This window comes from Streptomyces composti, from assembly GCF_012034205.1.
Taxonomy (GTDB): Bacteria; Actinomycetota; Actinomycetes; order Streptomycetales; family Streptomycetaceae; genus Streptomyces; species Streptomyces composti.
Genome location: NZ_JAATEM010000007.1, coordinates 115,344 through 172,192, shown reverse-complemented (window position 1 = coordinate 172,192; position 56,849 = coordinate 115,344). Strand labels below are relative to the sequence as shown.

The following is a 56,849-nucleotide window of genomic DNA, read 5'->3' as shown; positions in this document are numbered from 1 at the left end:
CGAGGGCGAGACGGCGCTCGCCTTCGTCCGCACCCGTCATTCGGTGGGCTTCGGCGGCGACTTGAGCCGGATCGAGCTGCAGCAGCAGTTCCTGAGCGCGCTGATGCGGAAACTGAAGTCCAACGACACGCTCACCAGCCCCTCCAAGATGATCAAACTGGCCGAGGCGGGTACCGAGGCACTCACCGTCGACTCGCAGCTGGACAGCATCAACAAGCTCAAGGACCTCGGCCTGGAGCTCGGCAAGCTCAATGTGAAGAACCTGACCTTCGCCACGCTGCCGGTGAAGGACAACCCGGCCGAGAAGGTGCCGACGACCGTCGTCCTGGACGAGTCCAAGGCCCCGCAGGTGTTCGACATGATCAGGAACGATGTGTCGTTCACCGAGGTCAAGAAGCAGAAGAAGAAGGAGAAGGCGGCCGCCGCCGCCCGGCTCAAGGGCCCCAAGGCCCCGGCCTCCGAGGTGCGGGTGCGCATCCTCAACGGCGGTGCCCAGTCCGGCGCGGCGCAGTCCACGCTGAGCTGGCTGCAGGTGCAGCAGGGCGTCACCAAGTCGGAGAACGCCGGCAACGCGCCCGAGGCGCTCAGCAGGACCACGCTGGAGTACGCGCCGGACCAGGCCGACCAGGCGCGCCGGCTCGCCGACATCATGGGCCTGTCCGGCTCGGCGCTGAAGCCCGGCAAGAGCGTGACCAACTCGCAGGGTCTGCCCGCGATGACGCTGACCCTGGGCAAGGACTTCAAGGGCGCCGGGGTGCCGGTCTCGGGCACGTCCAAGGCGCCGGAGGGCATCCAGAAGGCCACGGCGGACAAGGTCAAGTGCGCCAAGTGAGCTGAGGGCCTGTGCCGCGTCCTGGAGGGCGGGCACAGGCCCTGGTACGACTGCGCGGGGGTGCGCGGCGGTGGGGAGACCGAAGGTGGGGGACGTACGACGATGACGCGAAGCAGCGTGCACGGGGAGCGGACACGGCCGTCCTCGGAGGGCGGAGAGGGGCCGGGCAGACGCCGCGCCGCCTCCGGACGGCACGGCACGGGCGGGCCGCGGCGGGGGCGGCGCGCCCTGCGCTGGTCGGCGACCACGCTGGCGGTGCTGATACTGGGCACGGCCGGGGCCGGATACCTCTACTACGAGCACCTCAACGGCAACCTCGGCAAGGGCGAACGCAGCAGCGGCGACTCCAAGGTGGGCAAGGGGCAGCCGAACGCCGACGGGCAGACACCGCTGAACATTCTGCTGATCGGCTCCGACAGCCGCGCCTCCGACGAGAACGTCAGGCTGGGCGGCAGCCGCGACAGCCGGGACGAACCGCCGCGCGGCGACGTGCAGATGCTGATCCACCTGGCCGCCGACCGCCAGAGCGCCGCTGTGGTGAGCATCCCGCGCGACACCCGGGTCGACATCCCCCGCTGCACCGACCCGGAGAGCGGGAAGGTCTACCCGGCGACCAACGACATCATCACCTCCAGCCTGGGCCGGGGCGGGGCCGGCTGCACCCTGGCCACCTGGCAGAACCTCACCGGCGTCTACATCGACCACTGGATGACGATCGACTTCGCCGGCGTGGTGCGGATGGCCGACGCCATCGGCGGCGTCGAGGTGTGCGTCAACCAGAACGTCTGGGACCGCCCGCTGCCCACCATGCCCGGCGGTTCCGGCCTGAAGATGACGGCGGGCTCCCACAAGGTCAAGGGCGAGCGGGCCCTGCAGTGGCTGCGCACCCGCCACGCCTGGGGCAGCGACCAGCTGCGCGCCCGGGCGCAGCACATGTACATGAACTCGATGATCCGCACCCTGCGGCAGCAGAACGTCTTCACCGACACCGGCCGGCTGACCGACCTCGCCGAGGCCGCCACCAAGTCGCTGACGGTGTCGGAGGAGATCGGGTCGGTGAAGAAACTCTTCGATCTGGCCATGCAGTTGAAGACGGTGCCGCCCGACCGGATCACCATGACCACCTTGCCCACGGTCGAGGACCCACAGGACCGGAACCACCTGCTCCCGGACGGCGCCGGCGCCGAGCAGGTGTGGACGATGCTCCGCGACGACATCCCCTTCGACGACAAGGGCGGCAAGCCCGAGGCCGCGAAGGCCGCGGACGCCGAGCCCGCCAAGGACCCCGCGGCGCCGGACGGCGAGATCGCGGTCCAGGTGCAGAACGCCACCGCCACCGCCACCCAGGGCCCGGTCAGCGGCCGGGCGGGCGCCGTCGCGCAGATCCTGGCCGGCAAGGGCTTCGTCAAGGCGGCAGCCGACCCCGCCGGGGCCGGGTCGGAGAAGCGGACGGTCGTGCGGTACCCGAGCGGGGACCTCAAGGGCGACGCCCAGCGGGTCGCCAAGGCGCTCGGGATACCGCTGAGTTCGGTCAAGCCGTACGAGGACACCTCCCAGGTGACCGTGGTGGTGGGCGCGGACTGGCGGGAGGGCACTGCCTATCCGCGGCAGAAGTCCCCGTCGGCCGGCGACCTGCCGGAGAACAGCGACGCGCTGAAGGCCTCGGAGAAGGGCAAGTGCATGGATGTGTACAAGCCCTACCGCTGGTAGGCGGTCCCGTCCGAACATTCGTTGAAACCAGTTGTTTCCAAGGGGCAACTGACGGGCGCCTCATGCGTCTAACAGGACGCAGGACGGCCCTGCTTCACGACCCGAGGAGTGCCAGGGGTGGGGAGGACGGCGGCAGTGACCCAGAACGCCGCGCGGGGAACGCTCCGTGACGACGACCGGACCGACCCGCCCCCGGACGAGAACGCCACCGGCACCGGAGGCGACGGCCAGGAGGGCACCGGGAGCACCGGCGAGCGGAACGGCGGGGACGGCACCCGCCCCCGCCGCGGACGCCGCCTGCTCAAGTGGTCCGCGGCCGTCCTGGCGCTGCTGATAGCCGGCTCCGCGGCGGCCGGTTACCTCTACTACCAGCGGCTGAACGACAACATCGACAAGCAGCCGCTGAACCTGGGAGACAACAAGGTCGCCGCGCCCACCCCGAACGCCGCCGGGCAGACCCCGCTGAACATCCTGCTCATCGGCTCCGACGCCCGGGACACCGAGGAGAACCAGAAACTCGGCGGCGCCCGCGAGACGTTCGGCTCCACGCCGCTGGCCGATGTGCAGATGCTGGTGCATCTGTCGGCGGACCGGACCAACATGTCCGTGATCAGCATGCCGCGCGACACCCTGCTGAAGATCCCCAGGTGCACCGATCCGGAGGACGGCACCGTCTACCCGGCCACCCAGGGCCGGGTGATGACCAACCAGAGCCTGGGGCGCGGCGGCCCCGGCTGCACGGTGGCGACCTGGCAGGAGCTGACCGGCATCCACATCGACCACTTCCTGATGGTCGACTTCGCCGGTGTGGTCTCCTTGGCGGACGCGGTCGGCGGCGTCCCCGTCTGCGTGGACGCCAACATCCACTCCCGCACCAGCACCGGCCGCGGCTCCGGGCTGAAGCTGGAGAAGGGCACCACCTACATCCAGGGCAAGCAGGCTCTTCAGTGGCTGCGCACCCGCTACGGCTTCGAGGACGGCAGCGACCTGGCCCGCGCAAAGGCCCAGCACATGTACATGACCGCGCTGGTGCGGCAGCTGCGCGAGAACGCCACCCTGTCCAGCCCCAACAAGCTGCGCCGGCTGGCCGAGCGGGCCACCGAGGCGCTCACCGTGGACCCCGGCCTGGACACGGTCAAGAAGCTGTACGACCTCAGCGTCGAGCTGCGCAAGGTGAAGCCGGAGCGCATCACCATGACCACCATGCCCAACCGCTATGTGGGCGCCCGGGTCGAGCCCACCGAGGACGCCGAGAAGCTGTTCCGGCTGGTGCGCGAGGACATCCCGCTGGACGGCAAGGGCGTGAAGCCGTCCGGAGAGCCGGAGCGGTCCGTACCGTCGGACCCGGCCGCCCCGGACGAGGAGATCGCCGTCCAGGTGCGCAACGGCACCCGCACGGACACCGAGGCCGCGGTGCCGGGCCGGGCGGGCGCGGTGCGCTCCCTGCTCGAGGACAAAGGTTTCACCGCCGCGACCGCCGACACCGCGAGCTCCCTGAGCGAGCAGCGGACGGTGGTGCGCTACCCGAGCGCCGACCTGGAGGGCGACGCCCACCGCGTCGCCGAGGTGCTCGGTCTGCCGGAGTCGTCGGTGGAGCGCTCCACCGAGGTCTCCGGGGTCACCCTGGTCGTCGGCGCCGACTGGCGGGAGGGCACGGCGTACCGGGCGCCCGAGGAGGACGACACCACACCGGAGTCGGCCCAGCCGCTCAACGGTGCGGACGACACGGCCTGCATGCACGTGGACCCGGCCTTCAGCTGGTAGCGCAGAGCGCCCGCGCCGGTGACAGAAAGCCCGGTTCTGTCCGTCGTGTGGTGGTCTTGGAGCAACGGGCGTAGGACGGAGGAGCGGGGGCCGACCCCCGGCCCCCTCTCGTCCCCTGGGAGGAAGCCATGACCCAGTCCGCTGCCGCCACCCCGATGAGCAAGGAGATGCAGGACTGCGTCAACGCCTGCATGTCCTGCCACGGCATCTGCGAGGAGACCATGAGCTCCTGCCTGCAGATGACCGGACAGACCCCGCAGCAGATCATGCGCGCGCTCATGGACTGCGCCGAGATGACCCGCATGTGCGCGGACATGATGATGCGGCGCTCGCCGCTGTCCGGCGAGATGTGCGCGATGTGCGCCAAGGCATGCGACATGTGCGCCGAGGCGTGTATGTCCATGCCGGACGACCAGCAGATGATGCGCTGCGCCGAGTCCTGTCGCTCCTGCGCGGAGATGTGCCGTTCGATGGCGGGCGCCACGATGTGACGTCGGCACCGGACACGAGCGAGGGCACCCCGTCACGGGGTGCCCTCGTCACATCGTGGCGCGGCTCGGCCGCGGGCCGGCTCAGTTGCCGGAGACGGTGACCTTCTCGTCGTTCTTCAGCTCGTTGACCAGCTGCTTCACCTTGGGCATGTCCCACTGCAGATTGCCGTTGCCGGCGCTGCCCGAGATCGGCATGTTCATGGACTTGCCCTCGCCGCCGCTGACGCCCTTCATCGCCCAGAACATCTCGGCCAGGTCGAACAGGCTCATGTCCTTGTCGACGATCAGCGAGTCGAGCCCCGCGCCCATCGTCGGGTAGAGCTTGAACGGGTTCAGCACGGTGCCGGGCGTGGCCACCTGGTTGGCCAGGGCGGAGAGGAACTTCTGCTGGTTCTTGGTGCGGTCCAGGTCGGAGCCGGCCAGCGCGTACCGGGTGCGGACGAAGGCCAGGGCCTCCTCACCGTTCAGGGTCTGCTTGCCCTTCTTGAAGTCGGCGCCGGACTTGGGGTCCTTGATGTCCTGCGGGATGTCCATCTCCACGCCGCCGACCGCGTCCACGATGTTGGCGAAGCCGGCGAAGCCGATCTCCACGTAGTGGTCGATGTGCAGCCCGGTGTTGAACTCCACGGTGCGCACCAGCAGCGTCGGGCCGTCGATCGCGTAGGAGGCGTTCAGCTTGTTGGCGCCCATCCCGGCGCGGATCTTGCCGGACTCCGAGCCCTTGAACTTGGGGATGGTGACGTTGGAGTCGCGGGGCAGCGAGATCAGCGTCGGCCCGTTGTCGCCGGTGTGCAGGATCATCATCGAGTCCGTGCGCTTGCCCTCGGCGGAGCCGGTGTGCAGCTTCTTCTTCTGCTCGTCGCTCAGCCCTTCGCGGCTGTCGGAGCCGACGATCAGGTAGTTGGTGCCCTCGCCCTTCTCCGGCCGGTCGATCACCGTCGACAGATCGACGTCGCGGTTGAGCTTGGAGTCGGCCCAGAAGTACGTGCCGACCATGGTGACGATCAGCACAGTGACGAGCGTCAGCGCGGTCCACTTGATGCGCCGGCGCCAGTCGGGCGCGGGACGCCCCGCGTACCGGTCGCCGGGGTCGCCGGGGGCACCGCCGCCGGGACGGCCGTAGACCTGGCCGGTGTTGTAGCCGCTGTCGTACCCGTCGTCATAGCCGCCGTCGGTGTACGACGGCTGCCGCGGCACACCGCCGTAGCCCTGCCCGGGCGGGGCCGCCGGACCCCGGCGCACCTGCCGCATCACGCGGGCGCTCTCGGGCTGCGCGCTCGCGCTCCCGCGTCCGTAGCGGCCGCCGCGGTTGTCGTCCCATGCCTCGGGCCAGTCGTTCATGCGCCCCAGTGTGCAGGTCCGGCGGCCGCGCCATACAAGGGTCGTCGGAAAATAGGGGCGGCGCTGTTGCGAAGCTGACACAAATCACACGCATGTCACCTCGGCATAAGGTGGAGGCCATGACAGACCAGGCCCCAGCCGCACAGACGGAGAGTCCGGACATCCCGGGCAAGCCCACTTCGGCGTCCCGGACGACGCTCAGCCACATCATGACCCACAACGACACCAACCTTCTGGGCACGGTGCACGGCGGTGTGATCATGAAACTGGTGGACGACGCGGCAGGCGCGGTCGCCGGGCGGCACTCCGGCGGGCCGGCGGTCACCGCCTCCATGGACGAGATGGCCTTCCTGGAGCCGGTCCGCGTCGGCGATCTGGTCCACGTGAAGGCACAGGTCAACTGGACCGGCCGGACCTCGATGGAGGTCGGCGTGCGCGTCCTTGCCGAACGCTGGAACGAGTCCGCGCCGCCCACCCAGGTCGGCTCCGCCTACCTGGTGTTCGCCGCCGTGGACGCCGACGGCAAGCCCCGCCGGGTGCCCCCGGTGATACCGGAGACCGACCGCGACCGGCGCCGCTACCAGGAGGCCCAGATCCGCCGCACCCACCGCCTCGCCCGCCGCCGCGCCATCATGGAACTCCGCGAGAAGCGCGCCGCTGAGGGCTACGACGACTGACGCCCCGGCACGGCGCCGAACCTGGCCCCAGGGGCCCCGCAGCCCGGTTCGCCCCGCGGACCGGGCCTGCGCCCCGCCGCCCGCGCGGCCACGGGGCCGGGCCCCTGCCGCTGCCCGGCACGAGCGCCTGAACCAGGCGCTGCGCCGCCCGGCACGCCTGACGGACCGGGCCCTTGTGCCCGCGGCTAGGCCAGGGGGGCCGGCACCGGCCCTACGAGCCACAGCCCGGTACGGAGCTCGGCCGGGCCCGGTGGCCGGCCGCCCGGCACGCGGGCCTGCCGGGCCGGCGCCCGCATCCCGGGCGGCCACCGGAGCCGGGCTCCTATGACCCGCAGCCCACCTCGTCGCCGCGGACCACGCCGACCTCCCCGCGGCCGGGGTCCTCGGCGCGGACCTTGTGGACCTTCTCGAAGTCCGCGCCGGCGATGACCTTCAGGGTGGCGCCCTGGCCCTCGACCGGGCGCAGCTCGCTGCCGGGCAGGGCCGCCGCCAGGGACTTCGCGGAGCGGTCCCAGCGTGGGTCGTAGGCGACGACGGTGCGTTTCACGTCACGCTGCGCGGCGTTGACAGGGGCCTTGGTGGTGGCGAAGCCGGTCGCGGCCAGGGCCGCGTCGACGCGGCGGCCCAGCCCCGGGGTGCCGGTGCCGTTCTCCACCTGGACCCGGATCTGCTTCGGGTCCACCGGAACGCGCTTGGCGGCGTCGCGCGGGTGGTGCACGGACAGCGGCTGGTCCCGGCGCAGCGCCTCGAAGATCTCGGCGGACTTCTCCGCGTCCCACTTCAGGGTCGAGCCGACGCCCTTCACGGGGTAGCCCATCGTCCCGATCGGCACGGTGATGAACTCCGAGGAGGAGGGTGAGAAGTTCCGCATCGCCCGGCCCAGGTCCAGCAGCTCGTCGGTGCCGAAGCCCTTGTCGGCGCGGACCGAGCCGAGGACGGCGCGGATCACATCGCGGAACTTCATCGGGTTCAGCAGGATCCCGGAGGAGGTGACCCGGTCCACCAGGGCGGCCATGAAGCGCTGCTGGCGCTGCATCCGGCCCAGGTCGGAGGCGCCGTCGACGTGGCGGGCCCGGACGTACTGGAGGGCCTGGCCGCCGCGCAGGGTGTGCCGGCCGGGCGGCAGGTCGAGGCCGGAGTGGCTGTCCTTGAGGTGCCGGTCGGTGCAGACCTCGACGCCGCCGACCACGTCGACGGTCTTCATGAAGCTGGTGAAGTCGACCTCCAGATAGTGGTCGATCTTCACCCCGGTCATCCGCTCGACGGTGCGCACGGTCAGCTGGGGTCCGCCCTCGGCGTAGGCGGCGTTCAGCTTGATCGGATGGCCGTGGTGCTGCTTGCCGCTGACCCGGTCGTGGTGGGGCGGCGTCACGGCGTAGGAGTCGCGCGGCAGGCTCACCACGCTGGCCCGCTCCCGGTCCTCCGAGATGTGCACGATCATGATGGTGTCGGTGCAGTTGCAGGGCGCCCCGCCCAGCCGGTACTTGCGCCGTTCCTCCGCGCCGAGCTTGTCCCGGCCGTCGGTGCCGACCAGCAGCAGGTTCATGCCGTGCCCGGCCTCGGGCCGGTTCTTCATGTCGCGGAACGGGTCCACCCGGTCGATCTCCGCGTCCAGGCTGGTCACCACCGTGTGGCCGATGCCCGCGGAGGCCAGTACCACCACGGAGAGCGTGGTCACCGCCCGCATCGCCCAGCGCGGCCGGCGGCGCGCGGGCGGCCGCGCGGCCCGGCGCTGCGGCTGGGGGCGGCGCTGCGGGGCGGGGCGGGGCCGGGGGGAGCGCGGCGGCGTGGGCAAGGGGGAACACCTCCGGACGACGGCCGTACGCGGGATCGTGAGCACGGTAGGCCGATACGATCTCCGGCCCGGGATATCGCCCCCGGCGCGCGCGGAGGTGTCCCCCGTTCGCGGTAACGTGATGCCCCTATGAACGCCAATCCCGACGTGCGGCCCCCGGCCGTTTCCGTGATCATGCCCGTCCTCAACGAGGAGCGGCATCTGCGTGGCGCGGTCCGCGCGATCCTCGCCCAGGAGTACGCCGGCGAGATGGAGGTCGTGATCGCCCTCGGTCCGTCCAGGGACCGCACGGACGAGATCGCCGCCGAGCTCGCCGCCGAGGATCCGCGGGTGCGTACCGTGCCCAACCCGACCGGCCGCACCCCGGCGGCCCTCAACGCGGCGATCAGGGCCTCGCGCCATCCGATCGTGGTCCGCGTCGACGGGCACGGGATGCTCTCGCCGAACTACATCGCCACCGCGGTCCGGCTGCTCGAGGAGACCGGCGCGCAGAACGTCGGCGGCATCATGCACGCCGAGGGCGAGAACGACTGGGAGCACGCGGTCGCCGCCGCCATGACCTCGCGGATAGGGGTCGGCAACGCCGCCTTCCACACCGGCGGCGAGGCCGGTCCGGCCGAGACGGTGTATCTGGGTGTGTTCCGGCGCGAGGCGCTGGAGCAGCAGGGCGGCTACAACGAGGAGTTCATCCGCGCCCAGGACTGGGAGCTGAACTACCGCATCCGTGAGGCGGGCGGGCTGATCTGGTTCTCGCCGGAGCTGAAGGTGTCCTACCGGCCCCGGCCGAACGTGCGGGCACTGGCCAAGCAGTACAAGGACTACGGGCGCTGGCGGCACGTGGTGGCCCGCTACCACTCCGGGTCCATCAACCTGCGCTACCTGGCCCCGCCGGCCGCCGTGTGCGCGATCGCGGCCGGGACCCTGCTGGGCGCGCTGCTCACCCCGTGGGGGTTCGTGGTGCCCGGCGGCTATCTCGCGGCGATCGTGCTGGGCTCGATCCCGGCCGGGAAGGGCTTGCCGCTGAAGGCGCGGCTGCAGATCCCGGTGGCGCTGGCGACCATGCACATGTCGTGGGGCTGGGGCTTCCTGACCAGCCCGCGCTCCCTGGCGAGGAAGGTCATCGCCTCCCGCCGCCCGGCGGTCAAGCCGGACCGCGCCCAGGCTGCCTGAGCCGCGCGCGACGGACGCGGGACGGACGCGGGACGGACGAGACGGCGAAGAAGGGCGCTCGGTGCTCCGAGCGCCCTTCTTCCGTGTCGTGTGCCCCCCGGTGTTACGGCAGGTTGCGGGCCATGACGATCCGCTGGACCTGGTTGGTGCCCTCGTAGATCTGGGTGATCTTGGCGTCGCGCATCATGCGCTCCACCGGGTAGTCGCGGGTGTAGCCGTAGCCGCCGAGGAGCTGGACCGCGTCGGTGGTGACCTCCATGGCCACGTCGGAGGCGAAGCACTTGGCGGCGGCGCCGAGGTAGGTGAGGTCGGCGTCGCCGCGCTCGGAGGCCGCGGCGGCCTGGTAGGTCAGGGCACGGGCCGCCGAGATCTTCATCGACATGTCCGCGAGCATGAACTGGATGCCCTGGAAGTCGGCGATCGGCTTGCCGAACTGCTTGCGCTCCTTGACGTAGCCCTTGGCGTAGTCGAGGGCGCCCTGGGCGATGCCGAGGGCCTGGGCGGCGATGGTGATGCGGGTGTGGTCCAGCGTCTTCATCGCCGTGGCGAAGCCGGTGCCCTCCTCGCCGATCATGCGGTCGGCGGGGATGCGGACGTTGTCCAGATAGACCTCGCGGGTCGGGGAGCCCTTGATGCCGAGCTTCTTCTCCGGGGCGCCGAAGGAGACGCCCTCGTCGGACTTCTCCACGACGAAGGCGGAGATGCCCTTGGAGCGCTTGTCCGGGTCGGTGACCGCCATGACCGTGTAGTACTCGGAGACGCCCGCGTTGGTGATCCAGCGCTTGACGCCGTTGAGCACGTAGTGGTCGCCGTCGCGGACGGCGCGGGTCTTCATGCCGGCCGCGTCCGAGCCGGCGTCGGGCTCGGAGAGGCAGTAGGAGAACATCGCGTCGCCCTTGGCGAGCGGGGTCATGTACCGCTTCTTCAGCTCCTCGGAGCCGGACAGGAGCACCGGCAGGGAGCCGAGCTTGTTCACCGCGGGGATCAGCGAGGAGGAGGCGCAGACGCGGGCGACCTCCTCGATCACGATGACGGTGGCGAGCGCGTCGGCGCCGGCGCCGCCGTACTGCTCGGGGACGTGGACGGCGTGCAGGTCATTGGCGACCAGCGCGTCGAGGGCCTCCTGCGGGAAGCGGGCCTCCTCGTCCACGGCGGCGGCGTGCGGCGCGATCTTCGCCTCGGCCAGTGCGCGGACGGCGTCGCGGAGCATGTCGTGCTCCTCGGACGGGCGGTACAGGTCGAAGTCAGCCGATCCGGCCAAGGTCTCTCACGCTCCAAAACGCTGTGATGCTGGCGCTAACTACCGTTAAGTAACTCAAATTTTAAGCTCGGACCGCGTGCGTGGATAGGTGAGCTTGACGACAGCGCCCCGCAGCGGCCGCACGGACCGCACGGGTGCCCCGGTTATGCTCGGGCCCGCACTTCTTGCCGTATACCCCTGGAGCACCCCCATGGCCCTCAAGATCACCGTGATCGGCACCGGTTATCTCGGCGCGACGCACGCGGCGGCCATGGCGGAGCTGGGCTTCGAGGTGCTGGGCCTCGACGTCGTCCCGGAGAAGATCGACAAGCTGCGCCGGGGCGAGGTGCCCATGTACGAGCCGGGGCTGGAGGAGCTGCTGCGCCGGCACGTCGCCGGGCTGGAGGGCTCCACCGGGCGGCTGCGCTTCACCATGGACTTCGCCGAGGCCGGCGAGTTCGGTGACGTGCACTTCGTGTGCGTGAACACGCCGCAGCGGCACGGCGAGTACGCCTGCGACATGTCCTACGTCGACTCCGCGATCGCCTCGCTGGCCCCGCATCTGAAGCGGCCGGCGCTGGTGGTGGGCAAGTCGACGGTGCCGGTCGGCTCGGCCGACCGGCTGGCCGCCTATCTGGCGGAGCACGCCCCGGCCGGCGAGGACGCCGAACTGGCCTGGAACCCGGAGTTCCTGCGCGAGGGCTTCGCCGTCGAGGACACCCTCCACCCGGACCGGATCGTGGTGGGCGTGCGGAGCGAGCGGGCCGAGAAGCTGCTGCGCGAGGTGTACGCCACGCCGATCGCGGAGGGCTCGCCGTTCGTCGTCACCGACTTCCCCACCGCCGAACTGGTCAAGACCTCGGCGAACTCCTTCCTGGCCACCAAGATCTCCTTCATCAACGCCATGGCCGAGGTGTGCGAGACCGCGGGCGGCGACGTGGCCAAGCTGGCGGAGGCCATCGGCTACGACGACCGGATCGGCAGGAAGTTCCTGCGCGCCGGCATCGGCTTCGGCGGCGGCTGCCTGCCGAAGGACATCAGGGCCTTCATGGCGCGCGCCGGTGAGCTGGGCGCGGATCAGGCGCTGACCTTTCTGCGGGAGATCGACTCGATCAACATGCGCCAGCGCGGCCGGATGGTGGAGCTGACCCGCCAGGCGCTGGGCGGCGGTCCCTTCCTGGGCAAGCGGGTGGCGGTGCTCGGCGCGACCTTCAAGCCCGACTCGGACGACGTCCGGGACTCGCCGGCCCTGAACGTGGCCGGGCAGATCCATCTGCAGGGCGGCCAGGTCACGGTCTACGACCCGAAGGGCATGGACAACGCCCGGCGCATCTTCCCCACCCTCGGGTACGCCGGCTCGGCGCTCGAGGCGGTGCGGGGCGCCGATGTGGTGCTGCATCTGACGGAGTGGCGCGAGTTCCGCGAGCTGGACCCGGCGCAGCTGGGCGAGGTGGTGGCCGAGCGGCTGATCCTCGACGGGCGCAATGCGCTGGACCCGGAGGTGTGGCGCAAGGCGGGCTGGCGCTACCGGGCGATGGGGCGGCCCACCGCCTGAAGGCGGCTGAGCCCCCGCGGGCCGCACCCGCGTGAGGCCCCCGCGGGCTCCCCCGGACTCCCGCGTGAGGCCCCCGCGGGCTCCCCCGGACTCCCGCGGGACGACCCCGCGGACTCCCGGGACCGGGTGACGCCGGTTCGGCCGAGGCTCAGTCGGCCGAACCGGCGTCTTGTTGCATTCTGCACCACGCCCCGCGGATCGGGTGAAGGCTCCCGGGGACTTCCCCGCCCCGCTCGCGCCCCTCACGGCCCCTTCCTGCTCCCTGCGGAACCCTTTTGCCCGGCCGTGTTCGCCCGGTAGCGGCGCATCTTGGCGCGGGCTCCGCAGACCTGCATCGAGCACCACCGGCCGCGCCCGGCGGGGCTGCGGTCGTAGTAGGCCCAGTGGCAGTCGGCGGCCTCACAGGCCTTCAGCCGGGACCAGGTGCCCGCGGTGACCGCCTCGGCCACGGCCGCGGCCACCCGGGAGAGCAGCGAGCCGCCCTCCACCGGGGCGAGGGCGGCGGCGCCGTCGGCCGGATCGACGGTGACCACCAGGGGCGCCTCGGCGAGCAGCTCGCCGAGCGGAGTCACCGGGCGGTGCGGCGGATGCCCGGCGTGGGCGAGCAGGGTGGCGCGCAGCGACTCCCGCAGCCGGCGGGCCGCGGGCAGCGCGTCCTCGGTCAGCCCGAAGCGGGTGCGGCCCTCCTCCGTGTCGAGCGAGTCGGCACCGCTCTCCAGGTCGACCGTGTTGACCAGGGCCTCGATCAGGGCCAGACCCCCGGGTGCGGGCGATCTCTCACTCATGGTTGCGACGTTACCCCCCCATGGGGCAGCATGGGGTAACCGTTACCGGTTAACGGATTGAACAGGTAACCATGCGGGTGACCGAGGAGGATCCATGTCCGTGGCCAAGGTGGGTTCCGTCGTCCTGGACTGTCCCGACCCGATGGCACTGGCCCGCTTCTACGCCGAGGTGCTGGGCGGCACGCCGCAGCAGGAGGAGGACTGGGTGGATCTGGAGGTGCCCGGCGGCCCGGCCCTCGCCTTCCAGGCGGCCCCTGGCCATGTGCCGCCGCAATGGCCGTCGCCCGAGCACTCGCAGCAGTTCCACCTGGACCTGAGCGTGGAGGACCTGGACACGGCCGAGAAGCGGGTGCTGGCGCTCGGCGCGAAGCCGCTGGAGACGGAGGACCGCTCGCGCGGCTGGCGGGTTTACGCCGACCCGGCCGGGCACCCGTTCTGCCTCTGCGCCTGCTGACCGCACCCGTTCCAGGGAGGCACCATGACCGCCGTCGCCGCAGTGCGTTCCGTCGTGCTCGACTGCCCCGAGCCGGGTGAGCTGGCCCGCTTCTACGCGGCCGTCGCCGGTGGCACACCGGTGGAGGAGAGCCCGGACTGGGTGGTGCTGAAGGTGCCGGACGGTCCGCGGCTCGCCTTCCAGCGGGCACCGGGGTACGCCCCGCCCCAGTGGCCGCATGCCGACCACGACTCGCAGCAGTTCCACCTCGACTTCGATGCCGGGGGCACCTGGGCCGAGGTGGACGCGGCCGAGGAGCAGGTCCTGGCGCTGGGGGCGCGAGTGCTCGACCGGGAGGACGACGAGCGCAAGGGCTTCCGGGTCTACGCCGACCCGGCGGGACACCCCTTCTGTCTGTGCCGGATCGAGGAGCCGTGACCGGCGGGCGCCTCGGGCGCCTCACCCGTCCAGGTCGGTGATGGTGGCCGTGGACGGGGGGCGGCGCTGCTGCGCCGCGCGGGCCGTGAAGTCGGCGCCGCGCAGAAGGCGCTGGACGTTGCCCCAGGTCAGCAGGGCCACCTCGGACTCCTCCCAGCCGCGGCGCAGCAGTTCGGCGATGAGCCTCGGATAGCAGGAGGTGTCGTTGAGCTCCTGGGGGTGGGCACTGCCGGTGTCGTAGGTGCCGGAGAGGCCGACGCACTCGGGGCCGGCGAGGGAGCGCACATGGTCCAGGTGGTCGGCGACGTCCCGTACCGTCGGTCCGGTCTGCTCGGCGGTCAGCGGCACCGCCACCAGGCCCCGCGCCTCGCCGACGGCGGCCAGCAGGTCGTCCGTCAGGTTGGCCGGGTGGGGGCGCAGGGTGCGGGCGGCGGAGCGACTGAACAGCACCGGTGCCTTGGACACGGTCAGCACCCGCCGGACGGTCTCGCTGGAGGCGTAGGAGAGGTCGGCGATCATGCCGACGCGGTTCATCTCGCGCACCACCTCCTCGCCGAACCGGGTGAGACCGGCCGCGCTCGCCCAGCTGGTGCCGGTCAGGGTGAGCACGCGCAGGCCGAGGGTGTGCAGGGAGCGCAGCACGCCGAGGGAGTCGCCGAGCGCGGCCGCCGGGGCGGGCCCGAACAGCACGGCGACCCGGCCGCAGTTGCGGGCGTCGGTGACCTGCCCCGCGGTGCGGGCCGGGCGCAGCCCGTCCGCGTGCGCGGCGACCACGCCCTTCGCCAGGTCCAGCTGGTCCAGCGTCGCGGTGACCGCGTCATCGCCCCGCGGCGCGCCGGGTCCCTCGGGCAGGTGCAGCGACCAGAACACCGCGCCGACCTGCCCCTCGCGCAGCCGGGGGACGTCCGTGTCGACGGCGCTCTCCCCCAGGTCGAGGTCGTAGTAGGGCAGCCGCCGCAGCGCCGAGGGCAGTCCGCTGTAGCCGTCGGCCACCGGGTGCGCGGCCAGAACGGCGCGGGCCCGGGTCAGGGGCGCGTCGTCGGGGTCGGAGACCGGCTGGTACGGCTCGGACGGGACGACGACGGCCTCGGCGGGGTACGGCTCGGTCAGCTCGTCGACGCGGCCGACCTCGCCGGCCGGGTACAGGTCGTCCTGGAGATCGGCCATGGCGGGCTCCGTACGTGGTGACCTCGGTGGTGATCCAAACAGGGTCACCGTCGCACGGAGTGCCGGGTCGCTTCCTGGTGGACGGCGCGTTCGGGGTACCACCCGGACGGACCGGGCCGCCCCGTCTCACCGCCCGCCGTCGAGAGCCTCCAGGGTGGCGTTGGACGGTGGGCGCACCGCCCGCAGGGAGCGGGCCACGTCCTCCGCGTCGCCCAGCACCCGGACCGCGTTCTTCCAGGTCAGCTTGGCGAGATCGGCCTTCGACCAGCCCCGCTGGAGAAGCTCGGCGATGAGGTTCGGGTAGCCGGAGACGTCACGCAGTCCGTCGGGGGTGAAGGCGGTGCCGTCGTAGTCGCCGCCGATGCCGAGGTGGTCGATGCCTGCGACCTCGCGCATGTGGTCCAGGTGGTCGGCGACCGTGGCCGCGGTGGCGACCGGGCGCGGGTTGCGTTCCTCGAACGCCGCGTGCACCTTCATCGCCTCGGGGCTGGTGTCGAGGTGGTGGAAGCCGTGGGCGCGCAGGTTCTCGTCGGCCGCGGCGGTCCAGTCGACGGCCGCCTGCAGGACGAACTTCGGCACGAACGTCACCATGGCGACACCGCCGTTGGCGGGCAGCCGCTCCAGCACGTCGTCGGGGATGTTGCGCGGATGGTCGCAGACGGCGCGGGCGGAGGAGTGCGAGAAGAGCACCGGCGCCTCGCTGGCGTCGAGCGCGTCCCGCATGGTCGTCGCCGCGACGTGCGAGAGGTCGACCAGCATGCCGAGCCGGTTCATCTCCCGCACCACCTCGCGCCCGAAGGCGGTCAGGCCGCCCGCGCGGGGCTCGTCGGTCGCCGAGTCCGCCCAGTCCACGTTGTGGTTGTGGGTGAGCGTCAGATAGCGGACGCCCAGGGCGTACAGGCCGCGCAGCGTGCCGAGGGAGTTGGCGATGCAGTGGCCGCCCTCCGCGCCCATCAGGGAGGCGATGCGGCCCTCGCCGCGTGCGGCCTCCATGTCGGCGGCGGTCAGCGCGGGCGCCAGCTCCTTCGGATACCGCTCGATCAACTGCCGTACGCAGTCGATCTGCTCCAGCGTCGCGGGCACCGGGTCCGGCAGGTCGGAGGGGACGTACACCGACCAGAACTGGGCGCCGACCCCGCCCGAGCGCAGCCGGGGCAGGTCCGTGTGCTGGTGGGCGGACTGGTCGGCGGTGAGGTCGCGGGCGTCGAGGTCGTAGCCGGTGTGGCGCAGCGCCCACGGCAGGTCGTTGTGCCCGTCGGCCACGGGGAACTCGGCGAGCAGGGCGCGGGCGTCGTCCAGGGCGGTCACGCGCCTCACTTCCCGAAGCCGAAGCCGGCGGTGCCCTCGGTCCGGGCGCGCAGGCGCTTGCCCTTCTCGGTGGCCTGGTCGTTCAGCTCCTGCTGGAACTCCCGCATGCGGCCGAGGAGGTCCTCGTCGTGCGCGGCGAGGATGCGGGCCGCGAGCAGTCCGGCGTTGCGGGCGCCGCCCACGGAGACGGTGGCGACGGGGACACCGGCCGGCATCTGCACGATGGACAGCAGGCTGTCCATGCCGTCGAGGTGCTTCAGCGGCACCGGAACGCCGATGACCGGCAGCGGGGTGACCGAGGCGAGCATGCCGGGCAGGTGGGCGGCACCGCCGGCGCCGGCGATGATCACCTTCAGTCCGCAATCGGCCGCCTGCTCCCCGTAGGCGATCATCTCGCGGGGCATGCGGTGCGCGGAGACGACGTCGACCTCGTACTCGATCTCGAACTCGTCGAGGGCCTGGGCGGCCGCCTCCATCACGGGCCAGTCGGAGTCCGACCCCATGACGACGCCCACCCGGGGAAGGGGGCGCGCGTCGGCGCCCGTTGCGGGGTCGTGATCGGGCGACGGGTGGGCAGGGCTCATTCGGTGATCGTCCCTCTCAGATAACCGGCTGCGTGACGGGCGCGCTCCAGCACCTCGTCCAGGTCGTCGCCGTAGGTGTTGACGTGGCCCACCTTGCGGCCCGGCTTCACGTCCTTGCCGTACATGTGGATCTGCAGCTCGGGGTCGCGGGCCATGCAGTGCAGGTACGCGGAGTACATGTCCGGGAAGTCGCCGCCGAGGACGTTGACCATCACCGTCCACCTGGCGCGCGGCCGGGGGTCGCCGAGCGGAAGGTCGAGCACGGCGCGGACATGGTTGGCGAACTGGCTGGTGATCGCGCCGTCCATGGTCCAGTGACCGGAGTTGTGCGGGCGCATCGCCAGCTCGTTGACGAGGACGCGGCCGTCGCGGGTCTGGAACAGCTCCACCGCGAGGTGTCCGACGACGCCCAGTTCCTTGGCGATGGTCAGCGCCATCCGCTCGGCCTGAAGCGCCAGTGCCTCGTCCAGGCCGGGAGCCGGGGCGATCACGGTGTCGCAGACGCCGTCGACCTGCCGGGACTCCACCACCGGGTAGGCGACGGCCTGCCCGTGCGGGGAGCGGACCACGTTGGCGGCCAGCTCGCGCACGAAGTCGACCTTCTCCTCGGCGAGCACCGGCACGCCGGCCCGGAACGGCTCGGCGGCCTCCTCGGCGGAGCCGACCACCCACACGCCCTTGCCGTCGTAGCCTCCGCGGACGGTCTTGAGGACGACGGGGAAGCCCTCGCCCTCCGCCGCGAAGGCGGCCACGTCGGCGGGGTCGGAGACGATGCGGTGCCGCGGGCAGGGGATGCCGATGGCGTCGAGCCTCGCCCGCATCACGCCCTTGTCCTGGGCGTGCACCAGCGCGTCGGGGCCGGGCCGGACGGGGATGCCCTCGGCCTCCAGGGCTCTGAGGTGCTCGGTGGGCACGTGCTCGTGGTCGAAGGTGATCACGTCGCAGCCGCGCGCGAAGTCGCGCAGCGTGTCCAGGTCGCGGTAGTCGCCGACGACGACATCACCGACCACCTGCGCCGCCGAGTCCTGCGGGGTGTCACTGAGGAGCTTGAATCTGATGCCGAGCGGGATGCCCGCCTCGTGGGTCATACGAGCGAGCTGGCCACCGCCGACCATGCCGACTACCGGGAACGTCACGCCCCCAGGGTATCGGCCGCGGCAGGGTGGCCGATTTCCCGCCCGCCCCGCGGGACGCCTTGCGGCCCCGGCAGCCGTCCGCAGGAAGATCGCGAGGACGGGTGGTTAGCATGGCTGGGTTGACGGACACCGACGGACAGGAGCCTCTAGGCGATGGAACTCGGCTCCTCGGGGCTCCGGCGGCTCTTTCAGGAGGTCGCCCGGTTCGGCGCGGTCGGCGGCGCCGGCCTGCTGGTGAACCTGGGTGTGTTCAACCTGGTCCGTGCGGTCACCGACCTGCAGGTGGTGCGGGCGAGCGTGATCGCCACCGTCGTCGCGATCATCTTCAACTACCTGGGCTTCCGCTACTTCACCTACCGCGACCGGGACAAGTCCGGGCGGACCCGGGAGATGTCGCTGTTCCTGGTGTTCAGCGTGATCGGCCTGGTGATCGAGAACGGTGTCCTCTACACGGCGACCTACGGCTTCGGCTGGGACAGCCGGCTGCAGAGCAACATCTTCAAGTTCCTCGGCATCGGCATCGCCACCCTGTTCCGCTTCTGGTCCTACCGCACCTGGGTGTTCCGCGCCCTGCCGGTGCGTGAGCCGGTGACCGGGCCTCCGGTCGTACACGGAGCGGGACGGCCCGGCCGCGCGGAGCAGCGCGTTCCGTAGGCGCCCGCCTCTCCTTCCGGCTCAGCGAAGTCCGGTGCCGGCTCAGCGGACCGTCTGCCGGTCCGCGTCATCGGACTTCTGCGGCGGGGTGCGGGAGAGGAACAGACCGAAGACCGGGGGCTTGGCCTGGAGCATCTCGAGCCGGCCACCGTCCGCCTCCGCCAGATCCCTGGCGACCGCCAGGCCGATGCCGGTGGAGTTGCGGCCGCTGATCGCCCGCTCGAAGATGCGGGCGCCGAGTTCCTCGGGGACGCCGGGGCCCTCGTCGGTGACCTCGACGACGACCTGGTTGCCGGTGACCCGGGTGCGCAGGGCGACCGTGCCGCCGCCGTGCATCAGCGAGTTCTCGATCAGCGCGGCCAGCACCTGCGCCACCGCGCCCGGGGTTCCGACCGCCCGCAGATTGCGCTTGCCCGAGCTGACGATCGCGCGGCCCGCGCTGCGGTAGGCGGGGCGCCACTCGGCGAGCTGCTGCTGGATCACCTCGTCGAGCTCGAAGGTGACCGCGGAGCCGGTGCGCGGGTCCCGGGAGTTGGTCAGCAGCCGCTCCACCACGTCCGTCAGCCGCTCCACCTGGGTCAGCGCGATGGTGGCCTCCTCCTTCACCGTCGCCAGGTCGTCGGTGAGGGTGATCTCCTCCAGCCGCATGGACAGCGCGGTCAGCGGGGTGCGCAGCTGGTGGGAGGCGTCGGCGGCCAGGCGCCGCTCGGCGGTGAGCATGCGGGCGATGCGTTCGGCGGAGGAGTCCAGCACATCGGCGACCCGGTCCAGCTCGGGCACCCCGTAGCGGCGGTGGCGCGGGCGCGGGTCGCCGGAGCCCAGCCGTTCGGCGGTCTCGGCGAGGTCGGTCAGCGGGGAGGCGAGCCGGTTGGCCTGGCGGACGGCGAGGAGCACCGCGGCGATCACCGCGAGCAGCGCCACCAGGCCGATGATCAGCAGCGTGCGGGCGACCTCCTGGGTCACCGAGGAGCGCGGCTCCTGCACGGTGACCGTCTCGCCCTCCTCGCCGGGAGCGGTGGCGCTGATCACGTCGCCCTCCGGCTTGTCGCCGACCTCTATGGCCGGCCGGCCGGGGATCTTGATGACGGCGTAGCGGTCACCGGTGATCTGGCCGCTGAGGATCTCGGCCGTGACCTGCTCGTCCACGATCAGCCGGCTGTCGACGATGCTGGCCAGCCGGACCGCCTCGGAGCGCACCCGCTCGCGGGCGCTCTCGCTGATGGTGCGCGTCTCGACGATCACCAGGGAGACCCCGAACACGGCGATCACGACGAGCACCACGGCGAGCGTGGACTGGATCAGGCGGCGGCGCATGTCCTCTTACCCACTGCCGGCCCTCGCGGGGCCGGCAGTCCTCTCGGTCAGTTCTTCTCGAAGCGGAAGCCCACGCCGCGCACGGTGGCGATGTAGCGGGGGTTGGCCGCGTCGTCGCCGAGCTTCTTGCGGAGCCAGGAGATGTGCATGTCGAGGGTCTTGGTCGACGACCACCAGGTGGTGTCCCACACCTCGCGCATCAGCTGGTCGCGGGTGACCACCCGGCCGGCGTCCCGGACCAGCACCCGCAGCAGGTCGAACTCCTTGGCGGTGAGCTGCAGCTCCTCGTCGCCCATCCACGCCCGGTGCGACTCCACGTCGATGCGCACGCCGTGCGTGGCGGGCGGCTGCTGCGGCTCGGCCGCGCCGCGGCGCAGCAGGGCCCGCACCCGGGCCAGCAGCTCGGCGAGCCGGAACGGCTTGGTGACGTAGTCGTCGGCTCCCGCGTCCAGGCCGACGACGGTGTCCACCTCGTCGGCGCGGGCGGTCAGGATCAGGATGGGAACCGTGTGTCCGTCGGAGCGCAGGCGCCGGGCGACCTCCAGGCCGTCCATGCCGGGCAGTCCCAGGTCCAGCACCACCAGGTCGACGCCGCCCTGCATTCCGGCGTCGAGCGTGCTGGGGCCGTCCTCGCGCACCTCGACCTCGTAGCCCTCGCGGCGCAGGGCCCGGGCCAGCGGTTCCGAGATGGAGGCGTCGTCCTCGGCGAGCAGTACACGGGTCATGCAGTGATGGTAGTCCCGCCGCGATGCGGCCCGGGGTGTGATCGGCGGGCTCGCTTCTTACCGCTTGCTCACCGGATTCTCACCTCGGCGGCACAGGACGACGAGTGGTCTGGACCCCTCCGTTCCGCCTTCGAGACGGGGGTGCAATCCTGGGAGGACCTTCGAACACGCGAGCGCGGTTCCGGGGAAACCTGTGATCCGTGTCTCAAACCCTTCCATACCAGGCAGTGTCCTGACGTATGGTGAGTCAACGCCTGTTGCACCGCGGGGACCTTTGGCGGAATTCATCGCTGAAGGTCTCTTTTGTGTGCGGGCCGGCTTCCGGCCGGCCCCGGAAGGAATGACCTGTGGCCGGGCCCGGTCCGCGCATCGCCGCGCGGGAAGGGCGTGGATCCCGGTGGTCGCCGTCCGCCGCTCCGCGATCCGGAGCGGACCTCCCTCGGGCGTGGGATGGGACGGCAGGGCCCGCCGGTGCCGGCCGCCGCCCCCCACCGGGCGCGTACACGCTCGCGCGACGCGTCCCGACCAACAAGGAACCACCATGGCGTCCAGCCTGACGAAGGACTCGGTCACCCCGGGCACCCCCGGCTCCGAGAAGACCTTCTTCGGCCACCCCCGCGGACTGGCCACCCTCTTCATGACCGAGATGTGGGAGCGCTTCTCCTACTACGGCATGCGCGCCCTGCTCCCGCTGTACCTCGTCGCTCCGGGCGGCCTGGGTCTCAGCGCCGGCACGGCGACCGCGATCTACTCGGTGTACCTGTCGCTGGTGTACCTGCTCACGATGCCGGGCGGCTGGTTCGGCGACCGCGTGTGGGGTCCGCGCAAGACCGTCGCCGTCGCGGGCGGCATCATCATGCTGGGCCACCTCACGCTGGCCCTGCCCTCCTCCGGCACCTTCTACGCCGGTCTCGGCCTGGTCGCCATCGGCTCGGGTCTGCTGAAGGCCAACATCTCCACGATGGTCGGCCAGCTCTACCACGGTCCGGACGACCCGCGCCGCGACGGTGGCTTCACCGTCTTCTACATGGGCATCAACCTCGGTGCCTTCGGCGCGCCGCTGATCATCGGCACCGTCGGCGAGAACGTGAACTGGCACCTGGGCTTCGCCCTGGCCGCGCTCGGCATGGGTCTGGGTGTCGCCCAGTTCCTGCTCGGCAGCCGTCACCTGGCCGCGCAGTCCAGCGTCGTGCCGAAGCCGCTGTCGGCCGAGGAGAAGAGCACCACGCTGCGCAAGGCCGCCTTCTGGGCCGTCGTCGCCGCCGTGTTCTACGCGATCGTCGGCTTCACCGGCCACTACACGCTGAACTGGGTGCTGGTCCCGCTGACGCTGCTCGGCGTGATCGTGCCGGTGATGGTGCTCACCCGCATCAAGCGCGACAAGTCCCTGGACACCGCCGAGCAGTCGAAGATGTCCGCGTACATCTGGTTCTTCGTCGCCGCCGCCGTGTTCTGGATGATCTACGACCAGGGCGGCTCGACCCTGTCGATCTTCGCCGACTCCTCGGCCGAGAACAGCGTCCTGGGCTGGGAGTTCCCGGTCTCCTGGTACCAGTCGGTCAACCCGGTCCTGATCATGGCGCTGGCCCCGGTCTTCGCCTGGTTCTGGCTGGCGCTGAACCGGCGGGGCAAGGAGCCGAGCACCATCGTGAAGTTCGCCTCCGGTCTGGTGCTGGTCGGTGCGTCCTTCTTCCTGTTCCTCGCTCCGCTGTCCATCGCGGACGGCGGCCACAAGGCCGCGGCGATGTGGCTGGTGGCGATCTACTTCACCCAGACCGTCGGTGAGCTGCTGCTGTCGCCGGTCGGCCTGTCGGTCACCACGAAGATGGCCCCGGTGAAGTACGCCTCGCAGATGATGGGCGTCTGGTTCCTGGCGGTCACCGCCGGTGACGCCACCACGGGTCTGCTGTCCATCGCCGGCGTCGACCTGAACAAGATGGGCATCGTCGCCCTGGAGGCGACGCTGGCCGTGGTCGCCGGTGCCGCGGTGTGGATGTACCGCAAGAAGGTCAAGGCGCTGATGGGCGACGTCCGCTGACGCCGCACGCGCTGTGACGCGGGGCCCTCGCACCCACCGGGTGCGAGGGCCCTTCCTGTGCGGCCGGCCCCGCTCCAGCACGGCCATGGCCGCCCGGCAGAGGGCGACGGGGACCGTCAGGAGAGCGAGGGTCCGCGCGCCCCCGCCCAGTCCCAAGGGGCCGGAGGAGACGCCCTTCTGCCAGGACATGGTGACGCGGTGACCGCTGCCGCTGCGTCCCGCCTCGACGTTCGATGGGAGAGACCGCGCTCTTGTCTCCGATCGGCGTCTTGCGCGGGTGGTCGACGTCGACGACCTCCGCCTGCACGGCGGGAGCGGTCAGCAGCACCGTGGACCCGGCCAGAACGACGGCGGACGCGAGGGCGGCGGTCCGGTTCCGGTACGACACGGTCCCCTGCCTTCCTGGCTTCTGACGCCTCGCCAGATGGCGGTCACGGTGCGCCGGGGACCTCGAGGAGGGAAGAGACGTGACACGCCCGGTCGGGTGCGGCCGCGCGCCGAGGCGATCAGGGCGGAGGCGAGGAAGGCGCAGGAAAGACGCGGGAAGGAGAAAGGAGAAGACGAGGAAAAGGAAGGGCGCCGCTTGCGGGGCGGCGCGCGGGGTGTGCGGTGCGTCGGTCGGGGCGGCGGGCTACGCGGGGGCGCCCAGCTCCGCCCAGACCGTCTTGCCGGCGACGCCCGGTGTGCGGACGACGCCCCAGTCCAGGCAGAGGCGCTGGACGATGAACATGCCGTGACCGCCGGGGCGGCCTGCGCGGTGCGGGGTGCGCGGGGCAGGCTGGCCCGTGCCGCGGTCGGTGACCTCCAGGCGGATCACCTTGTTGTCACAGGTGAGGGTGAGCCGGTCCGGACCCTCGGCATGCAGGCAGGCGTTGGTGACCAGTTCGGAGACGACGAGCAGGACGTCCTCGGCGGCGGCCCGCTGGTCGGCGGTGGCCGCGGGCAGCCAGCCCCAGGCGTGCAGCGCCTGGCGGGTGAAGTCGCGCGCGAGCGGCACCACACCGCTCTGGCCTTCGAAACTCAGCCGACGGACCTGCCGGCCCGTGGCGGCCCCGGACGACCCCGGCGCGCCGGCGGGCGCCGCGACGCCCCCGTCGGCGGCGTCCGCCACCGCGCCGCCCCCGGACGCGCCGGAAGCGCCGCCGGGCTCCGGACCGCGGTCGCCCGGCGAGTAGGGCCGGGTGGTGCTCATCAGCGCTTCACCTCACCGATTCACCGGTTCACGATTAAAAAATCCGTATCTCAGTCAGTCACGCAGTGCGCGGCGCGTTCGGTTCACTGCACCCCTGCGACCACGGCGGCCGACACGTTCAGGATGTCTCCTGCCCGGGGGACCCGAGGGGACACCCCCGTATTCATACGAAAAGACGCGCCTGGGCTCCGGACCGCGGAACCCGGGGCGGTGCCCCGCCCCGGCCGCGCGGGTCATCCGGAGTCGTCGGCCAGGGCGGCCTCGAGGGTGTCGTGGACCGCGAAGACGGCGTCCGCCCCCGTGATCTCGAACACCCTCGCGACGACGGGCTGCATCCCGACGAGATGCACTCCGCCCCCGGCGGCCTCGGCCTTCAGCCGGGCCCCGAGCAGCACGTTGAGCCCGGTGGAGTCGCAGAACTCCAGCCGGGAGCAGTCGATGACAAGCCGGTTCAATCCCTTGGCGAGGCAGTCCTCCAGTGGCTCACGCAACAGATCGGCGGTGTGGTGATCCAACTCACCCGCCGGAGTCACGACGGCACTGGGGCCCTCTTGTCGCACCTCGACCAGAAGCCGGCCCGACTGTGCGCTGCCGACCGTCCCGCGGTCCATGCCGTCTCTCTCTCCCGACCTCGTGTCTGCTTTGCTGACGCCCTCGAACACTACGCCCTCCGGCGGTGGTCCGGCACCATAACAATCACGCAGAAACGGACATACCCGAACAGAACGCACTTGCGACCGGCTTGTCGGAGCGGGTAGGGCTAGTAAGAACACGTACCCGACACGGCCGGCTTTGGAGGCGCCGCACACCGCAGTGCACGTTCTGGCTTCGGCAGCCATATGCCGAGAACGATGGAGGACACCCATGTCACCCCGGCTCGACGCATCGCGTACCCCGAAAGCGACGTCGACACTCCCTGAGGAACATCTGGATCCCATCGAGCAGGACGACATGAGTGTCGTCCAGGACGATCTACTCGCCGGACTCCCGGAGATCCCCCCGTACGACACGGTCGAGGCGGTCGACGCACGGGCCCTGTCCCGCACTCTCTTCGAACGCCTGGAGTCGCTCGAGGAAGGCACCCACGAGTACTCCTACGTCCGCAACACCCTCGTCGAACTCAACCTCGCCCTGGTCAAGTTCGCCGCCTCCCGCTTCCGCTCCCGCAGCGAGCCGATGGAGGACATCATCCAGGTCGGCACCATCGGCCTGATCAAGGCCATCGACCGGTTCGAGCTGTCGCGCGGTGTGGAGTTCCCCACGTTCGCGATGCCGACCATCATCGGCGAGATCAAGCGCTTCTTCCGCGACACCTCGTGGTCCGTGCGGGTGCCGCGCCGCCTCCAGGAGCTGCGCCTCGACCTGGCCAAGGCCGGTGACGAACTGGCACAGAAGCTCGACCGCGCGCCCACCGTGACCGAACTGGCCGAGCGCCTCGGCATCTCCGACGACGAGGTCGTCGAGGGCATGGCGGCGTCGAACGCCTACACCGCCTCCTCGCTGGACGCCCAGCCCGAGGAGGACGACGCCGAGGGCGCCCTGGCCGACCGGATCGGCTACGAGGACCACGGCCTCGAAGGCATCGAGTACATCGAGTCGCTCAAGCCGCTGATCGCCGAACTGGCGCCGAGGGACCGGAAGATCCTGTCGCTGCGTTTCGTGGCCGGGATGACCCAGTCGGAGATCGGCGAGGAGCTGGGCATCTCCCAGATGCACGTCTCCCGGCTGCTGTCGCGCACCCTGATGCGGCTGCGCAAGGCACTGACCGTGGAGGAATGAGCGGCGCCCGGGCGCAGGCCCGGAGCAGGCCGGCAGCAGCCGGCCACCGTGATCGACCGACCGCGCCCCGCGCCCTGTCGGCGCCGGATGTCCCTGGCCGTACCGGCCGGGGGCACCGGGTGCCGTCCGGGCGCGGGGCGCGCCGCGTTCTCCCCTGTTCCGGCTCCCCCTCCCCCGCCGGGCTGCGCGTGCCCTGCGGACCCGCGGTCGCCTCCCCCCTCCCGGCGCCCTGGCGCCGCCACTCAGCTCTCCGCGGGCCCGCGTGCTGTGCTGATGCTCACACCACCCGTACGCCGGCCCGCCACACGCCGCTGACCAGGGGCACGCCCGGGCGGTAGGCCAGGTGGACGTGGCTGGGGGCGTCGAGCAGGGTCAGGTCGGCGCGGGCACCCACGGCGAGGTGGCCGATGTCGGTCCGGCGCAGGGCCCTGGCGCCGCCCGCGGTGGCGGACCACACCGCCTCGTCCGGTGTCATGCCCATCTCCCGCACGGCGAGCGCGATGCAGAACGGCATCGAGGAGGTGAAGGACGAGCCGGGGTTGCAGTCCGTGGACAACGCCACGGTGGCGCCCGCGTCCAGCAGGCGGCGGGCGTCGGGCCACTGGGCACGGGTGGAGAACTCGGCGCCGGGCAGCAGGGTGGCGACGGTGCGGCCGCCGGCCAGGGCGTCCACATCGGCGTCGGTGAGGTGGGTGCAGTGGTCGGCGCTGGCCGCGTCCAGCTCGACGGCCAGCTGCACACCGGGACCGTAGGAGAGCTGGTTGGCGTGGACGCGGGGGTGCAGGCCCCTCTCCTTCCCGGCGGTGAGGATCGCCCGGGCCTGGTCGCCGTCGAAGGCGCCCTGCTCGCAGAAGACGTCGATCCACCGGGCGTGCGGGGCGCAGGCGTCCAGCATCTCGCCAGTGACCAGGGCGACATAGCCGGCCGGGTCCTCGGCGTACTCGGGGGCGACGATGTGCGCGCCGAGGAAGGTCACCTCGTCGGTGTGGCGGGCGGCCAGGCGCAGGGCGCGGGCCTCGTCGCCGACGGTCAGGCCGTAGCCGGACTTGGTCTCGAAGGTGGTGGTGCCCTGGCGGAGTGCCTCGGCGAGCAGGCGGGTGAGGTTCGCCTCGAGTTCCGCGTCGGTGGCGGCCCGGGTGGCCGCGACGGTGGTACGGATGCCGCCCGCGCTGTAGGGGCGGCCGGACATGCGGGCGTTGAACTCCTCGGTGCGGTCGCCGGCGAAGACCAGGTGGGAGTGCGAGTCGACGAAGCCCGGCAGGACCGCGCGGCCGCCGGCGTCGACCCGCTTGTCGGTGGCGGGTGCTTTGCTGGATGCACCGGTCCAGGCGATGCGGTCGCCCTCGATGACGACAGCCGCGTCCCGGACCAGGCCCAGGGGTGAATCGCCGTGGCGGGAGGGGTCGTTGGTGACCAGTGTGGCGATATTGGTGATGACGGTGCTGCTGCTCATGGCGTCCTCGTGGGGGGTCGTCAGGCGCGCAGGGCCTCGACGGCCTGTGCGAGGGCGTGCGGTACGTCGGGCACCCGGGTGTGCGTCCCGTCGCGTACGACGTGCCGGCCGCCCACGACGGTGTGCCGTACGTCGGCCGCGGTCGCGGCGAATACGGCCGTCTCGGCGCCGAGTCGGGGCAGCGGCCCCGCTGTTCTGACCGAGTCCAGGGTGATGGTGGTGAGGTCGGCGAGGGCGCCGGGTTCGATGCTGCCCGCCCGGTCCCAGCCGAGGGCGGCGTGGCCGTCGGCGGTGGCGGCGCGCAGCAGGGCGTTCGCCGTCCAGTGGCCGCGGGTGCGGGTGCGCAGCCGCTCGTTCAGCTCCATGGCCCGGGCTTCTTCGAACATGTCGATCACGGCGTGGCTGTCGGAGCCGAGGGAGAGCGAGGAGCCCTGCCGCTGGAGTTCGGCGGCGGGCCCGATGCCGTCGGCGAGGTCGCGTTCGGTGGTGGGGCACATGCAGGTGCCGGTGCCGCTGCCGCCGATCAGGGCGATGTCCTCGCCGGTGAGGTGGGTGTTGTGCACGCCGGTGGTGCGCGGGCCGAGCACTCCGTGGTCGGCGAGCAGCCGGGTGGGGGTGCATCCGTGGGCCTGGAGGCAGGCGTCGTTCTCGGCGGTCTGCTCGGACAGGTGCACATGCAGCGGGGCCCGCCGCTCCTCGGCCCAGCCCGCCACGGTCGCCAACTGGTCGGCCGGCACGGCCCGCACGGAGTGGACGGCCGCCCCGATCCTGGCGTGCTCGCGCTCCTTGAGGAGGGAGCAGCGGGCGGCCCAGGCCTCGGCGGTGCCGTCGGAGAAGCGCAGCTGGTGGGTGGTGGGCGGCGCTCCGAAGCCGGAGGAGAGGTAGGCGGTGTCGAGGAGGGTGATGCGGATCCCGGCGTCGGCGGCGGCCTCGATCAGCGCCTCCCCCATCGCGTTGGGGTCGTCGTAGCGGGTCCCGCCGGGCGCGTGGTGTACGTAGTGGAACTCGCCGACGCAGGTGATGCCGGCGAGGGCCATCTCCGCGTACACCGCGCGGGCCAGCCGGTAGTAGCTCTCCGGGGTGAGGCGGTGGGCCATCGCGTACATGACCTCCCGCCAGGTCCAGAAGGTGCCGGAGCCGACCTGGACGAAGCAGCGCAGCGCCCGGTGGAAGGCGTGGCTGTGGGCGTTGGCGAGTCCGGGCAGGGTCAGGCCCCGCAGCACCACGGCTCCTGGCGGCGGCAGGGGGCTGTCCGGGGTGAGGGTGTGGATGCGTCCGTCGCGGACGTCGAGCCGCACGCCCGGCTCGACGCGGTCGCCGAGCCAGGCGTGCTCGAGCCAGTACGTCGTCGTCGCGGTCACCGGCAGGCCAGTCCTTCCAGTACGTCGGCGAGGGCCAGCACCCCGGCCACGCAGTCGTCCTCCTCGGCCCGTTCCGCCGGGGAGTGCGAGACGCCGGTCGGGTTGCGCACGAACAGCATGGCGGTGGGGACGGCGTCGGCGAGGATTCCGGCGTCGTGTCCGGCGCCGGTGCCGAGCACGGGCACCTTCAGCTCCCGGTTTGTGCCGAGGATGCGGGCGAGTTCGTCGCGCAGGGCGTGGTCGAACTCGACGACGGGGGTGAAGGACTCACGGGTGACGTCCAGGCCGACGCCATGGGCGGCGGCGTGCTCGCGGGCCGCCGCCTCGATGCCCTCGATCACCGTGTCCAGGCTGCCCTGCTCGGGAGCGCGGGAGTCGAGCCAGCCGCGCACCAGGGCGGGGATGGCGTTGACGCCGTTGGGCTCCACCGCGATCTTGCCGAAGGTGGCGACCGCACCGGCGAGCCGGGCCTCGCGGCGGGCGGCGAGGACCGTCTCGGCGTAGGGCAGCATGGGGTCGCGCCGGTCCTGAAGGCGGGTGGTGCCGGCGTGGTTGGCCTCGCCGCGGAAGTCGAAGCGCCAGCGGCCGTGCGGCCAGATGGCGCCGGCCACGCCCACCGGGTCGCCGGTCAGGTCGAGGGCGCGCCCCTGTTCGACATGCAGCTCGACGAACGCGCCGATCCGGGCCAGCCGTTCCGGGTCGGGCCCGATGGCGTCGGGGTCATGTCCCGCGGCCTCCATGGCCTTCGGCAGGGTGATGCCGTCGCCGTCGGTGAGCCGGTGCGCCTGCTCGCGGGTGAGCCGTCCGGCGGTGAGCCGGGAACCGACGCAGGCGAGCCCGAAGCGGGCGCCCTCCTCGTCGCCGAAGTTGACGATGCCGAGCGGGCGGGTCAACCGCGCGCCGCGTGCGCGCAGTTCGTCGAGCGCGGCGAAGGCGGAGACCACCCCGAGAGGTCCGTCGAAGGCGCCGCCGTCGGGCACGGAGTCCAGGTGCGACCCGGTGACCACGGCGTCGCCGGCGGCGGGATCACCGGCCCAGGCCCACTGGTTGCCGTTGCGGTCGGTCTCGTAGGTCAGGCCGCGGGCGCGGGCCTGCTCCCGGAACCAGGCCCGGCACTCGGCGTCGGCGGGGGTCCAGGCGTAGCGCCGGTAGCCGCCGGTGCCGGGGTGGCGCCCGACGGGGAGCAGCTCGCGCCACATGGCGTGGAACGAGCCGGCCGGTCCGGGCGCCGCCGGACGCCCGGCCCCGTCGCCGCCGAGGGTCTCGTGCTCGGTCCCGGTGCCGCTCACTGCGGGCCGCCCTCGCGCATCGGCACCCGCACACCCCGCTGCTCGGCCACGGACTCGGCGATCTCGTAGCCCGCGTCGACGTGCCGGATGACCCCCATGCCGGGGTCGTTGGTGAGCACCCGGCGGATCTTCTCCCCGGCCAGCGCCGTGCCGTCGGCGACCGTCACCTGGCCGGCGTGCAGGGAGCGGCCCATGCCGACGCCGCCGCCGTGGTGGATGGAGACCCAGGAGGCGCCGGAGGCGACGTTCACCATGGCGTTCAGCAGCGGCCAGTCGGCGATGGCGTCGGAGCCGTCCAGCATCGCCTCGGTCTCCCGGTAGGGGGAGGCGACGGAACCGCAGTCCAGGTGGTCGCGGCCGATGACGACCGGTGCGGCCAGCTCGCCGCTCGCGACCATGTCGTTGAAGCGCTCGCCGGCCTTGTCGCGCTCGCCGTAGCCGAGCCAGCAGATGCGGGCGGGCAGCCCCTGGAAGTGCACCCGCTCCCCCGCCATGCGGATCCAGCGGGCGAGGGACTCGTTCTCCGGGAAGAGGTCGAGGATGGCGCGGTCGGTCCTGGCGATGTCGGCCGGGTCCCCGGAGAGCGCGGCCCAGCGGAAGGGGCCCTTGCCCTCGCAGAACAGCGGCCGGATGTAGGCGGGGACGAAGCCGGGGAAGGCGAACGCCCGCTCGTATCCGGCGAGTTTCGCCTCGCCGCGGATGGAGTTGCCGTAGTCGAAGACCTCGGCGCCGGCGTCCTGGAAGCCGACCATGGCCTCGACGTGCTTGGCCATGGACTCGCGGGCGCGGGCGGTGAAGCCCGCCGGGTCCTTCCCGGCCTCCTCCGCCATGTCCTCGAAGGCCATGCCGAGCGGCAGGTAGGTCAGCGGGTCGTGGGCGGAGGTCTGGTCGGTCACGACGTCGATCGGGGCGCCCATCGCCAGCAGCTGCGGCACCAGTTCGGCGGCGTTGCCGAGGACGCCGACGGACAGCGGGCGGCGGGCGTCGCGGGCCTCGACGGCGAGCTGCAGCGCGTGGTCCGGGCTGTCGGCCTTCACATCGAGGTAGCGGTGCTCGATCCGCCGGTCGATGGCCCGCGGGTCGCAGTCGATGCAGATCGCGACGCCGTCGTTCATGGTCACGGCGAGCGGCTGGGCGCCGCCCATGCCGCCGAGGCCGGCGGTGAGGGTGATGGTCCCGGCGAGGCTGCCGCCGAACCGCTTCGCGGCGACGGCGGCGAAGGTCTCGTAGGTGCCCTGGAGGATGCCCTGGGTGCCGATGTAGATCCAGGATCCCGCCGTCATCTGCCCGTACATGGTCAGGCCGAGGGCCTCCAGGCGGCGGAACTCCTCCCAGGTGGCCCAGTCGCCGACGAGGTTGGAGTTGGCGATGAGGACGCGCGGCGCCCACTCGTGGGTCTGCATGACGCCGACGGGGCGGCCGGACTGGACGAGCATCGTCTCGTCCTGCTTGAGGGTCTTCAGCGTGCGGACCATGGCGTCGAAGGAGCGCCAGTCCCGGGCGGCCTTGCCGGTGCCGCCGTAGACGACGAGCTTGTCGGGGTGCTCGGCGACCTCCGGGTCGAGGTTGTTCTGCAGCATCCGCAGGGCGGCCTCCTGCTGCCAGCCCAGGGCGCTCGGCTGCGTGCCGCGCGGTGCCCGGACGGTGCGGGGTCCTGACATGTCTGCCTCCTCATCGCGTGTTACTGCAGATATTCACATACTCAGCTCCTGAATAGAGCTAGTCAATACATGGGGGTGCCGCCGTACGGGCGGGTCGGGTGTTTGGCTGGATGCATGGGTCAGGAGAGCCAGGAGACGAACAGCTGCGACGGGAGGGGCGAACGGTGAGCCATGAGGAAAGCCGGTCGGCACGACGGGACCGGGCCGTGCGGCAGGCCGTGGAGCAGGGGCTGCTCGGCCCGGACCGGCCCATCGTGGCGCTGCTCGACGTCACCGGCATCCGGCAGTCCGCGGCAGGGCTGCGCGCCGCGTTCGAGGCGGTGGCGGCACCCGGCACGCGGATCCTGCACGCGTTCGCCGTGAAGGCGGCACCGCTGGTGCCGGTGCTGCGGCTGCTGCGGGACGAGGGCGTCGGCGCCGAGGTGGCGAGCCCGGGCGAGCTGGCGCTGGCCCGGGCTGCGGGGATCGCACCGGAGCGGACGGTGCTCGACTCGCCCGCCAAGACCCCGGCGGAGCTGCGCGAGGCGCTGGCGCTGGGCATCGCCGTCAACGCCGACAATCCGCAGGAGCTGGCCCGCATCGACGCCCTGGTGGGCGCCGGCACGCCCCGCTCACCGCTCGGGCTGCGGGTGAATCCGCAGCTCGGGTCCGGTGCCATCGAAGCGCTGTCCACCGCCACCGCGACCAGCAAGTTCGGGGTGGCGCTGCGCGACGAGGGGGCGCGGGAGTGGGTCGTGCGGGCGTATCTGGAGCGGCCCTGGCTGACCCGGCTGCACGCGCACACCGGCTCGCAGGGCGTGGCGCTCGAGCTGATGGCACGCGGGGTCGCGGAGACCTACGAGCTCGCGGAGGAGATCAACCGGCGGGCGGGCCGGCGGCAGGTGGACACCCTCGACATCGGCGGTGGGCTGCCGGTGAACTTCGCCTCGGAGGCGATCACCCCGACGTACGGGGCGTATGCGCGGGTGCTGCGGGACACGGTGCCGGGGCTGTTCGACGGGCGGTACGGGATCGTCACCGAGTTCGGGCGGTCCCTGCTGGCCAAGCACGGCACGCTCCTCGCCCGGGTGGAGTACGCCAAGCGGGCGGGCGGCCGGCCGGTGGCGGTGACGCACGCGGGCGTGCAGGTGGCCACGCGCACCGTCTACGCGCCCCAGGAGTGGCCGCTCAGGATCGCCGCCTACGACGCCAAGGGGCTGCCGAAGCAGGGGCCCGCGGTGGAACAGGACATCGCGGGCCCCGCCTGCTTCGCGGGCGACCTGCTGGCCCGGGAGTACCCGCTGCCGCTGCTGGAGCAGGGCGACTACGCGGCGGCCCTGGACACCGGCGCGTACTACTTCGCCCACCACTACGCCTACAACTCGCTGCCCCGCCCGGCCGTCCACGGCTTCGTCGCGGACGAGTCGGGTGAGGTCTCCTTCGCCCTGGTCCGCCCCGCCCAGACGACGGAGGAGATCGTCCGGGAGTCGGGCGGCGACCACGCGGACGCGCTGGTGGAAGGGCTGGGGGGCTGAGAGCGCGGGAACCGGGGTCCTGAGCACGGGCGAGGGCCCGCCGGCGTGCGGCGGGCCCTCGCCCGATGCGTGTGTGCCCCGGGCCCTCGCCCGGTGATGGCGTGCCCCCGGGTCCCCGCCCGGTGACCGGGCGTCCCGGTCAGGCCATCGCCGGGGTCTTGCGGCGGGAGCCGCCCGGCTTGGCGTCGCCGGCCGCGATGCCCGTGGTGCGGTAGGCCTTGACCGCCTTGCCGGCCGGGTTGCCCGCGGCGCGGCCGAGCCAGTCGACCCGCACCCACAGCAGGTGGTCGCCGGCCTTCTCCAGGCGGCCGATCCAGGAGGCCTTCAGCCACAGGCCCACCCCGCACCCGGCGAGCAGCAGACCGCCGGCGGCCGGGGCCGCGAGCGCGCTGCCCAGCGCGGCGAGGAAGGCGAGCAGCAGCCACCAGCGGTGCCCGCGCCGCCAGTTGCGGGCGGTCACCGCGCGGTCCTGGAGCACGTCGTGCCTGCCCGCACGGGCCGCCCCGCGGGCCAGCTCGCGGTAGCGTCCGCGCCGCAGGAGGGCGACCACGGCGGCCGCCACGATGAACAGGGCGGCACCCGCGAGCACGCCGATCCGGCGCCCGGTCAGTCCCGGCACCGACAGACCGACGCCCGCGGCGAAGACTCCCAGCCACCACAGCGGCGCGGCCCCGGCCCGTACCACGACGGCCACCCGAGCCAGCCCCTGACCTCCGCGCGACACCTTCCAGCCTCCCGTCTCACATCCGATGCACGTCCGACGCACGGTCCGACAGCGGTCCCCGGTGAAAGCCGAGGAACCCTGAGGAACCCTGAAGAAGCGGTACCAGAAGAAGTACCAACTGCGGCACGTTAGCGACAGAAGCTGAGACGAGTCTGAGAACGCCGGGCGGGAGCCGGCGCGGGCCTCACTCCACGAACAGCCCGCGGGCCGCCGCCTTGGCGTCGAACTCCTCCAGCCGCGCCTGGGCGTCCGGCAGCTCGTCGCACATGGCCTCCAGCAGCACCCGGCCCAGCAGCATCGGCGCGCACGCGGTGTCGAAGACGAGCCCGGTGCCGACGGGGGCGGGCAGCAGCAGATCGGACACCTTGGCGACCGGCGCGAAGGCGGAGTCGGCGACGGTGACCACGGTCAGGCCCGACTCCTTGGCGTACGCGAGGGTGTCCACGACCTCCCGGGGGTGCCGGGGCAGCGCGAAGCAGAGCAGGGCACCGGCACCGGCGCGCACGGCGGCGTCGATGCGGTCGTGCAGCACGGAGCCGCCCTCGTCCAGCAGCCGCACGTCCGGGTGGACCTTGGCGGCGAAGTAGGCGAAGCCGTGCGCCTGGGCGGCGGCCGCGCGCAGCCCGAGCACCGGCAGCGGACGGCTCTGGGCCAGCAGGCGGCCCGCCCGCTGCACGGGCACGGGGTCGCCCAGCGCCTCCGCGAGATGCCGCAGATTCTGGATCTCCGCCTCGACGGCCTGCTGGTACTCGTTGACGGTGCCGTCGTCGGGCACGGGCTCGGCCGGGGCGACCTCCCGCAGATGGCGGCGCAGGGCCGGGTAGCCGTCGAAGCCGAGGGCGACGGCGAAGCGGGTCACCGAGGGCTGGCTGACCCCGGCCAGCTCGGCCAGTTCGACGCTGGACAGGAACGGCACGTCGGCGGCGCGGCGCACCATGCTGTGGGCGATGCGCCGCTGGGTCGGCGTCAGCCGGTGCCCCTCGAACAGCGCCTGAAGGCGCGCGGCAGGGCTGTCGGCGGCGCTCATGACGTGCTCCCCCTCGGAACTATTCACTCTCCGCAACTCTTGCATGCCGTTATACAGCCGCGGCGCCCGCCGCACGACCTGGTTCGGCGGGCGCCTCGGATGCGAGGGGCTTCAGGTGCGGTCGATGACGAACTGCGAGCCGGGTTCGGTCACCACCTCCCCCTCGGCGCAGCCGGTGATGGACACGTCGGTGAGGGTGGCGTTGCCGCGGGCGCCGCCCATGGCGAGGACGCCGGCGCCGTTGACGCAGCCGTCGATGCGGACGCCGGAGATCTGCACGTCCGGGGTGGTGCCGCTGCCCGTCTTGAACTGGATGCCGTCGTAGGTGGAGTCGTGGATCTCGGTGTCCCGGATGGTGACGCCCGGGATGTCCGGCCCCTGCGCGAACAGGGTGATGGCGCCGAACTCCTGCTCCTCGTTCCAGAACGCGCCGCCCGTGCGGTGGAGGACGTTGCCCGCGATCAGGGTCTGGCCGGAGAAGGGCAGCGGGTCGTGGTCGGTGGCCAGCATGATCCCGGGGTAGGTCATGGTGTCCGCGACGACGTTGTTCTCGACGGTGTTGCCGTAGCCGCCGTAGATCGCGATGCCGTTGGCCCGCCAGGGCAGCTGGACGGTGTTGTTGCGGAAGTGGTTGTCGTGGCCGATGTCCACCGAGGGGTCCTTCACGTACCGGTTGGCCCAGACCGCGAGGGCGTCGTCTCCGGTGTTGCGGAAGGAGGAGTTGTAGACGGTGGAGTTGCGGGTGCCGTTGGTGAAGTTGATGCCGTCGGCGTAGGTGTTGCGGATCCGCATGCCGGTGAACTCCAGTCCGTCGCCGGGGTTCCACAGCTCGGGGATGTTGGCGTAGTCGCGGCCGACCCAGACCCCGACGTTGGCGTGCTCGATCCACACATTGCTGATCTTCGTGTTCTTGCCGAAGCGGCCGTTGAGCCCCACTCCGCCCTCGGCGTTGCCGTCGCCGCCGCGGATGGTGCCGGAGCCGAAGATGGCGATGTCGGAGATTGTGGTGTTGTCGTCGATGTCGAAGCCGAAGTTGCCCTCGTGCGGGTGGTTGATGCCGCCCGCCTCGTGCGGCGGGGTGAGGGTGTAGAGCTGGCTGTGCCACATGCCGGCGCCGCGGATGGTGACGTCCCGGATGCCGACCTGGTTGTACTCGCCGCGGTCGAGCGGGTCGTCGGTGAGGATCTTCTGCTCCTGCCGCCACTGCCCGGCGGGGATCCACACGCAGTCGATGTCGCCCCTCTGGTCGGCGGTGACCGCCCGCTGGATGGCGTCGGTGTCGTCGATCCCGTCGTTCGGCACGGCGCCGTACTCGGTGATCGAGGTGCAGGAGGCGGGCTTCTCGGCCGGGGGTGCCACCTGCTCCAGGTCGATCAGGTCGACGACGTAGAAGCCGGCCCGGTCGTCGGCGTCGCGCTGCAGCCGGAAGGTGGTGCCCGCCGGGTAGGTGCGGCTGAGCAGCGCGTGCGCCTCGTCGAACAGGCGCCGGGCGTCGCCCCCCGGCCGGTTGGTCAGGCCCTCGGGCAGGTCGGTGTTGCCGTACAGCCAGCTGTGCTTGGAGGACAGGGTCAGCTTCCGTACGAATGTGCCGTCGGCGTAGAGGCTGAGGGTGGCCTCCTGGCCGCCGCCGCCCGGCGCGTCCGGGATGGAGTTGCGGACCACGATGGAGTTGGCGGCGTTCACCGAGGTGAACTCGACGTGGTCGCCGGTGTCGTCGAGGCGGACCGACCTGCGGCCCGAGGACTCGGTGCCGAAGTTGGTGTGCCCGAAGGTGCGCTTCTTGTCGGCGGTCAGCAGCGTGCCCTCGTAGCGGCCGTCCTCGGCCTCGTACTCGGTGTACGGCACGGCGGCGCCCCGGCCGACGACGATCGAGCGGGAGAAGACGTTGTTGTCCTCGTCGGTCTCCGCCACGACGTCGGTGGCGTCGGCGGTGGCGGTGAGCGTGGCGCCGCCGTCGGTCGCCTTCCAGGTGCCGTCGAGGGCGACGTCGGCCGTCTCGCCCGCGGCGATCGACGGGGCCCTGCCCTCGAGAGTGGTCTCGCCCGCGGTCAGCCGGGTGACGGTGCCTGCCGGGACGGAGGTGGTGCCGCGGTTGTGCACCGCCACGGTGAAGGAGACCAGGGCTCCGGTGGCGGGGGCGGACGGGTTGCTGGTGATGCCGGTGACGCGCAGGTCGGGGCCGGGGCTCCGGGTGACGGTCAGTTCGCCGTCCGCGGTGCGGCTGTTGTTGCTGTTGTCCGACTCGGCGACGGTGTCACCGGGGTCGGCGACCGCGGAGACGGTGTAGGAGCCCGCGGGCCGCTTGCCGAGGGGGACGTCCGCCGTGTGGGAGGCCCCGGCGTCGAGCGCCGGGACGGGGGCGGAGCCCGCGACGGTGCCCTCGACGCTGACGTCCACCGTGGTCGCGGGTGCGGGTTCGCTGCCCGCGTTGCGGACGGTGACCTCGGCCGTGATCTCGTCCTTCTCCGACGGCTTCTCCGGTGTCCAGGTCAGGCCGGTGACGACGAGGTCCGGGGCGGGCGCCGCGGTGCCGATCACCTGGATCTCGGCGACCTGCACGCCGGGCGCACCGGAGTTGGCGAAGCCGGTCAGCCGCAGGTCGGACACCCGGCCGGTCACCGGGACGGTGACGGTGTTGCTGTCCTCGGCCGGGCTGAAGGCGTAGTCGGCGCGGGCCTTCAGGGTGCTGAACTCGTCGGCGCCCTGGGCCCGTCCGAGGATCTGCAGGGACTGGGTGCGCGGGCCCCAGATCTCGTCCGGGTTCAGTTTCAGCACGACCGCGGAGACGTCCGCGTCGGCGCCGAGCTTCACGGTCAGGCTCGCCGGGAAGCCCGCCGACTCCCAGTAGGTGCCGGTGTCGCCGTCATTGGCGTTGGTCGCCACGTAGTTCTGGGCGGCCGAGGTGGCCTCGACCGGCTTGCCGCGCGCCAGGTCGGTCCCGTCGGCCGGGGGTGCGGCGGGTCCGCCGTCGCCGTAGACCTCCAGCTCGGACAGCTGGGCGGCGTTCCAGCCGGTGTTGGCGGTCACCTGGATACGGACGTAGCGGGCCTCGGCGGACGGCAGGTCGAGGGTGACGGCGTTGGCCTCGGAGGGGGTGAAGGCGTGGGCGCGGCCGGACGCCAGGGTGCTGAAGGACTCGCCGTCAGCGCTGCCGAGCACGGCGAGCGTCTGGTCGCGCGCCTCCCAGGTGGCGGGCAGTTTCAGGGTGACGCGGTCCAGTTCGGCCGAGCGGCCGAGGTCCACCTCGATCCACTGCGGGAAGGCGCCGGCCGGGCCCTCCCAGTAGGTCTGCTGGCTGCCGTCCGTGACATTGAGCGCCGGGTGAGCGCCGTGCGCTCCCTGGGCGGTGGCCGTGCGGCCGAGGGCGAGATTGGTCTCTTCCGCCGCCGCGTGCGCGGGGGCGGGCATCAGGCCGAGGGCGATCAGGCCCGCTGTCAGCAGTCCCGCCCCCAGCCGTCTGCTCGGGTGTGTGCCTTTCATGGTGGCCTCTCCAGCCTCTCCACGTTCCGGGCGCGGGCCGCGACCGGCTCCGCATGCCGGTTGGACAGTGATGACACGACACGTTCTTGAGTGATTCTGTTCTGAATTTGCGTTACTGGCGCCACAGGTTTCTACCGCGTGAAGGTGTTGTCAACGGTTCTGTCAGTGCCGCAACAAGAAAACCCCGGAACACCAAAGGCGTTCCGGGGCTCGCGCGGACCGGGAGGGGCCGGCGGAAGGCGGCAGCGCGCGGTCCGGCCGGGAGAACGGCGGGACGGCGGCGGATCAGCGGGACGGCGGCGGCGCGGTCGAGCCGCGGACCACCAGTTCGGGCTCGAACAGCAGCTCACCGGGGTTGGCCTGGGTGCCCTGGATCTGGGCACCGAGCAGATCGACCACGGCCCGGCCCATCGCCTCGATGGGCTGGCGGACGGTGGTCAGCGGAGGCTCGGTGCAGGTCATGAAGGCGGAGTCGTCGAAGCCGACCACCGACACGTCCGCCGGCACCTTGAGCCCGCCGCGGCGGGCGGCCCTGATCGCCCCCAGGGCCAGCGGATCGCTGGCGCAGACGATGCCGGTGACGCCCCGGGACAGCAGCCGCGTGGCCGCGGCCTGCCCGCCCTCCAGCGAGAAGATCGACCGCTCCACGCGCTCCTCGGGCAGCTCCCCGCCCGACTCCTTCGCCGCCGCCCGTGCGGCCTCGAGCTTGCGGCGGGAGGGCACATGGTCGGCGGGGCCGAGCACCATCCCGATCCGCTCGTGGCCCAGCGAGGCCAGATGCCGCCAGGCCTGCTCCACCGCGACCGCGTCGTCGCAGGCCACACAGGGGAAGTCCAGCCCCTCGATGGAGGCGTTGACCAGGACCACCGGGATCTTGCGCTCCGCCAGCCGGTGGTAGTGCTCGTGCGGCGCGTCGGCCTGGGCGAACAGACCGCCGGCGAAGACCACTCCGGAGACCTGCTGCTGGAGCAGCAGATCCACGTAGTCGGGCTCGGAGACACCGCCCTTGGTCTGGGTGCACAGCACGGGGGTCAGCCCCTGCTGCGCCAGCGCGCCCCCGATGACCTCGGCGAACGCCGGGAAGATCGGGTTCTGCAGCTCCGGCAGCACCAGGCCGACCAGCCGGGCGCGCTCGCCGCGCAGCTGGGTCGGCCGCTCGTACCCGAGGACGTCGAGCGCGGTGAGCACGGACTGGCGCGTCGCCTCGGACACCCCGGGCTTGCCGTTGAGCACCCGGCTGACCGTGGCCTCGCTGACCCCGACCTTCTTCGCCACCTGAGCAAGTCGTCGCGTCATGGACGCAAGGCTAGCGCAAATTGCGCAAGAGGATTGCGGTCGTTCGCGTCGGCTGGGGCCTCCGCCTGGCGCAAGCGCGTTGCAAGAGACGACGGGCGTACCGCAGGGGTACGGGAGGTCTCAGGCACGCAGCCACACCGCCGTGTCGGCCGGCAGGCCACCGTCGGAGGTGAGCGGCCCGCTGGACAGCAGCAGCTCCCGGTGCGGCGGAAGCGCGATCGGACGCCCGGCGAGGTTGACCACGCACAGCAGTCCCTCCTCGCGGGCGAAGGCCAGGACGCCCTCGGCCGCCGGGAGCCAGGTCAGGGTGCCGTCGCCGAACCCCTTCTCGGACCGGCGCAGCCGCAGTGCCCGGCGGTAGAGGGTGAGCATCGAGTGCGGGTCGGCGCTCTGGCGGTCGACGGCGTAGCGCGCCCAGTCGGCCGGCTGGGGCAGCCAGGGCTCGGCGCCGGAGCCGAAGCCGTACCACCGCGCCTCCGCCTCCCAGGGCAGCGGCACCCGGCAGCCGTCGCGGCCGGGGTCGGTGCCGCCGGAGCGGAAGTGCATGGGGTCCTGGATGCGCTCGCGCGGGATGTCGGCCTCCGGCAGTCCCAGTTCCTCTCCCTGGTACAGGTACACCGAGCCGGGCAGGGCCAGGGTGAGCAGGGCGGCGGCGCGGGCGCGGCGGGTGCCCAGCTCCAGATCGGCCGGGACGCCGAAGCGCTTGGCGGCGAAGTCGAACCCGGTGTCCTCGCGGCCGTAGCGGGTGACGGTGCGGGTGATGTCGTGGTTGCTGAGCACCCAGGTCGCGGGCGCCCCGACGGGGGCGTGCTCGGCGAGGGTGTCGTCGATGGCGCGGCGCAGCCGGCCCGGTTCCCAGGGGCAGGTGAGGAAGGTGAAGTTGAAGGCGGTGTGCAGTTCGTCGGGGCGCAGGTAACGGGCGAAGCGCTCGGCGTCGGGCAGCCAGACCTCGCCGACGAACACGGCGCCGTACTCGTCGGCGATCGCCCGCCAGGAGCGGTAGATGTCGTGCAGCCCGTCCTGGTCGATGAACGGGCAGGGATCGGTGCCTTCCACGTAGTCGGGCAGCTCGGGGTCCTTCACGAGGAGCGCGGCGGAGTCGATGCGGACGCCTGCGACCCCGCGGGAGAACCAGAAGCGCAGCACCTCCTCGTGCTCCCTGCGGACGTCCGGGTGGGCCCAGTTGAGGTCGGGCTGCTCGGGGGCGAACAGGTGCAGGTACCACTCGCCGTCGGGCACCCGGGTCCAGGTGCCGCCGGCGAACTGCGAGGGCCAGTCGTTGGGCGGGAGCTCCCCGTGCGCGCCGCGGCCGGGACGGAAGTGGAACCGCTCCCGCTCGGGACTGCCGGGCCCGGCCTCCAGCGCGGCCCGGAACCACGGGTGCCGGTCGGAGACGTGGTTGGGGACGATGTCGACGATCACTCCGATGCCGAGCTCGGCGGCCTCGGCGATCAGCTTCTCCGCCTCGTCGAGAGTGCCGAAAAGCGGATCGACGGCGCGGTAGTCGGCGACGTCGTAGCCGCCGTCGACCATCGGGGAGGCGTACCAGGGCGTGAACCACACGGCGTCCACGCCCAGGCCGGCGAGGTGGGGCAGCCGCGCCCGGAATCCGGCGAGGTCACCGGTGCCGTCGCCGTCACCGTCGGCGAAGCTGCGGGGATACACCTGGTAGATCACGGCGTCGCGCCACCAGTCGGCGGCACGGCGGGACGGATGAGGGGCTGCCACGGGCGTTCCTTTCGGGCAGGGGTGGTACTCCGCCGTCGTCCAGGGCGGCTGGATGCCGGGTACCCGGGACGGCGGCGGAGGCTCGGGGCGGGAGGGAGCCGTCAGCCCTTGAGGCTGCCGGCGGTCAGGCCGCTCATGATGTTGCGCTGGAAGATCAGGAAGATGATCAGCGCCGGCAGGGAGGCGATGGTGAGCGCCGCGATGAGGACGTTCACCGGGACGCCGTTGGAGAGCGAGTAGATGCCGACGTTGAGGGTCTGCTTGGCGGGGTCGGGCAGGGTGAGCATGGGCCAGAGGAAGTCCTTCCAGACGCCGACCACCGCGAAGATCGACACCACGCCGAGCACGGGCCGCGAGATCGGCAGCACGATCGACCACAGCACCCTGAGCGGGGAGGCTCCGTCCATGGCGGCGGCGTCCAGCAGTTCCTTGGGCACGGAGTCGAAGAAGCGCTTCAGCAGGAAGATGTTGAAGGCGTTGGTGACCGAGGGCAGCCAGATCGCCCAGGGCGTGTTGAGCAGGTTCCGCTCGACGACCGGCACATCGAGGACCGTCAGGTACTGGGGCACCACCAGCACGGTCGCCGGAATCATCAGCGTGGCCAGCATCATGCCGAGGATCGCCTTGCCGAACAGCGGGCGCAGCCGGGACAGCGAGTAGGCGGCGGCCACGTCGAGCACCAGCTGGAAGGCGAGCGCGCCGAAGGCGTAGTAGAGGGTGTTCAGGAGCAGGGTGGACAGGTCCATGACGTCCCAGGCCTGGCTGTAGTTGCCGGGGGTGAAGGACTCGGGCACCAGGGTCGGCGGCGTCCTGATCACCTCCTGGGCGTCCTTGAACCCGCTGGAGATCAGCCAGTACAGGGGCCCGAGGAAGGCCAGGGTGAAGCCGCCGGTGACCAGGGCGAAGACCGCCCGGTACAGGCGCTTCCCGCGGGGCCTGGCGAGCTGGGCCGGTGAGATGAGCGTGCGCGTGGACATGGTGGGTCTCCCCCGCTCCCCTAGGCGTCCTCGGTGCGGCTGAGCCGGACGTACGCGGCCGAGAATCCGGCCAGCAGGACGAGCAGCATCAGGCCGAGGGCCGCCGCGGCACCGTAGTCGTTGAAGTTGAAGGCGTACTGGTAGATCAGGTGGACGACCGTCGTGGTGGACCCCTCGGGGCCGGCGCCGCCGGTGAGCAGGAAGGGCTCCACGAAGACCTGCATGGTGGCGATGATCTGCATCAGCAGCATCAGGGAGAGCACCAGCCGGGTCTGCGGGACGGTGACGTGCCAGATCTTGCGCAGCAGCCCGGCGCCGTCGAGTTCGGCCGCCTCGTACAGCTCGCCGGGGATGTTCTTCAGCGCGGCGAGGTAGATCAGGGTGGCGCCGCCCATGTTCATCCAGGTCGAGGCGATGACCAGGGAGACCATCGCGATGTCCGCGTCCTGCAGCCACTGCTGCTCGGGCAGGTGGAGCAGGCCGAGCAGCTCGTTGAGCAGGCCGTAGCCGGGGTCGTAGAGGTACTGGAAGAGCAGCACGGCCGCGACCGGCGGGAGCATCACCGGCAGATAGACCAGCAGCCGCAGATAGCCCTGGCCGTGGCGGAACTCGTTGATGACGAGGGCCAGGACGAAGGGCACCACGAAGCCGAGAAGCAGCGCCAGGACGGTGAACCAGAGGGTGTTGCGCCAGGCCTGCCAGAACGCCGGGTCGTTGATCACGGTGGTGAAGTTGTCCAGGCCCACCCAGACGGTCCGGCCGTTCTCGGTGCTCTGGAAGGCCAGGAAGAACTCACGGATCATCGGGTACCAGGAGAAGACCGCGAAGCACAGCACCGCGCCGATCAGGAAGGCGTGGGCGGTCAGATGGCGCCGCAGGGCCAGGGTGAACCGGCCGCCGCCGGGGGGTGTCTCCGTCCGGCGCGGCGCCGGGGTGCGGGGTGGTCCCGCCTTGCTCGGGGTGAGGCTCGGGGCCGCCATGGTCGCTCCTCGCTGCTGGTCGTGGCGGTGACTGCTGCCGGGTGCGGTGCGCCGGGCGGGGCGGCGGGACAGGGAGGGCTCCCGGCCCCGCCCGGTGCCGTTCACCGGGGGGCGGTCATGGCTTGGCCAGCACCTGGTCGACCTGCTGCTCGGCGGTGTCGAGGAGCTTGTCGACGTCCGCGTCCTCGTTGGTGAGGATGCCGGACATCACGTTGTCGAGGATCTTGTAGATCTCCTGCGCCTTGGGCGGTTCCGGCTTGCTGGGAACGGGGTTGTCCGTGAAGGTCCTGAAGGCCTCGACGTTCATGGTGGCGTTCCTGGCGCGCTCGGCGTCGTCCTTGCGCTTGGAGTCGCCCTGCCAGAAGTTGGGCTGCGGCAGACCGACCGGCAGTCCGTCGGCCTTGGTGCGGGCCCAGTCGAACTGGCCCTTGCCGACGGTGGTGAACTTGAAGTTGAGCCAGGCGATGCCGGCCTTGATCTTGTCCGGCGAGATACCCTTCTTGATCATGTAGCCGTTGCCGCCGGCCAGGGTGTGCTTGCCGCCCGGGATCGGGCCCATGCCGAAGTTGTCGTAGTCCGCGCCGAGTTGCTGGACCATGTAGGCGATGTTGTCGGGGGCGGCGAGGAACATGCCGAGCTTGTCGGAGGCGATCTGCTTCTGCAGGTCGCCCCACTTCAGCAGCTGGGTCTTGCCCATGCTTCCGTCCTCCCAGCGCATGGCGTGGAGGTCCTTCGCCAGCTGCCGGCCGATCTCGTTGTTGAAGGCGGCCTTCTTGCCGCTCGCGTCCACGATGTCGCCGCCGCGGCTGTACATCTGCGCGGTGAAGTGCCAGCCGCCGTTGTTGCCCGCGCTGTAGTCGCCGTATCCGGCGATGCCGTTGCCGAGGTCTGCGATCTTCTTGGCCGCGGTGCGCACCTCGGCCCAGGTGCGCGGCGGGCTGTCGGGGTCGAGGCCGGCCCGCTGGAACAGCTTGCGGTTGATCATCAGGCCCATGGTGTAGTTGCTGGTGGGCAGGCCGTAGAGCTTGTCGCCCCGCTTGAGCATGCCGAGGACGTCCGGGTCGATGTCCTTCAGCGCCGGGACGGTCTTATCGTTGACGTAGGCGGTGATGTCCTCGGCGCCGTCCTCGGAGAGGACCTGCGGCAGGTCGGTGAAGTAGGTGTAGAAGACGTCCGGCTGCGACTTGGCCTTCAGCATCGCGGTGAAGCGCGGCGGCTCCAGGCACTGGCCGGGCGTGGAGCGGCCCTCGATCCTGACGTTCGGGTAGATCTTGTTGAAGGCGGCGACGTCCTCCTTCCACTGCTTCAGCTCGGCCTTCTTCGCCGCCGGGGGCATGCAGTCGATGGTGATCGACACCTTGGTCTTCGGATCCAGCGGCGCTGCGGGGTCGGTCGATCCGCTGCCGCCGGAGCCGCCGTCGCCGCTGCTGCTGCTCGTGCCGCAGGCGGCGAGGGCGGTCAGCGTGAGTGCGCAGACGAGGGCGGCCGCGCCGGAACGGCGGACGCGACGGGCACTGGGCATGGTGGTCCCCTTCGGGCAAGTGCGGCAGGAGGCCCCGCCGTCGGGGCGGGGCGGTGCAGATGTGGGGGCGCGGCACACTCAACCACCGGCGACAGATGAACGCAAGATGTCGCGCCATCTTTGCAATTGTTCGACAGTCAGCAGCCAGAGGGCCGGTAGCCGCCGAGAGTGGCTCATGCGATGCCGCGTCCCGGCGATGAGAGCCCGGCAGCGCGCCGACGCACCCGACAGCTGCTGATCATTCGTTTTCATCGACAGATCCGCTTCTTGCGCAAACGAGGTGGTCGAGCCGCTCTCCGCACCCCCGGCCGTCCCGAGCCGGGAACGGGGGTTAGCCCCAGTGCGCGCGGGCCGTGCCCTGCCTACCGTGAGCCGTATGAGCGGAATGGACGCGCGGGACGCCGAGCTGAAGAAGGAGCTCGACGCCACCCTGCGGGCGCGCAGGGAGCTGGGTGAGGAGTTCGAGACGGCGCTGATCGACTCGTTCCTGGAGAAGGTGGACCAGCGCATCGACGGCGCGGTGGAGCGCCGGGTGCGCCGGCAACTGGCCGAGCGGCAGATGACGGTGGCCCGGGAGTCGCGGGCGCCGAGGGCCATGGACAGCTGGGGAGACCGGTTCGGCTTCGCGATCGTCTCCCTGGTCCTCGCGGTGCCGCTGTCCGCGATCGGCGGAACCCAGGCCGGTCTGCCCGGCCTGCTGGCAGCCTGGCTGGGCATCGTGGGCGTGAACGTCGCCCAGCTCGCCCGCACCAACCCGGGACTGTTCAGCAATCGCGGGCACGGCCACCGGGACCGGGGCGCCGGCCGCGAGGACTGACCCCGCCGCTTCCCCGCCGCTTCCCGGCGGCAGAGGTGTGCGCGGGGACCGCCACACCCCCGGTGGACCCGGGGGGCGGGACGACGGCGGTCCCCGCGAGGGACGCGGGACCGGGACTGAGCCGGTGGCGCGTCCATGGCGTCGGTGGAGGTCCGGGAGCCGCTCCGGAGGTCCGTGACGCCGTTTCTCACCGTCGGCCGGAGCGGAGAGGCTCCCCTCGTGCCCGAAGGGCCTGGGAGGCGTCCCCGTCCCGCCGACGCATCTCAATCTGCCGGACGCGTGTTAACCGAGTGCTGCGCGGACGTGACGCCCTCGTACCACTTGCGCGAAGTCCACGCGGACCTCGTGCGGCTCAACGGCCCCGCGCCCGGCGGTCGTTCACCTGTGCGACGCCCGCTCCCTGCCGCCACGGGCGGTCGCCCGCTCGCGTACCGGTCCGCTCACTTGCCGGTCTTGGCGAGGAACGCCAGCAGGTCCTGGCGGCTGACCACACCGGTCGGCTTGCCCTCGACCAGGACGATCGCCGCGTCCGCCTTGCCGAGCACCGCCATCAGGTCCGCGACCGGCTCACCCGAGCCGACCTGGGGCAGCGGGGGCGACATGTGCTTCTCCAGCGGGTCGTCGAGCGAGGCGCTCTTGCTGAACAGCGCGTCCAGCAGCTCCCGTTCCACCACCGAGCCGACGACCTCCGCGGCCATCACGTCCGGGTGGCCGGCGCCCGGCTTGACGACCGGCATCTGCGAGACGCCGTACTCGCGCAGCACCTCGATGGCCTGGCCGACCGTCTCGTCGGGGTGCATGTGGACCAGGGACGGCATGGAGCCCTCCTTGTCCTGCAGCACGTCGGCGACGCGGGCGCTCGGGCCGCTGTCCTCGAGGAAGCCGTAGTCGGCCATCCACTCGTCGTTGAAGATCTTGCTGAGGTAGCCGCGTCCGCTGTCCGGCAGCAGCACCACCACGACGTCGTCCTCGTCCAGGCGGGAGGCCACCTTCAGCGCGGCCACCACCGCCATGCCGCAGGAGCCGCCGACCAGCAGGCCCTCCTCCTTGGCCAGGCGGCGGGTCATCTGGAAGGAGTCCTTGTCGGAGACGGCGACGATCTCGTCGGCGACGTTCCGGTCGTAGGCGGTGGGCCAGAAGTCCTCACCGACGCCCTCGACCAGGTACGGACGCCCGGAGCCGCCGGAGTACACCGAGCCCTCCGGGTCGGCGCCGATCACCTTGACGCGGCCTTCGCTGACCTCCTTGAGGTAGCGGCCGGTGCCGGAGATGGTGCCGCCGGTGCCGACGCCGGCCACGAAGTGGGTGATCCTCCCCTCGGTCTGCTCCCACAGCTCCGGGCCGGTGGAGTGGTAGTGCGACAGCGGGTTGTTGGGGTTGGAGTACTGATCCGGCTTCCAGGCGCCCGGCGTCTCACGGACCAGGCGGTCGGAGACGTTGTAGTACGAGTCGGGGTGCTCCGGGGCGACGGCGGTGGGGCAGACCACGACCTCGGCGCCGTAGGCGCGCAGCACGTTGATCTTGTCCGTGGAGACCTTGTCCGGGCAGACGAAGATGCACTTGTAGCCCTTCTGCTGGGCCACGATGGCGAGCCCCACGCCGGTGTTGCCGCTGGTCGGCTCGACGATGGTGCCGCCCGGCTTGAGCTCGCCGCTCTTCTCGGCGGCCTCGATCATCCGCAGGGCGATGCGGTCCTTCACGGAACCGCCGGGGTTGAAGTACTCCACCTTGGCCAGGACGGTCGCCCTGATGCCCTTGGTCACGCTGTTGAGCCGCACCAGCGGGGTGTTGCCGACGAGGCTGATCATCGAGTCGTGGAATTGCACCGTTGTCTCCGGATGCTGCAAAAGGTGTGGTCGTAGTGGTTCAGCCAGCCTAGGCCCTCCCGGCTGCGGTACCCGGCCGGGTCGTTCACCCGCTGTCGCGATTGGGCGACGGTCGGTACGGGGCAAGCACTGGGTGTGAGGGTTCGAGGAGGTGGCGGGGAGGCATGACGCGGATGTCGAGGGCGAGGGTGGCCCGGCGGATCGCGGCCGGCGCGGCGTACGGCGGGGGCGGCGTGGGCCTGGCCGGTGCGGCCGCGGTCGGCCTGCTGGTCGCCGAGGCGCAGCTGGCGCGGCGCCGGGTGAGCAACGGCGCGACTCCCTTCGTGCCGAACGCGGACGGGCTGTACGGGGCCGCCTACACGGTGCCGGGGGTACCCGCGCTGCGACTGACCATGCTGGGGGACTCCACGGCGGCGGGGCAGGGCGTGCGGCGGGCCGGGCAGACGCCGGGGGCGCTGCTGGCCTCGGGCATCGCGGCGATCGCCGAGCGGCCGGTCGGGCTCAGCACGGTCGCGGTGCCGGGGGCGCGCTCGGACGACCTGGACCGGCAGGTGACGCGGGCGCTGGCCGATCCGTCGCGGGTGCCGGACGTGTGTGTGATCATGATCGGCGCGAACGACGTGACCCACCGGATCCCGGCGACGCGTTCGGTGCGGTGCCTGTCCCAGGCGGTGCGTCGGCTGCGGACGGCCGGCGCGGAGGTGGTCGTGGGGACATGCCCCGACCTCGGCACCATCGAGCCGGTGTGGCAGCCGTTGCGGTGGCTGGCCCGGCGGGCCTCCCGGCAGCTGGCGGCCGCCCAGACCATCGGCGCGGTCGAGCAGGGCGCGCGCACGGTGTCCCTGGGCGACCTGCTGGGCCCCGAGTTCGAGGCGAACCCGCGCGAGCTGTTCGGCCCCGACAACTACCACCCCTCGGCCGAGGGCTACGCCACGGCCGCCATGGCCGTGCTCCCGACCGTCTGTGCCGCCCTCGGCCTCTGGCCCGCCGAGGAGGAACGCCCCGACGCCTCCCGCCGCGAGGGCTTCCTCCCCGTGGCCCGCGCAGCCGCCGAGGCCGCCTCCGAGGCCGGCACCGAGGTCACCGCCGCCGCCCCCACCGGCCCCCGAGGCCCCTGGGCTCTCCTCAAACGCCGCCGTCGCCGCCGCATGCCGGAACCGCAACGCACCCCGGTCGCCGAGTGAACGCGCGGGGAGACGCCAGCAGGCACCATCTCGCCCTGCGGGCGCCTCGGCCCCCGGCCGCCGGACCACGGCCTCCGCACCCCGCGGGCCGTCCACCCCGGCAGGCGGCTTCCGCACCCCGCAACCACCGCACTGCGCGGCGGGCCGGGCGTTCGGGCAGCCCAGCCCTGCCCCGCATCCATCGGCCTGCCCTCATGCCGACGAGCGAGCCGTCCCCCCTCATCCGGCAGGCGTCCCGTGCCACCCCCCGTGGACAGCGACGGCGTCCGGGCGGCGAACCCGCCCCACGCCCGGCGGGCGGAGCCCGCCGGCGGCGGGCTGCCGGCGCTGGGCGCGAACGCCGTGCGGGGCGCCAGGCGTCCTCGCCTCCGGCGGGCGCCGGCCAGCGGCGCCGGCCACAACCGGGGGCTGTGGGAGCGAAGTCGGGCGTCGGCGGGCTTCGCAGGCGGCAACGGCGGCTGCGGTGCCCGGCAAGCGCTGTACGCGAGCCCGTGGAAGCCCCGCAGAGAAAAGCAAGCGCTTAGACATCTGCGGTCCATGTCACATGCCGATGGCCGTGACCTGCGTCCTACGGGCCGGTAATTTCCGAAGCAGCCCTGCACCAACCCACCGGTATGCCCTGGAGCCGTGATGCCCGAAGCCGTGATCGTCTCTGCCGCTCGTTCGCCCATCGGCCGTGCCTTCAAGGGGTCGCTGAAGGATCTGCGGCCGGACGACCTGACCGCCACGATCATCCAGGCCGCCCTGGCCAAGGTGCCCGAGCTGGACCCGAAGGACATCGACGACCTGATGCTCGGCTGCGGCCTGCCCGGCGGTGAGCAGGGCAACAACCTCGGCCGGATCGTGGCCGTGCAGATGGGGATGGACCACCTCCCCGGCTGCACCATCACCCGCTACTGCTCCTCCTCGCTGCAGACCTCCCGCATGGCGCTGCACGCCATCAAGGCCGGCGAGGGCGACGTGTTCATCTCGGCCGGCGTGGAGACGGTCTCCCGCTACACCAAGGGCAACTCCGACAGCCTCCCGGACACCCACAACCCGCTGTTCGCCGAGGCTGAGGCCCGCACCGCCGCCCGCGCCGAGCAGGAGGGCACCACCTGGCACGACCCGCGCGAGGACGGCCTGCTGCCCGACCCGTACATCGCGATGGGCCAGACCGCCGAGAACCTCGCCCGCTGGAAGGGCGTCACCCGCGAGGAGATGGACGAGTTCGGCGTCCGTTCGCAGAACCTCGCCGAGGAGGCCATCAAGAACGGCTTCTGGGAGCGCGAGATCACTCCGGTCACGCTGCCCGACGGCACCGTGATCTCCAAGGACGACGGCCCCCGCCCCGGCACCACCCTGGAGGCGGTCTCCCAGCTCAAGCCGGTCTTCCGCCCCGACGGCCTGGTCACCGCCGGCAACTGCTGCCCGCTCAACGACGGCGCCGCCGCGCTGGTCATCATGAGCGACACCAAGGCCCGCGAGCTGGGCCTCACCCCGCTCGCGCGCATCGTCTCCACCGGCGTCTCGGGCCTGTCCCCGGAGATCATGGGCCTCGGTCCGGTCGAGGCCACCCGGCGCGCCCTGAAGCTGGCCGGCCTCACCATCGACGACATCGACCTCTTCGAGATCAACGAGGCGTTCGCCGCCCAGGTCATCCCCTCCTACAAGGACCTGGGCATCCCGCTGGAGAAGCTGAACGTCAACGGCGGTGCCATCGCCGTCGGCCACCCCTTCGGCATGACCGGCGCCCGTATCACCACCACCCTGATCAACTCGCTGCAGTTCCACGACAAGCAGTTCGGTCTGGAGACCATGTGCGTGGGCGGCGGCCAGGGCATGGCGATGGTCATCGAGCGCCTGAGCTGAGCAGCGCGGAGTAGTCGCCAGGACACAGTCCGTCAGATCCTCGCCCGGGACCCCGCAGTCGAGGGGCCCCGGGCCGATCTGTGATCCAACTGCCCCCAGGATGTGACCTATCCCTCTTTTGATGGGGATCAACGCAGGTCAGCGCCACTCCTCGATCGGCCCCGGAACCAGACCCCTGTCCGTTTCGTGACGTTACGCACTGACAGATGGTTAGTCCGCCCTTCAAGCTGATGTAGGAAGTCGGGGGTCGACTTTGAACCGGGAGTACGTCAGTGAGCGCCATGCCGATCGCCCTGCTGATCACCACGGCCGCCACCGGCGCCGTGGGCGTCGCCGTCCTGTGCAGCATCGTCAAGCTGCGCCGGCAGGTCGCCGCCCTGCACACCGAGCTGGCCGAGAACCGCGCCGCGACCACGCGCGCCCTCCTTCCGTCCGCCCGCACGGCCGACGCCGACCAGATACGCGCCGCGGTCGCCGAGGCGCTCGCCGAGGAACGGGAGCGCGAGCTGGCCGAGGCACGGGCGTTCTGGGCCGCCCAGGAGGCCCGTGACGCCTCCGACGCCCCCTCCCTGCTCGGCCTGGCCGACAGCGAGCTGTTCCTGCCCCGGCAGGCCGATTTCGCGGGGCTGGAGCCGGTGACCGAGCCGGGCTCCGAGACCGAGGAGCACTCCGGCGACTCCCCCGAACTGGCCGCGGCCCGCCGCCGCCACCCCTCCCACCCCGACTTCGTGCCGAACCCGGCGCCGGTGGTGAGCGACCACGAACGCACAGTGACCATGCTGGAGGAGCTGGCGGCCGAGCAGGTGGAGCTGACCGACGTACGCCCGGGCCCGCTGGGCACGCTGGACGTGTACGTCTTTGCGAACGGGACGACCCTGTGCATGACGCCGGGCCACCGGGAGACGGCGCAGCGCCTGGCGACCGCGGTCCGCGAGGGCGACGGCCCGTACCTCCTCGGCGGCTCCGGGATCTCCGGCGCGTACACGCTGACCTTCGCCTGCGGCGAGGAGAACGTCTACATCCTGGCCGACCGCGTCATCGCGTCCCTGTAGCAGCGGTCTGAGGGGATCTCAGACCCCGGCGCGATGCTGCGCCTCCTCCACCAGCCGTACCGTCTCTGCGACCTCGTCCTCGCTCCTGAGTACGAGGGCCAGGTCATGTCCGGCCACGGTGATCTGATCGGCGGCGGCGAACATCCCGGCGTCGGGCATCTCGCGCGGCTCGGTGCCGGGCTGTTCGGCGAGCTGGGCCCGCCGCGCCAACTCCCTGGCCAGGGCGAGGGCCTCGGCGGCCGCACCGCGCTGCAGCCGGCTCTGCGGCGCGGCCCGCAGCCGGTCGGCGAAACGGTCCACGGCACTGGTGAGGGGCGTCGTATCAACCACGCCGCGAGCGTACGCGGCGCGGCAGCACTGTTGCCAACGGGCGAACGCTCAGGCACGGTGACCTGAAGGACCGGCTTACATCCCATGCGTCCGGAGGCGCCGATGTCCCAAGTCTTCTCCGAGGAGACCCATCGCAATCTGCTCGCCCGCATCCCCCATTGCACCGGTCGTGAGATCTCCGACTGGCTGCGCACCGTCGAAGAAGGCCCGGCTCTTCTGCGCTTCGAGGAAAAGGTCAGCTGGCTCCGTCACGAGCACAACCTCGCGTACGGTCACGCCAAGGCGATCGTCCACGAGTACGACCTGAGGAGGGCCGCGCGCAAGCTGCTCTGACTGCTCCGGGCGTGAGGGTGCGCCGCCGTCCGCTTTCCGTCAGCAGTCCACCGCAGCGGCTGTCCGCGGCGCCGGCCGTGACCGGCGACGACGAAGGGCCCCGGGTGACCCGGGGCCCTTCGTCTGCGAGCGCGACGTGCTCGGTGATCAGTCGCTGCTGTTGAGGATCGAGATGAGCCTGAGGAACTCGAGGTAGATCCACACCAGCGTCAGGGTCAGACCGAACGCGGCCAGCCAGGCCTCCTCGCGCGGGGCACCGTAGGCGATGCCGTCCTCGACCTGCTTGAAGTCCAGGGCGAGGAAGCAGGCGCCGAGGATGATGCCGATGACGCCGAAGACGACGCCGAGAGCACCGCTGCGGAAGCCGAGGCCGTCACCGCCGCCGAACACCGCGAACAGCATGTTCACCGCCATCAGCAGGATGAAGCCGAGCGCGGCCGCCATCACGAAGCCGTAGAAGCGGCGGTTGACGCGGATCCAGCCCGCCTTGTAGGCCACCAGCACACCGGCGAAGACCGCCATGGTGCCGAGCACCGCCTGCATGGCCGCACCGTCGGCGATGCGGTTGTCGACGATGTTGGAGACGACGCCGAGGAACACGCCCTCGAACGCGGCGTAGGTCAGGATCAGCGCGGGCGAGGCCTTGCGCTTGAAGGACTGCACGAACGCCAGGACCATGCCGATCAGGGCGGCACCGATGCCGATGCCGTAGGACCGGCCGATGTTGGCGTCGTCCACGGGCAGCAGCGCCCAGGACAGCGCGGCGGCGAGTACGAGCACACCCAGCGTGCTCGCCGTGCGCATGATCACGTCGTCGATGGTCATCCGGCCGGTGGTGGCCGGGGCCTGCGGCGGCGCGCCGAACTGCTGACCCTGCTGGGCGTACGGGTTCTGCGCGTACGGGTTCTGCGCGTAGGGGTTGCCCGTCGGCTGGGCGTACGGGTTGCCCTGCGTGGCGACAGCGGGACCCCCGGCCTGCGGCGCGGTGTTGAAGCCCGCGTAGCCGTTGTCGCGGCTGAACCCCCGTCGCGAGAAGACCGGGTTTCTGCTCCTCATTTCACTCCTCCATGGCCATCACAGCGTGGCCTTGGCTCAAGAGTAATAGGTAGGCAAAGGATTGACCCTAATGCTTGGGGAGGATCTTTCCCTCGTCGTGCTGCGCAACACGCTACGCGTCCGGGTGATTCCCCTCACCGGCAGGGCCGCCCGGCGGGGTGTCCCTCACCCCCACGAGGGTGAGGGCCGGTGGTTTTGCCCAGCCATGACGCGCGCCGGGGACTGCCAGGCCCCGCGACCGGTGTTTACGTGGTGATGACGTTCCGGGATCCCCCGTCACGGAGGTGTACACCATGGCAGACGCCGCCTCGCGGCTGAAGGGCCTCGTCGAACAGTTGCTGGGCACCCCGTTCCCCCTCCGCATCCGCGCCTGGGACGGCTCCCAGGCCGGCCCTCCGGACGCACCGGCCCTGGTCGTCCGCAACCGCCGCGCCCTGCGCCGTCTGCTGTTCAAGCCGGGCGAGCTCGGCCTCGCCCGCGCCTGGGTGGCCGGCGACCTGGACATCGACGGCGACCTCTACACCGCACTCGACCACCTGTCCGGCCTGATCTGGGAGCGTGACGAGGACGCCCGCTCCCTCGGCAGCGCGCTGCGCGACCCCCGGTTCCGCTCCGCCGTGCGCGGCCTGTTCGCCCTCGCCGGGCCCCCGCTGCCGCCGCCCGCCCCCGAGGAGGAGGCCCGCCGCCCGCGCCGCGGCCTGCACACCCGGCGCAGCGACCGGCGGGCCATCAGCCACCACTACGACGTGGGCAACGACTTCTACGAGCTGGTCCTCGGCCCGTCCATGGTGTACTCCTGCGCCTACTGGCAGACCCCGCCCCCGGAGGGCACCCTCGAGGAGGCGCAGCGGGACAAGCTCGACCTGGTCTGCCGCAAGCTGGCGCTGAGGCCGGGTGTGCGGCTGCTGGACGTCGGCTGCGGCTGGGGCTCGATGGCGATCCACGCCGCCCGCGAGTACGGGGTGAACGTGGTCGGCATCACCCTCTCCCAGGAGCAGGCCGCCTACGCCCGCAAGCGGGTCGCCGACGAGGGCCTCACCGACCGGGTGGAGATCCGCGTCCAGGACTACCGGGACGTCCGGGACGGCCCCTACGACGCGATCTCGTCGATCGGGATGGCCGAGCACGTCGGCTCCGAGCGCTATCTGCAGTACGCGAGCGTTCTGCACCGGCTGCTCGTGCCGGGCGGGCGGCTGCTGAACCACCAGATCGCCCGCCGCCCGCAGCGCGACGAGAAGTCGTACCAGGTGGACGCGTTCATCGACGCCTACGTCTTCCCCGACGGCGAGCTCTCCCCCGTCGGCACCACCGTCACCGACCTGGAGCGGGCCGGTTTCGAGGTGCGCGACCTGGAGTCGCTCCGGGAGCACTACGCCCTGACCCTGCGCGAGTGGGTGGCGCGTCTGGAGGCCGACTGGGACCGTGCGGTCGTCCTCAGCAGCTACGGCAGGGCCCGGGTCTGGCGGCTGTACATGGCGGCCTCCGCGCTGGCCTTCGAGCGCAACCGCATCGGCGTCAACCAGATCCTCGCCGTGAAGACCCCGGAGTCCGGCGACTCGGGGCTGCCGCTGCGCACCCGCACCTGGCACTGACCGGCAGCCGCCGGGGTCTGCCGTCCCAACCAGCACCCTGGCCCATGACGAGGGGCACCGTCCCGGCTCCGGGACGGTGCCCCTCGTCTCGTCGCGCTCGATTCCTCCCCGCGAGCGGGTCACTCCGCCTTGATCGCCTGGAGCATGTTCAGCCGGGCCGCCCGCCGGGCCGGCCAGAGCGCGGCGAGCACGCCCACCGTCGCGGCCAGCAGCAGGAAGACCGCCAGGCGGCCCCAGGGCAGGACCAGCTCGTAGGTCGGCATCCGGGTGCCGAGCAGCTCACCGGCCGCCCAGCCGAAGAACACGCCGAGACCGATGCCGAGCACCCCGCCGAACAGGGAGATCACCAGCGACTCCAGGCGGACCATCCGCTTGACGCCCCTGCGGTCCAGGCCGACCGCGCGGAGCATGCCGATCTCCTGCGAGCGTTCGAACACCGACATGGCCAGGGTGTTGATGACGCCGATCACCGCGACGATCACCGCCATCGCCAGCAGCCCGTAGACCATGTTCAGCACCAGGGTGAACACCTTGGCGACCTCGTTGGAGATGTCCTTCTTGTCCTGCACCGCGATCGCCGGGTTGGAGCCGAGCGCCTTCTCCAGCCGGTCCTTGACCGCGTCGGAGACGCCGTCCGCGGTCTTCACCATGACCAGCATGTCGGCCGGGTCGGCCTGGTGCGGGGCGAGGGTCCGGTTGTCGATCATGATGCCGGTGAACATGTCGTTGCCCCGGTAGACCCCGGCGACGGTCAGCCGCTGCTTCCTGCCGTCCTCGTAGGCGACGTCGAAGGTGCTGCCGGCCTTCCAGTCGTGCGACTTCGCGGTCCCGTCGTCCACCACGACCCGCGTGCCCTCGATCGCGAACGAGCCGTCCTGCATCTCGAAGTCGGTCAGCTTCCCGAAGGCGGTGCCGTCGACGCCGGTGAGGTACTCGGTGCGGTCGTCGATCCGGGACGGCGCGTTGCGCATGGCGCTGGTGGCGGTGACGCCGTCGAGCTTCTTCAGCTTCTGCTCGACGTCCGGGGAGAGGGCGTTGCCGGTCGCCATGGAGACCACGTAGTCCGCCTCGATGGCCTCGGAGGCCATCTTGTCGATGGACTTCTGCAGGCTGCCCGCCATCACGGTCATGCCGGTGATCAGGGTGAGCCCGATCATCAGCGCGGAGGCGGTGGCGGCGGTGCGGCGCGGGTTGCGCACCGAGTTCAGCCGGGCGAGCTTGCCGGAGACCCCGAAGAGGCGCAGCACGGGGGCCGCGGCCGCGATCAGCGGGCGGGACAGCAGCGGGGTCAGGATGAACACGCCGATGATGAGCAGCACGGCGCCGAGGCCCATGGGGGCCTGGCCGTCCGGGCCGTCCAGCGAGGTGGCCCACAGGACCACCGCGACGCCGGCGGCGGAGAACAGCGCGCCGACGGTGTTGCGCAGCACCAGTGACTTGGTGGTGGCCTTGGCGTGCACCGCGCTCATCGCCGCCACCGGAGGGATCTTCGCCGCCCGGCGGCCGGGCAGCCAGGCGGCGAGCACGGTGACGAGGATGCCGACGGCGAAGGCGGTGCCGACCGTGCCGGGGGTGATCACCAGCGGGCCGTCGGGCACGGTGGCCTCCAGCATGCCCATCAGGGAGCGCAGCCCCATGCCGATGCCGATGCCGCCGAGCAGGCCGGCG

47 protein-coding genes and 1 pseudogene (2 of these 48 cut by a window edge) are annotated in these 56,849 nt (G+C 71.8%); 19 read left to right on the top strand and 29 right to left on the bottom strand.

Annotated features, from left to right (window positions below; all coding sequences use genetic code 11):
- The 4 genes from HCJ93_RS07965 to HCJ93_RS07950 form a co-directional block, all read left to right on the top strand.
- Positions 1-832 carry the 3' end of an LCP family protein gene (locus tag HCJ93_RS07965; RefSeq protein WP_167992406.1) on the top strand. Its footprint begins 899 nt before the window's first position, so the window shows 832 of its 1,731 coding nt (coding positions 900-1,731); the start codon falls outside the window, past its left edge; the stop codon is at positions 830-832.
- A gap of 102 nt (positions 833-934) precedes the next feature.
- Complete coding sequence (locus HCJ93_RS07960) at positions 935-2,542, top strand: LCP family protein (RefSeq protein WP_167992405.1); 1,608 nt, start codon at positions 935-937, stop codon at positions 2,540-2,542.
- A gap of 135 nt (positions 2,543-2,677) precedes the next feature.
- Entirely contained in the window at positions 2,678-4,306 is a 1,629-nt protein-coding gene (locus HCJ93_RS07955; protein ID WP_167992404.1) for an LCP family protein, read from the top strand.
- A 128-nt stretch (positions 4,307-4,434) separates the two neighbouring features.
- The gene (locus tag HCJ93_RS07950; RefSeq protein ID WP_167992402.1) at positions 4,435-4,797 is read left to right on the top strand and encodes a four-helix bundle copper-binding protein; all 363 of its coding nucleotides are present in this window, start codon (positions 4,435-4,437) and stop codon (positions 4,795-4,797) included.
- A gap of 81 nt (positions 4,798-4,878) precedes the next feature.
- On the opposite strand, the gene HCJ93_RS07945 is transcribed toward HCJ93_RS07950, so the two are convergent.
- Entirely contained in the window at positions 4,879-6,138 is a 1,260-nt protein-coding gene (locus HCJ93_RS07945; RefSeq protein ID WP_206317086.1) for an LCP family protein, read from the bottom strand.
- Between the two features lie 119 nt (positions 6,139-6,257).
- On the opposite strand from HCJ93_RS07945, the gene HCJ93_RS07940 reads away from it, so the two are divergent.
- On the top strand, positions 6,258-6,815 hold the full coding sequence (locus HCJ93_RS07940; RefSeq protein WP_167992400.1) for an acyl-CoA thioesterase: 558 nt from the start codon (positions 6,258-6,260) through the stop codon (positions 6,813-6,815).
- Between the two features lie 322 nt (positions 6,816-7,137).
- Here the strand turns inward: HCJ93_RS07940 and HCJ93_RS07935 are convergent, their stop codons facing one another.
- A complete protein-coding gene (locus HCJ93_RS07935) occupies positions 7,138-8,610 on the bottom strand; it encodes an LCP family protein (RefSeq protein ID WP_167992398.1) in 1,473 nt (490 codons plus the stop codon).
- Between the two features lie 129 nt (positions 8,611-8,739).
- On the opposite strand from HCJ93_RS07935, the gene HCJ93_RS07930 reads away from it, so the two are divergent.
- Complete coding sequence (locus tag HCJ93_RS07930) at positions 8,740-9,780, top strand: glycosyltransferase family 2 protein (RefSeq protein WP_167992396.1); 1,041 nt, start codon at positions 8,740-8,742, stop codon at positions 9,778-9,780.
- A gap of 103 nt (positions 9,781-9,883) precedes the next feature.
- Here the strand turns inward: HCJ93_RS07930 and HCJ93_RS07925 are convergent, their stop codons facing one another.
- Positions 9,884-11,041 carry an acyl-CoA dehydrogenase gene (locus HCJ93_RS07925; RefSeq protein WP_277350687.1) on the bottom strand — a complete coding sequence of 386 codons (1,158 nt, stop codon included), beginning with the start codon at positions 11,039-11,041 and terminating at the stop codon, positions 9,884-9,886.
- Positions 11,042-11,231: 190 nt separating this feature from the next.
- Here HCJ93_RS07925 and HCJ93_RS07920 point away from each other — a divergent pair, with 190 nt between their 5' ends.
- A complete protein-coding gene (locus HCJ93_RS07920; RefSeq protein WP_167992394.1) occupies positions 11,232-12,575 on the top strand; it encodes a UDP-glucose dehydrogenase family protein in 1,344 nt (447 codons plus the stop codon).
- A gap of 242 nt (positions 12,576-12,817) precedes the next feature.
- Here HCJ93_RS07920 and HCJ93_RS07915 read toward each other — a convergent pair whose 3' ends face one another.
- A complete protein-coding gene (locus tag HCJ93_RS07915) occupies positions 12,818-13,360 on the bottom strand; it encodes a CGNR zinc finger domain-containing protein (RefSeq protein WP_167992393.1) in 543 nt (180 codons plus the stop codon).
- Positions 13,361-13,454: 94 nt separating this feature from the next.
- Between HCJ93_RS07915 and HCJ93_RS07910 the strand changes: the two genes are divergently transcribed.
- Positions 13,455-13,814 carry a VOC family protein gene (locus tag HCJ93_RS07910; protein WP_167992391.1) on the top strand — a complete coding sequence of 120 codons (360 nt, stop codon included), beginning with the start codon at positions 13,455-13,457 and terminating at the stop codon, positions 13,812-13,814.
- A 24-nt stretch (positions 13,815-13,838) separates the two neighbouring features.
- Positions 13,839-14,231, top strand: coding sequence for a VOC family protein (locus HCJ93_RS07905; protein ID WP_167992389.1), 393 nt, complete (start codon positions 13,839-13,841; stop codon positions 14,229-14,231).
- 21 nt (positions 14,232-14,252) lie between these two features.
- Here HCJ93_RS07905 and HCJ93_RS07900 read toward each other — a convergent pair whose 3' ends face one another.
- The 4 genes from HCJ93_RS07900 to HCJ93_RS07885 form a co-directional block, all read right to left on the bottom strand.
- Entirely contained in the window at positions 14,253-15,398 is a 1,146-nt protein-coding gene (locus tag HCJ93_RS07900) for a dipeptidase (RefSeq protein WP_167992387.1), read from the bottom strand.
- 126 nt (positions 15,399-15,524) lie between these two features.
- Positions 15,525-16,706: a dipeptidase gene (locus tag HCJ93_RS07895; RefSeq protein WP_167992386.1), complete on the bottom strand. Its 1,182-nt coding sequence runs from the start codon at positions 16,704-16,706 to the stop codon at positions 15,525-15,527.
- Between the two features lie 5 nt (positions 16,707-16,711).
- Positions 16,712-17,290: a 5-(carboxyamino)imidazole ribonucleotide mutase gene (gene purE, locus HCJ93_RS07890; RefSeq protein WP_277350686.1), complete on the bottom strand. Its 579-nt coding sequence runs from the start codon at positions 17,288-17,290 to the stop codon at positions 16,712-16,714.
- Positions 17,287-18,426 carry a 5-(carboxyamino)imidazole ribonucleotide synthase gene (locus HCJ93_RS07885; protein WP_167992384.1) on the bottom strand — a complete coding sequence of 380 codons (1,140 nt, stop codon included), beginning with the start codon at positions 18,424-18,426 and terminating at the stop codon, positions 17,287-17,289. Before HCJ93_RS07885 ends, purE begins: the two co-directional genes overlap by 4 nt.
- Before the next feature lie 153 nt (positions 18,427-18,579).
- Here HCJ93_RS07885 and HCJ93_RS07880 point away from each other — a divergent pair, with 153 nt between their 5' ends.
- Positions 18,580-19,080, top strand: a complete 501-nt coding sequence (locus tag HCJ93_RS07880) for a GtrA family protein (protein ID WP_240967491.1) — start codon at positions 18,580-18,582, stop codon at positions 19,078-19,080.
- A 42-nt stretch (positions 19,081-19,122) separates the two neighbouring features.
- Here HCJ93_RS07880 and HCJ93_RS07875 read toward each other — a convergent pair whose 3' ends face one another.
- Together HCJ93_RS07875 and HCJ93_RS07870 are read right to left on the bottom strand one after the other, a co-directional pair.
- Complete coding sequence (locus HCJ93_RS07875; protein ID WP_167992383.1) at positions 19,123-20,394, bottom strand: sensor histidine kinase; 1,272 nt, start codon at positions 20,392-20,394, stop codon at positions 19,123-19,125.
- 47 nt (positions 20,395-20,441) lie between these two features.
- Positions 20,442-21,119 carry a response regulator transcription factor gene (locus tag HCJ93_RS07870; protein ID WP_167992381.1) on the bottom strand — a complete coding sequence of 226 codons (678 nt, stop codon included), beginning with the start codon at positions 21,117-21,119 and terminating at the stop codon, positions 20,442-20,444.
- 541 nt (positions 21,120-21,660) lie between these two features.
- On the opposite strand from HCJ93_RS07870, the gene HCJ93_RS07865 reads away from it, so the two are divergent.
- On the top strand, positions 21,661-23,157 hold the full coding sequence (locus tag HCJ93_RS07865; RefSeq protein ID WP_167992379.1) for an oligopeptide:H+ symporter: 1,497 nt from the start codon (positions 21,661-21,663) through the stop codon (positions 23,155-23,157).
- 135 nt (positions 23,158-23,292) lie between these two features.
- Here the strand turns inward: HCJ93_RS07865 and HCJ93_RS29340 are convergent.
- The 3 genes and pseudogenes from HCJ93_RS29340 to HCJ93_RS07855 all read right to left on the bottom strand — a co-directional run.
- A pseudogene (locus HCJ93_RS29340) lies at positions 23,293-23,545 on the bottom strand (peptidase); the annotation flags it as partial.
- A gap of 243 nt (positions 23,546-23,788) precedes the next feature.
- Positions 23,789-24,349, bottom strand: coding sequence for an ATP-binding protein (locus tag HCJ93_RS07860; protein WP_167992377.1), 561 nt, complete (start codon positions 24,347-24,349; stop codon positions 23,789-23,791).
- Positions 24,350-24,582: 233 nt separating this feature from the next.
- Positions 24,583-24,960 (bottom strand): STAS domain-containing protein, encoded by a 378-nt coding sequence (locus HCJ93_RS07855; protein WP_167992376.1) that lies wholly within the window; start codon positions 24,958-24,960, stop codon positions 24,583-24,585.
- Between the two features lie 253 nt (positions 24,961-25,213).
- Between HCJ93_RS07855 and HCJ93_RS07850 the strand changes: the two genes are divergently transcribed.
- Positions 25,214-26,128, top strand: a complete 915-nt coding sequence (locus HCJ93_RS07850; RefSeq protein ID WP_167992374.1) for an RNA polymerase sigma factor SigF — start codon at positions 25,214-25,216, stop codon at positions 26,126-26,128.
- A 277-nt stretch (positions 26,129-26,405) separates the two neighbouring features.
- Here the strand turns inward: HCJ93_RS07850 and hutI are convergent, their stop codons facing one another.
- From hutI to hutU, 4 genes are all read right to left on the bottom strand, one after another.
- Positions 26,406-27,581, bottom strand: a complete 1,176-nt coding sequence (gene hutI / locus HCJ93_RS07845; protein WP_167992372.1) for an imidazolonepropionase — start codon at positions 27,579-27,581, stop codon at positions 26,406-26,408.
- Positions 27,582-27,601: 20 nt separating this feature from the next.
- Positions 27,602-28,942 (bottom strand): formimidoylglutamate deiminase, encoded by a 1,341-nt coding sequence (locus HCJ93_RS07840; RefSeq protein WP_167992370.1) that lies wholly within the window; start codon positions 28,940-28,942, stop codon positions 27,602-27,604.
- A complete protein-coding gene (locus HCJ93_RS07835; RefSeq protein WP_167992476.1) occupies positions 28,939-30,141 on the bottom strand; it encodes an allantoate amidohydrolase in 1,203 nt (400 codons plus the stop codon). The genes HCJ93_RS07840 and HCJ93_RS07835 overlap by 4 nt, the downstream gene beginning before the upstream one ends.
- An 86-nt stretch (positions 30,142-30,227) precedes the next feature.
- Positions 30,228-31,892, bottom strand: coding sequence for a urocanate hydratase (hutU, locus tag HCJ93_RS07830; protein WP_167992369.1), 1,665 nt, complete (start codon positions 31,890-31,892; stop codon positions 30,228-30,230).
- A 110-nt stretch (positions 31,893-32,002) separates the two neighbouring features.
- On the opposite strand from hutU, the gene HCJ93_RS07825 reads away from it, so the two are divergent.
- The gene (locus HCJ93_RS07825; protein ID WP_167992367.1) at positions 32,003-33,406 is read left to right on the top strand and encodes a type III PLP-dependent enzyme domain-containing protein; all 1,404 of its coding nucleotides are present in this window, start codon (positions 32,003-32,005) and stop codon (positions 33,404-33,406) included.
- Between the two features lie 139 nt (positions 33,407-33,545).
- Here HCJ93_RS07825 and HCJ93_RS07820 read toward each other — a convergent pair whose 3' ends face one another.
- The 8 genes from HCJ93_RS07820 to HCJ93_RS07785 all read right to left on the bottom strand — a co-directional run bounded on the left by HCJ93_RS07820 (position 33,546) and on the right by HCJ93_RS07785 (position 45,140).
- The gene (locus HCJ93_RS07820; RefSeq protein WP_167992366.1) at positions 33,546-34,130 is read right to left on the bottom strand and encodes a hypothetical protein; all 585 of its coding nucleotides are present in this window, start codon (positions 34,128-34,130) and stop codon (positions 33,546-33,548) included.
- A 184-nt stretch (positions 34,131-34,314) separates the two neighbouring features.
- Positions 34,315-35,157 (bottom strand): MurR/RpiR family transcriptional regulator, encoded by an 843-nt coding sequence (locus tag HCJ93_RS07815; protein ID WP_167992364.1) that lies wholly within the window; start codon positions 35,155-35,157, stop codon positions 34,315-34,317.
- A gap of 111 nt (positions 35,158-35,268) precedes the next feature.
- Complete coding sequence (locus tag HCJ93_RS07810; protein ID WP_167992362.1) at positions 35,269-38,637, bottom strand: CARDB domain-containing protein; 3,369 nt, start codon at positions 38,635-38,637, stop codon at positions 35,269-35,271.
- Positions 38,638-38,922: 285 nt separating this feature from the next.
- Positions 38,923-39,933: a LacI family DNA-binding transcriptional regulator gene (locus tag HCJ93_RS07805; protein ID WP_167992360.1), complete on the bottom strand. Its 1,011-nt coding sequence runs from the start codon at positions 39,931-39,933 to the stop codon at positions 38,923-38,925.
- Positions 39,934-40,053: 120 nt separating this feature from the next.
- Positions 40,054-41,661, bottom strand: a complete 1,608-nt coding sequence (locus HCJ93_RS07800) for a glycoside hydrolase family 13 protein (protein WP_167992358.1) — start codon at positions 41,659-41,661, stop codon at positions 40,054-40,056.
- A gap of 101 nt (positions 41,662-41,762) precedes the next feature.
- Positions 41,763-42,638, bottom strand: coding sequence for a carbohydrate ABC transporter permease (locus HCJ93_RS07795; protein WP_167992357.1), 876 nt, complete (start codon positions 42,636-42,638; stop codon positions 41,763-41,765).
- 20 nt (positions 42,639-42,658) lie between these two features.
- Positions 42,659-43,618: a carbohydrate ABC transporter permease gene (locus HCJ93_RS07790; protein WP_167992355.1), complete on the bottom strand. Its 960-nt coding sequence runs from the start codon at positions 43,616-43,618 to the stop codon at positions 42,659-42,661.
- Positions 43,619-43,733: 115 nt separating this feature from the next.
- Positions 43,734-45,140, bottom strand: a complete 1,407-nt coding sequence (locus HCJ93_RS07785; RefSeq protein WP_167992354.1) for an extracellular solute-binding protein — start codon at positions 45,138-45,140, stop codon at positions 43,734-43,736.
- 376 nt (positions 45,141-45,516) lie between these two features.
- On the opposite strand from HCJ93_RS07785, the gene HCJ93_RS07780 reads away from it, so the two are divergent.
- Positions 45,517-45,957 (top strand): hypothetical protein, encoded by a 441-nt coding sequence (locus tag HCJ93_RS07780; RefSeq protein ID WP_167992353.1) that lies wholly within the window; start codon positions 45,517-45,519, stop codon positions 45,955-45,957.
- Between the two features lie 440 nt (positions 45,958-46,397).
- On the opposite strand, the gene HCJ93_RS07775 is transcribed toward HCJ93_RS07780, so the two are convergent.
- On the bottom strand, positions 46,398-47,783 hold the full coding sequence (locus HCJ93_RS07775; RefSeq protein ID WP_167992352.1) for a cystathionine beta-synthase: 1,386 nt from the start codon (positions 47,781-47,783) through the stop codon (positions 46,398-46,400).
- 164 nt (positions 47,784-47,947) lie between these two features.
- Between HCJ93_RS07775 and HCJ93_RS07770 the strand changes: the two genes are divergently transcribed.
- The 3 genes from HCJ93_RS07770 (at position 47,948) to HCJ93_RS07760 (ending at position 51,870) form a co-directional block, all read left to right on the top strand.
- Positions 47,948-48,967, top strand: coding sequence for an SGNH/GDSL hydrolase family protein (locus tag HCJ93_RS07770; RefSeq protein ID WP_167992350.1), 1,020 nt, complete (start codon positions 47,948-47,950; stop codon positions 48,965-48,967).
- A 630-nt stretch (positions 48,968-49,597) separates the two neighbouring features.
- The gene (locus tag HCJ93_RS07765; RefSeq protein WP_167992348.1) at positions 49,598-50,818 is read left to right on the top strand and encodes an acetyl-CoA C-acetyltransferase; all 1,221 of its coding nucleotides are present in this window, start codon (positions 49,598-49,600) and stop codon (positions 50,816-50,818) included.
- A 272-nt stretch (positions 50,819-51,090) separates the two neighbouring features.
- A complete protein-coding gene (locus HCJ93_RS07760) occupies positions 51,091-51,870 on the top strand; it encodes a hypothetical protein (RefSeq protein ID WP_167992347.1) in 780 nt (259 codons plus the stop codon).
- An 18-nt stretch (positions 51,871-51,888) separates the two neighbouring features.
- Here HCJ93_RS07760 and HCJ93_RS07755 read toward each other — a convergent pair whose 3' ends face one another.
- Complete coding sequence (locus HCJ93_RS07755) at positions 51,889-52,200, bottom strand: hypothetical protein (RefSeq protein WP_309141338.1); 312 nt, start codon at positions 52,198-52,200, stop codon at positions 51,889-51,891.
- Between the two features lie 102 nt (positions 52,201-52,302).
- Between HCJ93_RS07755 and HCJ93_RS07750 the strand changes: the two genes are divergently transcribed.
- Positions 52,303-52,533: a DUF4287 domain-containing protein gene (locus HCJ93_RS07750; protein ID WP_167992345.1), complete on the top strand. Its 231-nt coding sequence runs from the start codon at positions 52,303-52,305 to the stop codon at positions 52,531-52,533.
- A 147-nt stretch (positions 52,534-52,680) separates the two neighbouring features.
- On the opposite strand, the gene HCJ93_RS07745 is transcribed toward HCJ93_RS07750, so the two are convergent.
- Positions 52,681-53,589, bottom strand: a complete 909-nt coding sequence (locus HCJ93_RS07745; protein WP_167992343.1) for a Bax inhibitor-1/YccA family protein — start codon at positions 53,587-53,589, stop codon at positions 52,681-52,683.
- Between the two features lie 293 nt (positions 53,590-53,882).
- On the opposite strand from HCJ93_RS07745, the gene HCJ93_RS07740 reads away from it, so the two are divergent.
- Complete coding sequence (locus tag HCJ93_RS07740; protein WP_167992341.1) at positions 53,883-55,181, top strand: SAM-dependent methyltransferase; 1,299 nt, start codon at positions 53,883-53,885, stop codon at positions 55,179-55,181.
- Positions 55,182-55,300: 119 nt separating this feature from the next.
- Here HCJ93_RS07740 and HCJ93_RS07735 read toward each other — a convergent pair whose 3' ends face one another.
- A protein-coding gene (locus HCJ93_RS07735) for an ABC transporter permease (RefSeq protein WP_167992340.1) crosses the window boundary here: on the bottom strand, positions 55,301-56,849 show its 3' portion. The gene runs 980 nt beyond the window's last position; the window shows 1,549 of its 2,529 coding nt (coding positions 981-2,529); its start codon lies off the right edge, out of view; its stop codon occupies positions 55,301-55,303.

Excerpts from the sequence above, each read along its gene's own strand:
- HCJ93_RS07960 (WP_167992405.1), top strand. The coding sequence starts at position 935 with ATGACGCGAAGCAGCGTGCACGGGGAGCGGACACGGCCGTCCTCGGAG.
- HCJ93_RS07950 (WP_167992402.1), top strand. The coding sequence starts at position 4,435 with ATGACCCAGTCCGCTGCCGCCACCCCGATGAGCAAGGAGATGCAGGAC.
- HCJ93_RS07945 (WP_206317086.1), bottom strand. The coding sequence starts at position 6,138 with ATGAACGACTGGCCCGAGGCATGGGACGACAACCGCGGCGGCCGCTAC.
- HCJ93_RS07940 (WP_167992400.1), top strand. The coding sequence starts at position 6,258 with ATGACAGACCAGGCCCCAGCCGCACAGACGGAGAGTCCGGACATCCCG.
- HCJ93_RS07930 (WP_167992396.1), top strand. The coding sequence starts at position 8,740 with ATGAACGCCAATCCCGACGTGCGGCCCCCGGCCGTTTCCGTGATCATG.
- HCJ93_RS07920 (WP_167992394.1), top strand. The coding sequence starts at position 11,232 with ATGGCCCTCAAGATCACCGTGATCGGCACCGGTTATCTCGGCGCGACG.
- HCJ93_RS07915 (WP_167992393.1), bottom strand. The coding sequence starts at position 13,360 with ATGAGTGAGAGATCGCCCGCACCCGGGGGTCTGGCCCTGATCGAGGCC.
- HCJ93_RS07910 (WP_167992391.1), top strand. The coding sequence starts at position 13,455 with ATGTCCGTGGCCAAGGTGGGTTCCGTCGTCCTGGACTGTCCCGACCCG.
- HCJ93_RS07905 (WP_167992389.1), top strand. The coding sequence starts at position 13,839 with ATGACCGCCGTCGCCGCAGTGCGTTCCGTCGTGCTCGACTGCCCCGAG.
- HCJ93_RS07900 (WP_167992387.1), bottom strand. The coding sequence starts at position 15,398 with ATGGCCGATCTCCAGGACGACCTGTACCCGGCCGGCGAGGTCGGCCGC.
- purE (WP_277350686.1), bottom strand. The coding sequence starts at position 17,290 with ATGAGCCCTGCCCACCCGTCGCCCGATCACGACCCCGCAACGGGCGCC.
- HCJ93_RS07880 (WP_240967491.1), top strand. The coding sequence starts at position 18,580 with ATGGAACTCGGCTCCTCGGGGCTCCGGCGGCTCTTTCAGGAGGTCGCC.
- HCJ93_RS07875 (WP_167992383.1), bottom strand. The coding sequence starts at position 20,394 with ATGCGCCGCCGCCTGATCCAGTCCACGCTCGCCGTGGTGCTCGTCGTG.
- HCJ93_RS07870 (WP_167992381.1), bottom strand. The coding sequence starts at position 21,119 with ATGACCCGTGTACTGCTCGCCGAGGACGACGCCTCCATCTCGGAACCG.
- HCJ93_RS07865 (WP_167992379.1), top strand. The coding sequence starts at position 21,661 with ATGGCGTCCAGCCTGACGAAGGACTCGGTCACCCCGGGCACCCCCGGC.
- HCJ93_RS07860 (WP_167992377.1), bottom strand. The coding sequence starts at position 24,349 with ATGAGCACCACCCGGCCCTACTCGCCGGGCGACCGCGGTCCGGAGCCC.
- HCJ93_RS07855 (WP_167992376.1), bottom strand. The coding sequence starts at position 24,960 with ATGGACCGCGGGACGGTCGGCAGCGCACAGTCGGGCCGGCTTCTGGTC.
- HCJ93_RS07850 (WP_167992374.1), top strand. The coding sequence starts at position 25,214 with ATGTCACCCCGGCTCGACGCATCGCGTACCCCGAAAGCGACGTCGACA.
- hutI (WP_167992372.1), bottom strand. The coding sequence starts at position 27,581 with ATGAGCAGCAGCACCGTCATCACCAATATCGCCACACTGGTCACCAAC.
- HCJ93_RS07835 (WP_167992476.1), bottom strand. The coding sequence starts at position 30,141 with ATGTGGCGCGAGCTGCTCCCCGTCGGGCGCCACCCCGGCACCGGCGGC.
- hutU (WP_167992369.1), bottom strand. The coding sequence starts at position 31,892 with ATGTCAGGACCCCGCACCGTCCGGGCACCGCGCGGCACGCAGCCGAGC.
- HCJ93_RS07825 (WP_167992367.1), top strand. The coding sequence starts at position 32,003 with ATGCATGGGTCAGGAGAGCCAGGAGACGAACAGCTGCGACGGGAGGGG.
- HCJ93_RS07815 (WP_167992364.1), bottom strand. The coding sequence starts at position 35,157 with ATGAGCGCCGCCGACAGCCCTGCCGCGCGCCTTCAGGCGCTGTTCGAG.
- HCJ93_RS07810 (WP_167992362.1), bottom strand. The coding sequence starts at position 38,637 with ATGAAAGGCACACACCCGAGCAGACGGCTGGGGGCGGGACTGCTGACA.
- HCJ93_RS07805 (WP_167992360.1), bottom strand. The coding sequence starts at position 39,933 with ATGACGCGACGACTTGCTCAGGTGGCGAAGAAGGTCGGGGTCAGCGAG.
- HCJ93_RS07795 (WP_167992357.1), bottom strand. The coding sequence starts at position 42,638 with ATGTCCACGCGCACGCTCATCTCACCGGCCCAGCTCGCCAGGCCCCGC.
- HCJ93_RS07790 (WP_167992355.1), bottom strand. The coding sequence starts at position 43,618 with ATGGCGGCCCCGAGCCTCACCCCGAGCAAGGCGGGACCACCCCGCACC.
- HCJ93_RS07785 (WP_167992354.1), bottom strand. The coding sequence starts at position 45,140 with ATGCCCAGTGCCCGTCGCGTCCGCCGTTCCGGCGCGGCCGCCCTCGTC.
- HCJ93_RS07780 (WP_167992353.1), top strand. The coding sequence starts at position 45,517 with ATGAGCGGAATGGACGCGCGGGACGCCGAGCTGAAGAAGGAGCTCGAC.
- HCJ93_RS07770 (WP_167992350.1), top strand. The coding sequence starts at position 47,948 with ATGACGCGGATGTCGAGGGCGAGGGTGGCCCGGCGGATCGCGGCCGGC.
- HCJ93_RS07765 (WP_167992348.1), top strand. The coding sequence starts at position 49,598 with ATGCCCGAAGCCGTGATCGTCTCTGCCGCTCGTTCGCCCATCGGCCGT.
- HCJ93_RS07750 (WP_167992345.1), top strand. The coding sequence starts at position 52,303 with ATGTCCCAAGTCTTCTCCGAGGAGACCCATCGCAATCTGCTCGCCCGC.
- HCJ93_RS07745 (WP_167992343.1), bottom strand. The coding sequence starts at position 53,589 with ATGAGGAGCAGAAACCCGGTCTTCTCGCGACGGGGGTTCAGCCGCGAC.
- HCJ93_RS07740 (WP_167992341.1), top strand. The coding sequence starts at position 53,883 with ATGGCAGACGCCGCCTCGCGGCTGAAGGGCCTCGTCGAACAGTTGCTG.